Source organism: Duganella sp. P38, assembly GCF_050859475.1.
Taxonomy (GTDB): Bacteria; Pseudomonadota; Gammaproteobacteria; order Burkholderiales; family Burkholderiaceae_D; genus Rugamonas.
In genome coordinates, this window is sequence record NZ_CP193936.1 from 453,284 (window position 1) to 510,954 (window position 57,671).

46 protein-coding genes, 4 pseudogenes and 1 other annotated feature (2 of these 51 running past the window's edge) are annotated in these 57,671 nt (G+C 64.4%); of the genes and pseudogenes, 25 read left to right on the forward strand and 25 right to left on the reverse strand.

Annotated elements, in window-relative coordinates:
* From ACRQ5J_RS02105 to ACRQ5J_RS02120, 4 genes are all read right to left on the reverse strand, one after another.
* On the reverse strand, positions 1-2,283 hold the 5' portion of the coding sequence (locus ACRQ5J_RS02105) for an ABC transporter permease (RefSeq protein ID WP_432380932.1). The gene continues 114 nt to the left of window position 1, outside the view; 2,283 of the gene's 2,397 nt are visible here — the first part of the coding sequence; the start codon lies at positions 2,281-2,283; its stop codon lies off the left edge, out of view.
* Between the two features lie 3 nt (positions 2,284-2,286).
* Positions 2,287-4,680 (reverse strand): FtsX-like permease family protein, encoded by a 2,394-nt coding sequence (locus ACRQ5J_RS02110; RefSeq protein WP_432380933.1) that lies wholly within the window; start codon positions 4,678-4,680, stop codon positions 2,287-2,289.
* 91 nt (positions 4,681-4,771) lie between these two features.
* On the reverse strand, positions 4,772-5,356 hold the full coding sequence (locus ACRQ5J_RS02115; RefSeq protein ID WP_432380934.1) for an ABC transporter ATP-binding protein: 585 nt from the start codon (positions 5,354-5,356) through the stop codon (positions 4,772-4,774).
* Between the two features lie 32 nt (positions 5,357-5,388).
* Entirely contained in the window at positions 5,389-6,249 is an 861-nt protein-coding gene (locus tag ACRQ5J_RS02120; protein ID WP_432380935.1) for an efflux RND transporter periplasmic adaptor subunit, read from the reverse strand.
* A 33-nt stretch (positions 6,250-6,282) separates the two neighbouring features.
* On the opposite strand from ACRQ5J_RS02120, the gene ACRQ5J_RS02125 reads away from it, so the two are divergent.
* From ACRQ5J_RS02125 to ACRQ5J_RS02135, 3 genes are all read left to right on the forward strand, one after another.
* Positions 6,283-6,552: a hypothetical protein gene (locus ACRQ5J_RS02125; protein ID WP_432380936.1), complete on the forward strand. Its 270-nt coding sequence runs from the start codon at positions 6,283-6,285 to the stop codon at positions 6,550-6,552.
* A 297-nt stretch (positions 6,553-6,849) separates the two neighbouring features.
* Positions 6,850-8,349 (forward strand): sigma-54-dependent transcriptional regulator, encoded by a 1,500-nt coding sequence (locus ACRQ5J_RS02130; protein WP_432380937.1) that lies wholly within the window; start codon positions 6,850-6,852, stop codon positions 8,347-8,349.
* Complete coding sequence (locus tag ACRQ5J_RS02135) at positions 8,339-9,601, forward strand: sensor histidine kinase (protein ID WP_432380938.1); 1,263 nt, start codon at positions 8,339-8,341, stop codon at positions 9,599-9,601. Before ACRQ5J_RS02130 ends, ACRQ5J_RS02135 begins: the two co-directional genes overlap by 11 nt.
* Here the strand turns inward: ACRQ5J_RS02135 and ACRQ5J_RS02140 are convergent.
* Both ACRQ5J_RS02140 and ACRQ5J_RS02145 read right to left on the reverse strand, forming a co-directional pair.
* Positions 9,598-10,050 (reverse strand): GNAT family N-acetyltransferase, encoded by a 453-nt coding sequence (locus tag ACRQ5J_RS02140; protein WP_432380939.1) that lies wholly within the window; start codon positions 10,048-10,050, stop codon positions 9,598-9,600. The two genes, ACRQ5J_RS02135 and ACRQ5J_RS02140, sit on opposite strands and share 4 nt — an antisense overlap.
* Before the next feature lie 90 nt (positions 10,051-10,140).
* The gene (locus ACRQ5J_RS02145; protein WP_432380940.1) at positions 10,141-10,566 is read right to left on the reverse strand and encodes an organic hydroperoxide resistance protein; all 426 of its coding nucleotides are present in this window, start codon (positions 10,564-10,566) and stop codon (positions 10,141-10,143) included.
* Between the two features lie 826 nt (positions 10,567-11,392).
* Between ACRQ5J_RS02145 and ACRQ5J_RS02150 the strand changes: the two genes are divergently transcribed.
* The 6 genes from ACRQ5J_RS02150 (at position 11,393) to ACRQ5J_RS02175 (ending at position 18,274) form a co-directional block, all read left to right on the forward strand.
* On the forward strand, positions 11,393-11,791 hold the full coding sequence (locus ACRQ5J_RS02150; RefSeq protein WP_432380941.1) for a hypothetical protein: 399 nt from the start codon (positions 11,393-11,395) through the stop codon (positions 11,789-11,791).
* Between the two features lie 129 nt (positions 11,792-11,920).
* Positions 11,921-13,186: an HlyD family secretion protein gene (locus ACRQ5J_RS02155; RefSeq protein WP_432380942.1), complete on the forward strand. Its 1,266-nt coding sequence runs from the start codon at positions 11,921-11,923 to the stop codon at positions 13,184-13,186.
* Between the two features lie 22 nt (positions 13,187-13,208).
* Entirely contained in the window at positions 13,209-15,362 is a 2,154-nt protein-coding gene (locus ACRQ5J_RS02160) for a peptidase domain-containing ABC transporter (RefSeq protein WP_432380943.1), read from the forward strand.
* Positions 15,343-15,717 carry a hypothetical protein gene (locus tag ACRQ5J_RS02165; RefSeq protein ID WP_432380944.1) on the forward strand — a complete coding sequence of 125 codons (375 nt, stop codon included), beginning with the start codon at positions 15,343-15,345 and terminating at the stop codon, positions 15,715-15,717. Before ACRQ5J_RS02160 ends, ACRQ5J_RS02165 begins: the two co-directional genes overlap by 20 nt.
* Entirely contained in the window at positions 15,711-16,898 is a 1,188-nt protein-coding gene (locus ACRQ5J_RS02170) for a hypothetical protein (protein ID WP_432380945.1), read from the forward strand. Before ACRQ5J_RS02165 ends, ACRQ5J_RS02170 begins: the two co-directional genes overlap by 7 nt.
* Before the next feature lie 129 nt (positions 16,899-17,027).
* A protein-coding gene (locus ACRQ5J_RS02175) for an IS3 family transposase (protein WP_432380946.1) occupies positions 17,028-18,274 on the forward strand; the annotation gives its coding sequence in 2 pieces (ribosomal slippage) (positions 17,028-17,316 and positions 17,316-18,274; 1,248 coding nt in all).
* Positions 17,306-17,422, forward strand: a sequence feature (AL1L pseudoknot). (Overlaps the previous gene by 117 nt.)
* A gap of 126 nt (positions 18,275-18,400) precedes the next feature.
* Here ACRQ5J_RS02175 and ACRQ5J_RS02180 read toward each other — a convergent pair.
* Positions 18,401-19,642 carry a hypothetical protein gene (locus ACRQ5J_RS02180; protein ID WP_432380947.1) on the reverse strand — a complete coding sequence of 414 codons (1,242 nt, stop codon included), beginning with the start codon at positions 19,640-19,642 and terminating at the stop codon, positions 18,401-18,403.
* A gap of 163 nt (positions 19,643-19,805) precedes the next feature.
* Between ACRQ5J_RS02180 and ACRQ5J_RS02185 the strand changes: the two genes are divergently transcribed.
* On the forward strand, positions 19,806-22,130 hold the full coding sequence (locus ACRQ5J_RS02185; RefSeq protein WP_432380948.1) for a glycoside hydrolase family 2 TIM barrel-domain containing protein: 2,325 nt from the start codon (positions 19,806-19,808) through the stop codon (positions 22,128-22,130).
* Positions 22,131-22,410: 280 nt separating this feature from the next.
* Complete coding sequence (locus tag ACRQ5J_RS02190) at positions 22,411-23,979, forward strand: methyl-accepting chemotaxis protein (protein ID WP_432380949.1); 1,569 nt, start codon at positions 22,411-22,413, stop codon at positions 23,977-23,979.
* A 90-nt stretch (positions 23,980-24,069) separates the two neighbouring features.
* Here the strand turns inward: ACRQ5J_RS02190 and ACRQ5J_RS02195 are convergent, their stop codons facing one another.
* Positions 24,070-26,637 carry a TonB-dependent receptor gene (locus tag ACRQ5J_RS02195; RefSeq protein WP_432380950.1) on the reverse strand — a complete coding sequence of 856 codons (2,568 nt, stop codon included), beginning with the start codon at positions 26,635-26,637 and terminating at the stop codon, positions 24,070-24,072.
* 182 nt (positions 26,638-26,819) lie between these two features.
* Between ACRQ5J_RS02195 and ACRQ5J_RS02200 the strand changes: the two genes are divergently transcribed.
* A complete protein-coding gene (locus ACRQ5J_RS02200; protein WP_432380951.1) occupies positions 26,820-28,904 on the forward strand; it encodes a TonB-dependent siderophore receptor in 2,085 nt (694 codons plus the stop codon).
* Positions 28,901-31,300: a PepSY domain-containing protein gene (locus ACRQ5J_RS02205; protein WP_432380952.1), complete on the forward strand. Its 2,400-nt coding sequence runs from the start codon at positions 28,901-28,903 to the stop codon at positions 31,298-31,300. Before ACRQ5J_RS02200 ends, ACRQ5J_RS02205 begins: the two co-directional genes overlap by 4 nt.
* Positions 31,301-31,441: 141 nt before the next feature.
* Here the strand turns inward: ACRQ5J_RS02205 and ACRQ5J_RS02210 are convergent, their stop codons facing one another.
* Positions 31,442-32,485 carry a histone deacetylase family protein gene (locus tag ACRQ5J_RS02210; protein WP_432380953.1) on the reverse strand — a complete coding sequence of 348 codons (1,044 nt, stop codon included), beginning with the start codon at positions 32,483-32,485 and terminating at the stop codon, positions 31,442-31,444.
* Between the two features lie 4 nt (positions 32,486-32,489).
* Positions 32,490-34,103: a glutamate--cysteine ligase gene (gshA, locus tag ACRQ5J_RS02215; protein ID WP_432380954.1), complete on the reverse strand. Its 1,614-nt coding sequence runs from the start codon at positions 34,101-34,103 to the stop codon at positions 32,490-32,492.
* 322 nt (positions 34,104-34,425) lie between these two features.
* Between gshA and ACRQ5J_RS02220 the strand changes: the two genes are divergently transcribed.
* Entirely contained in the window at positions 34,426-35,421 is a 996-nt protein-coding gene (locus tag ACRQ5J_RS02220; protein ID WP_432380955.1) for a hypothetical protein, read from the forward strand.
* Here ACRQ5J_RS02220 and prmC read toward each other — a convergent pair.
* The 5 genes from prmC to ACRQ5J_RS02245 form a co-directional block, all read right to left on the reverse strand.
* Positions 35,396-36,211 (reverse strand): peptide chain release factor N(5)-glutamine methyltransferase, encoded by an 816-nt coding sequence (gene prmC / locus ACRQ5J_RS02225; RefSeq protein WP_432380956.1) that lies wholly within the window; start codon positions 36,209-36,211, stop codon positions 35,396-35,398. The two genes, ACRQ5J_RS02220 and prmC, sit on opposite strands and share 26 nt — an antisense overlap.
* A complete protein-coding gene (locus tag ACRQ5J_RS02230) occupies positions 36,208-36,678 on the reverse strand; it encodes a disulfide bond formation protein B (RefSeq protein WP_432380957.1) in 471 nt (156 codons plus the stop codon). The genes prmC and ACRQ5J_RS02230 overlap by 4 nt, the downstream gene beginning before the upstream one ends.
* Before the next feature lie 162 nt (positions 36,679-36,840).
* Positions 36,841-37,917 (reverse strand): peptide chain release factor 1, encoded by a 1,077-nt coding sequence (gene prfA / locus ACRQ5J_RS02235; RefSeq protein ID WP_432380958.1) that lies wholly within the window; start codon positions 37,915-37,917, stop codon positions 36,841-36,843.
* Positions 37,918-38,026: 109 nt separating this feature from the next.
* Positions 38,027-39,301, reverse strand: coding sequence for a glutamyl-tRNA reductase (gene hemA / locus ACRQ5J_RS02240; RefSeq protein ID WP_432380959.1), 1,275 nt, complete (start codon positions 39,299-39,301; stop codon positions 38,027-38,029).
* A gap of 98 nt (positions 39,302-39,399) precedes the next feature.
* Positions 39,400-40,089, reverse strand: a complete 690-nt coding sequence (locus ACRQ5J_RS02245) for a response regulator transcription factor (RefSeq protein ID WP_432380960.1) — start codon at positions 40,087-40,089, stop codon at positions 39,400-39,402.
* A 236-nt stretch (positions 40,090-40,325) separates the two neighbouring features.
* On the opposite strand from ACRQ5J_RS02245, the gene ACRQ5J_RS02250 reads away from it, so the two are divergent.
* A complete protein-coding gene (locus ACRQ5J_RS02250) occupies positions 40,326-40,859 on the forward strand; it encodes a hypothetical protein (RefSeq protein WP_432380961.1) in 534 nt (177 codons plus the stop codon).
* Here ACRQ5J_RS02250 and minE read toward each other — a convergent pair.
* Genes minE through minC form a run of 3 tightly spaced genes read right to left on the reverse strand, consistent with a single transcriptional unit; the run spans position 40,856 to position 42,734 of the window.
* The gene (gene minE, locus ACRQ5J_RS02255) at positions 40,856-41,107 is read right to left on the reverse strand and encodes a cell division topological specificity factor MinE (RefSeq protein ID WP_432380962.1); all 252 of its coding nucleotides are present in this window, start codon (positions 41,105-41,107) and stop codon (positions 40,856-40,858) included. The two genes, ACRQ5J_RS02250 and minE, sit on opposite strands and share 4 nt — an antisense overlap.
* A 2-nt stretch (positions 41,108-41,109) precedes the next feature.
* A complete protein-coding gene (gene minD / locus ACRQ5J_RS02260; protein ID WP_432380963.1) occupies positions 41,110-41,925 on the reverse strand; it encodes a septum site-determining protein MinD in 816 nt (271 codons plus the stop codon).
* Positions 41,926-41,951: 26 nt separating this feature from the next.
* Positions 41,952-42,734 (reverse strand): septum site-determining protein MinC, encoded by a 783-nt coding sequence (minC, locus tag ACRQ5J_RS02265; protein ID WP_432380964.1) that lies wholly within the window; start codon positions 42,732-42,734, stop codon positions 41,952-41,954.
* A gap of 227 nt (positions 42,735-42,961) precedes the next feature.
* On the opposite strand from minC, the pseudogene ACRQ5J_RS02270 reads away from it, so the two are divergent.
* Positions 42,962-43,869 (forward strand): annotated as a pseudogene (locus ACRQ5J_RS02270) (LysR family transcriptional regulator).
* A gap of 14 nt (positions 43,870-43,883) precedes the next feature.
* Here ACRQ5J_RS02270 and ACRQ5J_RS02275 read toward each other — a convergent pair.
* Positions 43,884-44,069, reverse strand: a complete 186-nt coding sequence (locus tag ACRQ5J_RS02275; RefSeq protein WP_432380965.1) for a hypothetical protein — start codon at positions 44,067-44,069, stop codon at positions 43,884-43,886.
* A gap of 35 nt (positions 44,070-44,104) precedes the next feature.
* Between ACRQ5J_RS02275 and ACRQ5J_RS02280 the strand changes: the two are divergent.
* The 5 genes and pseudogenes from ACRQ5J_RS02280 to ACRQ5J_RS02300 all read left to right on the forward strand — a co-directional run.
* Positions 44,105-45,282: pseudogene (locus tag ACRQ5J_RS02280) on the forward strand (acetyl-CoA C-acetyltransferase).
* A 72-nt stretch (positions 45,283-45,354) separates the two neighbouring features.
* On the forward strand, positions 45,355-46,095 hold the full coding sequence (gene phbB / locus ACRQ5J_RS02285; protein ID WP_432380966.1) for an acetoacetyl-CoA reductase: 741 nt from the start codon (positions 45,355-45,357) through the stop codon (positions 46,093-46,095).
* Between the two features lie 143 nt (positions 46,096-46,238).
* A pseudogene (gene pip / locus ACRQ5J_RS02290) lies at positions 46,239-47,142 on the forward strand (prolyl aminopeptidase).
* A gap of 71 nt (positions 47,143-47,213) precedes the next feature.
* Positions 47,214-47,654 carry a DUF2721 domain-containing protein gene (locus tag ACRQ5J_RS02295; protein WP_432380967.1) on the forward strand — a complete coding sequence of 147 codons (441 nt, stop codon included), beginning with the start codon at positions 47,214-47,216 and terminating at the stop codon, positions 47,652-47,654.
* Between the two features lie 21 nt (positions 47,655-47,675).
* Positions 47,676-48,119 (forward strand): annotated as a pseudogene (locus tag ACRQ5J_RS02300) (hypothetical protein); the annotation flags it as partial.
* 102 nt (positions 48,120-48,221) lie between these two features.
* Here ACRQ5J_RS02300 and ACRQ5J_RS02305 read toward each other — a convergent pair.
* Positions 48,222-48,818: an SRPBCC family protein gene (locus ACRQ5J_RS02305; RefSeq protein ID WP_432380968.1), complete on the reverse strand. Its 597-nt coding sequence runs from the start codon at positions 48,816-48,818 to the stop codon at positions 48,222-48,224.
* A 96-nt stretch (positions 48,819-48,914) separates the two neighbouring features.
* Between ACRQ5J_RS02305 and ACRQ5J_RS02310 the strand changes: the two genes are divergently transcribed.
* Positions 48,915-50,957, forward strand: coding sequence for an FAD-dependent oxidoreductase (locus ACRQ5J_RS02310; RefSeq protein ID WP_432380969.1), 2,043 nt, complete (start codon positions 48,915-48,917; stop codon positions 50,955-50,957).
* Here the strand turns inward: ACRQ5J_RS02310 and ACRQ5J_RS02315 are convergent, their stop codons facing one another.
* Complete coding sequence (locus ACRQ5J_RS02315) at positions 50,958-51,746, reverse strand: substrate-binding periplasmic protein (RefSeq protein WP_432380970.1); 789 nt, start codon at positions 51,744-51,746, stop codon at positions 50,958-50,960.
* A 5-nt stretch (positions 51,747-51,751) separates the two neighbouring features.
* Entirely contained in the window at positions 51,752-53,482 is a 1,731-nt protein-coding gene (gene ybaL, locus ACRQ5J_RS02320; RefSeq protein ID WP_432380971.1) for a YbaL family putative K(+) efflux transporter, read from the reverse strand.
* A 131-nt stretch (positions 53,483-53,613) separates the two neighbouring features.
* On the opposite strand from ybaL, the gene ACRQ5J_RS02325 reads away from it, so the two are divergent.
* Positions 53,614-54,258, forward strand: coding sequence for a hypothetical protein (locus tag ACRQ5J_RS02325; protein ID WP_432380972.1), 645 nt, complete (start codon positions 53,614-53,616; stop codon positions 54,256-54,258).
* Between the two features lie 16 nt (positions 54,259-54,274).
* Here ACRQ5J_RS02325 and ACRQ5J_RS02330 read toward each other — a convergent pair whose 3' ends face one another.
* Positions 54,275-54,721, reverse strand: coding sequence for a carboxymuconolactone decarboxylase family protein (locus tag ACRQ5J_RS02330; protein ID WP_432380973.1), 447 nt, complete (start codon positions 54,719-54,721; stop codon positions 54,275-54,277).
* Between the two features lie 83 nt (positions 54,722-54,804).
* Positions 54,805-56,208: a PLP-dependent aminotransferase family protein gene (locus ACRQ5J_RS02335; RefSeq protein WP_432380974.1), complete on the reverse strand. Its 1,404-nt coding sequence runs from the start codon at positions 56,206-56,208 to the stop codon at positions 54,805-54,807.
* Between the two features lie 80 nt (positions 56,209-56,288).
* Between ACRQ5J_RS02335 and ACRQ5J_RS02340 the strand changes: the two genes are divergently transcribed.
* Complete coding sequence (locus ACRQ5J_RS02340) at positions 56,289-56,708, forward strand: GNAT family N-acetyltransferase (RefSeq protein ID WP_432380975.1); 420 nt, start codon at positions 56,289-56,291, stop codon at positions 56,706-56,708.
* Entirely contained in the window at positions 56,705-57,322 is a 618-nt protein-coding gene (locus ACRQ5J_RS02345; protein WP_432380976.1) for an FMN-dependent NADH-azoreductase, read from the forward strand. The genes ACRQ5J_RS02340 and ACRQ5J_RS02345 overlap by 4 nt, the downstream gene beginning before the upstream one ends.
* Here ACRQ5J_RS02345 and ACRQ5J_RS02350 read toward each other — a convergent pair.
* Positions 57,319-57,671, reverse strand: partial view of a beta-ketoacyl-ACP synthase III gene (locus tag ACRQ5J_RS02350; RefSeq protein ID WP_432380977.1) — the 3' end only. Its footprint extends 769 nt past the window's final position; only the last 353 of its 1,122 coding nucleotides appear in the window; its start codon lies off the right edge, out of view; it ends in the stop codon at positions 57,319-57,321. The two genes, ACRQ5J_RS02345 and ACRQ5J_RS02350, sit on opposite strands and share 4 nt — an antisense overlap.

Below are 57,671 nucleotides of genomic sequence, written 5' to 3' on the forward strand. Positions count from 1 at the left end.
GGCCAGCGGCGCACGCGCGGCAAACGGCGCCAGGTAGCGCGCGATCGCCAGCCAGGCCGCCGGCAACGCCAGCAGCGCCGCCGCGCCGGTCAGCAGCACGAATTCGCGCCCGACCAGTCGCGCAATCGCAGAAGGGCCGGCGCCATGCAGCTTGCGTAGCACAATCTCGCGTGCGCGCCGCTGCACGCTGTGCGCCGCCAGCACGTAAATGCCGAATGCCGCCAGCACCAGCACCACCATGGTGGCGCAGGCCAGCAGGTGCGCCAGCCGCACGTCGTCGGCATATGCTTGCGCGTGGTAGCTGGCCACCGGGCGGATCGACACCGGCTGTGCCGGATAATGACGCTGCCAGATGGCGGTGATGGCCGGCTCCACAGCGGCGCGCGCGCCGTTCAGGCGCACCGTCAGCAGGCCATTGTCGCGCAATACCGTGTACATCAGCGGCCGCACCGGGTCGCGCAAGGTTTCCCAGCGTATTTCCGGGACCACGCCGACCACGCGCAGCGCGCTGCCGTTGATGCGCTGGCCCAGCGCCTGCTGCGGCGAGGCCCAGCCGAGCGCCGTCACCGCCGCCTGGTTCAGCAGCACGTTTTGCTCACCTTCCGCCGCTTGCCGCTCGCGCGCGTCGAACACGCGGCCGGCCAGCGCCGGCACGCCATACACCTTGAAGAAGTCCGCCCCGACCATCTGCAACGACAGTGCCAGATTGCTGCCGTCGTTGCGCAGCACGGTGGTGCTGCCGCGCGTGCCGGTGTGGTCGTCACGGCCGGGAATGTTGCCGCTCCAGCTGACGGCAACGACACCGGGCACCTGCGCCACTGCTTCGCGCAGCGCGTCGGCCTGCGGTCCGCTGGCCGGCGCCAGCATGTCGACCGCCAGCAATGGCGTCGGATCGAAGCCAGGCGACGCGGCTGCGGCAAATTGCGTCTGCCACAGGATCGCCAGCGCCACGCTGCCCATGCCGATGGCGGCGCTGAACTGAACCGCCGTCAGCACGCGGCGCAGCCATGCGCCGCCAGGCGTATCGCCGCTGCGCTGGGCCAGCGTGGCGCGCATATCGACGCCGCGCGCCAGCCAGCCCGGATAGGCGCCAGCCAACGCGCCCACCAGCGCGCCGAACCCCAGACAGGCCGCCACCGACTGCGGTGTGAACAGGTCGTCGAGCTGCCGTTGCAGCAGTTCGGCGGTCACTGGCAACAGCAGCCATGCCAGTAGCACTCCGACGCCGGCGGCGGCGGTGGACAGCAGCAGCGCCTCGCTCATGAACTGCATCAGTAACTGCCGGGTGCCGGCGCCCATCACACGGCGTACAGCGATCTCGCGCTGGCGGCGCATGGCGCGCACCGTGGCCAGGTTGACGTAGTTGACCACCGCCAGCAGCAGGATCAGCAAGCCTGCCGCGCCGAGCGCCAGTACCATGCGCATGTCGCCGCGCGGGCCGGTGCCCATGGTATTGGCCACGCTGCGGTCGAAGTAGGCGTCGGCCAGCGGGCCAAGCGCGACATCGACCATCTTGCGCTTGGCTAGCGCGGCCTTCATCTCCGGCGTGGCCAGGCTGTCCCACGGCGCCTTGTCGATCACGCCTTGCAGCATCCGCTGCAGCGCTTCCGGGCTGGCGCTGGTCTTGACGTAAATGCGGCCGGCAATGCCCATCCAGTTGGATAGCGCCTCGCGCCGCTCGCGTTCCGACCACAATGCCGTGCCGGTGCCGACCAATATGCCGAACTGCATGGTGCTGTTGGACGGCCGGTCCGGCAGCACGGCCCGCACTTGCAGCGTTTGCGTATTGAGCATGATGACGCGGCCTAGCGCCTCACTGGTGCCGAACAGCTGGCGCGCTGCCTGCTGTGTCACGGCGACGCCGTCAGGCAGCGTCAGCGCCTGTTGCAGATTGCCCTGCAAGGCACGCAATCCGGCGATCTGCTCGAAAGCCGGATCGACGGCGGTAAACTCCACCATGCGCACCACGCCCTGCTGATTCAGGCTCGCCTGGTTGGGCCACCAGACGCTGGCCTGCAACGGCAGGCCGCTCTGCAAGGCCACGTCGCGCAGCGCAAACGGCGTGTACTCCATCCACTGCGGCTGCGGAATAAAGTTGAGCCGGTGCTTGATGATGTACACCTGCTCGCGCTGCGGCACATCGCTGTCGTAGCTGAACGAGTAGTGCACAAAGCCCATCAGCAAAAAGCAAACCGCAAAGCCGACCGCGAGGCCGAGCAGCTCCACCGCGGAACCCAAGGGATGGCGCCATAGCAGGCGCCATGCAAAGCGAAAATTCAGCATGGCTCAATCCTTCAGCGCGAGTATCGGCGGCATGCGAACGGCGGTCAGCGTATGGCGCGTGGTGGCGATCAGCGCCACCAGCATCGCCAGCAGCAGCGCGGCGGCCAGCGTCCAGCCGCCGACCGGCGCGTGTTCGGTGTAGCCGGCAAGGTAGCGCTGGGTGGCGACGGCCGCCAACGGCAGGCCGATCGCCGCACCGGCGCCCACCAGCAGCGAGAACTCGCGCGCCAGTCGCAGCGCGATGTCTTTGCGTCCCGCGCCGTGCAGCTTGCGCAGCACGATCTCGCGCCGGCTGCGCTGCACGCTGTAGGCAGACAGCACGTAAATGCCGAACGCCGCCAGCGCGATCGCGGTAACGCTGGTGATGGCAAGGATGCGCATCAATCGCGTATCCGCCGCGTAGCGTTCCGCCAGTATCGCTTGCTGCGTCTTGATTTCCAGGATGTCGTTGGGGAAGCTGCGCCGCCATGCCGGTTCGATCAAGCTGTACGCCGCATCCACGCCGACGGCGGTGCGCAGCATCACCACGCTGCCAGGCCGGGCGCGGTAGATCAGCGCCTTCGGCGCGGAATGCAGGCCCTGGAAGCGCACCTCCGGCGCGATGCCGATGATCTGCGCACCGCCCGGCGGCAATGCCTGGCCTACGGCTTGCTGCGGCGTGGCGTAGCCCAGCGCCGTCGCCGCTTCCGCGTTCAGCATCACGCCGCCGACATCCTTGTTGTCGAGTGGATCGAGGCGCGGGTTGAAGGTTTTGCCGTGTAGCGCGCGCAGGCCGTTGGCCTCGAACCAGTTGGCGCTGACGAACTTCGCCTCCATCGGCATCTCGCCGCCATCCCTGCCGGCGACGACGTTGGTCAGCTTGATGCCGTCGCGCCCCACCGCTTCGGATATGGTGGAGACGCTGTCGATGCCGGGCAGCCGGCGCAACTGATCGATGAAGGCCTGGCCTTGCGGCTTGTCGCCCGCATCGAACGGCAGGTCCAGCACCAGCAGGCGACTGGTATCGATGCCCGGCGAAGCATGGGTGGCGTACCAGGTTTGCCACGCCACCGCCAGCGTGCCGGCGCTGAGCGCCATGGCGCTGCCGAACTGCAGCACGGTCAGAACGCGGCGCAGCCATAGGCCGGCCACTGTCTCGCTGTTGCCGCGTCCCGCCAGCGCGGCGGCGGGACGTGCACGGAGCGCCAGCCATGCCGGATAAGCCCCGGCGCAAACGCCGATGACGATGCTGAAGCCCAGCGCGGCCAGGCAATGCAGCGGCGTGAAGATACCGTCCAAGCGGCGGTTCACCATGTCGGCGAAGGTCGGCAGCAGCAGCCACGCCAGCATCAGGCCAATGCCGGCCGCCAGCGCGGCGGTCAATACCGCCTCGCTGAGGAACTGGCGTATCAGCTGGCCGGTGCCGGCGCCGAGCAGCTTGCGCAGGCCGATCTCGCGCTGGCGGCGCAGCGTGCGCACGGTGGCCAGGTTGACGTAGTTGATCGATGCCAGCAGCAGGATCAGCAGGCCCCCGGCCGCCAGTCCGAATACGCTGCCGCGCCGGCCGTAGCTGTCGCCGGCGCGGCTGGCAGCCAGGTCTTCGTCGAAGTAGGCGTCGCGCAGCGGCAGCAGGCGTATATCGGCGACATTGCGGCCGTTCAGGCGCTTGCCCATCGAGCCGCTTTTCATGCGCTGGTTGAAAGGATCGCGCTCGCCGGCTTCCTGCAACAGCGTCGTCAGCGCATCAAGCGAGCCGCTGGACTTCAGCTTCATGAACAGCATGGCGCGGGTCGGCTTGGTGAACGCGGTCCCGCGCTCCGGCCACGCGCTGCTGGCGGTGCCGACCAGCGCCTCGTATCGCAGGCTGCTATTGGCCGCCGGATCGGGCAGCACGGCGCGCACCTGCAAGGTCACGTCGCCGGCCTGCACGCTTTTGCCCAGCGCCGCCTGTGCGCCGAACAGCCTGGCGGCGCCGCTGCGCGTCAGCGCCAGGCCGTCGGGCTGCGTCAGCGCCGCCTGCAAATCGCCTTCGATGGCGCGCACGTTGAACAGGGTGCGGAAGGCTGGATCGGTGACGCGCAAGTCCAGTGCACGCAGCTCGGCGCCGGCGCGCAGGCGCACATCAACGTCCTTCATCATGATCGATTCCTCGACCATGCCACTGTCGCGCGCCACGTCGCGCAGCGACAGCAAAGACATCAGTTGCCAGTCCGGCCGTGGGAAGACGTTGATGCGCTGCTTGACCGCTACCACGCGGTCATTGTCAGGGATGCTGCTGTTGTAGTTGAGGCAGTATGCCACGTAGCCGAACAGCAGGAAGCAGGCGGCGAAGCCCACCGCCAGTCCGCCCACCACCACCAGCGAGTAGGCCGGCTGCTGCAACAGCAGCCGCCAGCCGATGCGGAAGTCGCGCATCATGCCGCCCGCAGCGCGTCGACCATGATGCGGCCATCCAGCAGGTTCAACGTGCGCGAGGCTTGCGCCGCGTGGTCTGGCGAGTGGGTGACCATCACCACCGTCGTGCCTTCGGCGTTGATGTCGCGCAGCAGGCGCATGACTTCATCGCCGTGGGCGCTGTCGAGATTACCGGTCGGCTCGTCGGCCAGCAGCACGGCGGGGCCGGACACCAGCGCGCGCGCGATCGCCACCCGCTGCTGCTGGCCCCCGACAGCTGCGAAGGCCGATGGCTGGCGCGGTGGCCGACACCAAGCTTGTCAAGCATCGCCGTCACACGCTCGCGCCGCTGGCGCACCGGCGTGCCGTTGTATTCTAGCGCCAGTTCGACGTTTTCAAATACCGTCAGCTCTTCGATCAGGTTAAAGCTCTGGAAAATGAAGCCGATGCGGCCGCGCCGCAGCTTGTTCAGTTGCGCCTCGCTCCAGCCGGCGATGTTCTGCCCCTCGAACCAGTATTCGCCGCGCGTCGGCACGTCCAGCAGGCCGAGGATGCCGAGCATGGTCGACTTGCCGCAGCCGGAAGGGCCGGTGATGGCGACGTATTCGCCCGCTTCGATTTCCAGGTCGATGCGGTCGAGCGCCGTGGTCTGGATTTCCCCTGCCTGGTGAACTTTGCTGATGCCGACGAGTTTGAGCATATGCGTGTGCCTTTTGGTGAATGGATAAGAGGTTACTGCGTAATCTGCAAACGTGGTGAATTTCCGTAAGCGGCATAGCTGGACAGGATCACCCTGTCGCCGGCTTTCAGGCCGTCCAGCACTTCGATCTGGCTGTTGCTGCGGCGGCCGGTACGCACCGCGCGCCGCTGCGCTCCGCGTCCGTCTTCGTCCAGCGCATACACCCAGGCGCCTCCACTGTCGTTGATGAAGGCGCCGTTCGGCAGCAGCAGCGCGCTCGCCGGCTCGCCCAGCGTGATGCGCGCGTCCAGGCTCTGGCCGGGATTGAGCACCGGCGGCTGGCCTTCGGTGAACACCATTTCGACAGTGAAGCGGCCGTCCTTGATCTGCGGGTAGATGGTGCTGATGTCGGCGGCGTAGCTGCGGTCCCCCTGTTTCACGCTGCCGTGGCGGCCGACCGCCATGCGGTTCAGGTAGTACTCGTCCACGCTGGCGGTGAGCTTGAAGCGCGCAGGATCGTCGATGCGGCCAATGTTTTTACCGGTGGCGATCGACTCGCCGATCTGCAGGCGGAAATTGGTCAGGCGGCCGTCCGCCGGCGCCCGCACGGCCAGCGCGTCGACCGTGGCGGAAACCAGCTTGAGGCCCGAATTCAAGCCCTGTATCGAGCTTTCCAGCTGCTGCTCGGCGCTTTGCCGCACCGTGGTTTCAGCGGCGTTGGCGCGCTGCTCCTGGCTGTAGGCGCGCGCCTGCTGCGCCAGGCGGTCTTCCGATTCTTCCAGCGCCACGGTGGAGATAAAGCCCTGTGCGGCCAGCTTGACGTTGCGCGCGTGCTGCTTGTGCGCCTGATCGAGCGCGAATTGCAGGTCGTCCAGACGGCGCTGGTGGTCGCTGGCGCTGGCCTGCTGCGCCACGCGCAGGTTGGAGAGATTGAAGATGCTGACCGAATGTTCGTACTGGCGCGCCAGCAGTTCCAGGTTGCGTTGCGGGTTGGAGATGCGGAACAGCAGCTGGCCTTTTTCACCAGCGCGCCATCGGCGGCGAATACCTCTTCCACGCGGCCCGATTCCACCGCGTCGAGAATGATGGAGTTCAGCGGCTCGGCGTTGGCGCGCACGATCACCTCGTCGACGAACACGCCGCGCGCGACCTGGCCGATGCGCAGGTCGGCGCCGTCGATTTGGAGGCCGCGCGGCATCCACGCCCACAAGGCATAGGCGACAGCCGCCGTCAGCGCCAGCGCGGCGGCGATGAGCGAGATGCGCCTGCCGCGCTGGCGCGGCACCACCGTGTCCATGTCGGCGCCGCTGGCAGGAAGGTGCGGCGGCGCGGCCTCAAAATTTTTTTCGATGTGCATGAGGGCCTTACTGCAAACGCTGTGCCATGCTGAAAACGGCGGTATTGGGTGCGCCCCTCGTCCAAGTGTTCATTTCCGGACAGTGGCTGCTGTTCGCTAGCGGACAGCAGCCGGAAGTGGGCGTTTACAGCGCGGGAACGGCTGTTAGAATGTTTGCATGTCCGCCTATATTTTGATTCTCGATGATGATGCCGATGTCGCCACCGCCGCGCAGTTGCTGCTGCGCCGGCGCTATGGGCAGGTAGCCACCCTGAACGATCCGGCTGGCTTGCCTGCGCTGCTGGCGCGCGGCGTGCCGGACGTGGTGCTGCTGGATCTGAACTTCACGCCGGGGCGCATCAACGGCGCCGAAGGCCTGGCGCTGATGGACATGCTGCGCGCGCAGGCGCGCCCGCCGGCGGTGATCGCCATGACCGCATATGCCGACGTGCCGCTGGCGGTGGAAGCGCTAAAGCGCGGCGCCGGCGATTTCATCACCAAGCCGTGGGATAACGCGCGGCTGATCGCTGCGGTGGCTCAGGCGCTGGCGCGGCGTGAGGCCGCGCGCGGTGGCGGCGCCGGCTCGCCGGAGCTGATGGGCGAGTCGCAGGCCATGCGCGAGCTGAAGGCCTTGATCGCCAGCGTGGCCCCGACCGAGGCGAATGTGATGGTGCTGGGCGAGAATGGCGTCGGCAAGGAACTGGTGGCGCGCGCGATTCATGCGGCGTCGCGCCGGGCCGCCGGCACCCTGCTGGCGGTGGATATGGGCGCGCTGCCGGAATCGACTTTCGAGAGCGAGTTGTTCGGCCATCGTAAAGGGTCTTTCACCGATGCGAAGGCGGATCGCGCGGGGCGCTTCCAGGCGGCGCGCGGCGGATCGCTGTTCCTCGACGAGATAGGCAATATGCCGCTGGCGGCGCAGGCCAAGCTGTTGACGGCGCTGGAGCGGCGCGAGGTGACGCCGATAGGCGCTGACAAGCCGGAGGCGATTGATGTGCGCATCATCAGCGCGACCAATCTGGAAGAGGCGCGGTTGTTCGATCCGTCGGTGTTCCGCGCGGATTTGCTGTTTCGCCTGAATACCATCGTGCTGCGCGTGCCGCCGCTGCGCGAGCGGCGTGAGGATGTGCCGCTGCTGTTGCGGCATTATCTGCAAATCTACGAGGCGCAGTACCAGCGGCCTGCACGCAACGTCGCCGCCAGCGCGATGGATGTGTTGACGCGGCACGAGTGGCCCGGCAACGTGCGCGCCTTGCGCCATGCTTGCGAGCGCGCTGTGATCCTCGGCCAGGGGAGCGAATACGTCAGCGCCGATTTTGGTCTTCCCACCGCCCTGCCGATTGCCCGGCCGGCCGCCCCTGCCGCCGCCACGGTCGCAGCTGACGCCGCCGCCAACGCGGCCTCTCCTGCCGCCGTCACGGTCGCAGCTGGCGCCGCCGCCAACGCGGCCTCTCCTGCCGCCGTCACGGTCGCAGCTGGTGCCGCCGCCGCCGCGACTTTCGCCGGTGCCGCCATGCATGCCGGCGCACCTCCCGGCGCGACCTCGCTCGACGCCATCGAGCGCGCGGCGATTGCATCGACGCTGGCACAATTCAACGGCAACATCAGCCACGCCGCGAAAACGCTGGGCATCAGCCGCGCGGCGCTGTACCGCAAGCTAGGCAAGCATGGCATCTGAGCGTGCGCTCAAGCTGGGCGTGGCCGCCGGTGTCGCCGGTCTGATGGCGCTCGCCATCGCCGCCGACCTGCTCGCGCCAACGCCCGAGCCGCGCCGCATCGTTCTGTGTGGCCTGCTCGCCCTCGCGCCGGCAAGCCTGGTGTGGCAATGCCTGCGCCGTCTCGCCCCGCGCGCCCCGCGCATGGAAAGCCTGATGCACTGCGCAGCTTATCCCGCTGCCACGACACCACCGACAGGAGCGAATGGCGACACCTCAGACACGCCGCGCGCACTGTCCGACACCATCCTCGCACTGGAGGCCCGGCTCGAACATGCACCGATCGCGCTGTTTCGCATCGAGCACGCGACAGGCGCCGGCGCCGTCGTCCCGCTCAACGCCAGCGCGCGCCGGCTGCTGGCGCCCGGTCGCGCCATCGCCCCGCAAGAGCTGAACCAACTGCTGTCGGCGCAAGCGGCGGGACAACGCCAGCTGGTCAGCTTCGACACCGAACGTGGCGCCGAACGCGCGCTGGTCGCCGTCTCCGTGCTCACCGTGCGGGGCAGCGCCCAGCGTCTCGCCGCGCTGATGCCGGTGGAAAGCCAGTTGGAAGCCGAAGCCCTCAACGCCTGGCGCGAACTGGTGCAAGTGCTGACGCACGAGATCATGAACTCCCTGACGCCGGTGGCCTCGCTGTCGCGCACTGCCTGCGGCCTGCTGGAAGAAGCGCAGAACGACCTGCCGGCCGACATCCACGCGGACCTCGACACCGCGCTCGACGCCATCGCCCGCCGCGCCGCCAGCCTGGTCGACTTTGTCGGCAGCTACCGCAGCCTGTCCACCGTGCCGCAGGCGCAGCCGCAGCGGGTGCTGCTGGAACAGATGTTTGAACGCCTGAAGGCGCTGCTGGAGCCGCAGTGGCGCGGCAGGCTGGCCTTTTCGGTCGAACCGGCGTCACTGGAAGTGATGATCGACCCGGGCCAGCTGGAACAGGCGCTCATCAATCTGTTGAAGAACGCCGCCGAAGCGGCCACGCAGGCGCAAGTGAGCGCGCGCCTGAGCCGGGGAGGGCGCCTGCGCATCGAGGTATCGGATAATGGCCCCGGTGTGCCGGAAGCGCTGGCGGCGCACATCTTCACGCCATTCTTCTCGACCAAAAAACAGGGCAGGGGCATCGGCCTGGCGATGGTGCGCCACCTGGTGCACGCCAACGGCGGCACGGTGCGCTACGCGCGGCCGGTCGGCGCCGGCGCGCGTTTCATCCTCACCTTTTAACGCACCATATCGACGTGCATGATGCCGTCTTCATCGTAAGGCGCGGTCACGGTCTGGAAGCCGAAGCTGGCGTAGAATTTTTCGAGGTGCGCCTGTGCGCCGATGCGGAAGCGCTGGCCCGGATGCAGCCGTTCGGCCAGCGGAATCGCCTTGGCCACCAGCTCCCGGCCGACGCCCGTGCCGCGGCCCGCCTGCGTGGTCAGCACGCGGCCCAGCGACATCTCGTCGAACTTCACGCCCGGCGGCACACAGCGCAAATAGGCCACCAGCGTGCGCACGCCGTCGATGTCGCGCCAGCCCATCAGGTGATGGCAGAGCGGATCGCAGCCGTCGATGTCCGGATACAAGCAAGTCTGCTCCAGAATGAAGACCGCCTGCCGCTGGCGCAGCACCTCATACCAGTCCGTGCGCGGAATATCGTCAAAGGCCAGCCATTGCCAGTCAATCATGGTTCGTCTCGTTCGGCATCAAAACGCTGATTGTATGTGAAAAAGGCCGGCGCCTCCGAGAGGGGCCGGCCTGTGACGGTGCTGACGCGATTAAACGATGGTCAGGGTCACGTCGATATTGCCACGGGTGGCGTTCGAGTAAGGGCACACGATGTGCGCTGCGTCGACCAGTTTCTGCGCGGTTTCGCGATCCAGGCCTGGCAGCGAGATTTTGTGCTCAACCTGGATGCCGAAGCCGGTCGGGATAGGACCGATGCCCACCGAGGTTTCCACCGACAGATCGGCCGGCACGGCGATCTTGTCACGGCCGCCAACGAATTTCATCGCGCCGATGAAGCAGGCTGCGTAGCCCGAAGCGAACAGTTGTTCAGGGTTGGTGCCGTCGCCGCCGGCGCCGCCCAGTTCTTTCGGGGTGCTCAGTTTCACGCTCAGTTTGCCGTCCGTCGAAGCGGATTGGCCTTCGCGGCCGCCGGTGGTTTTAGCTTGTGCGGTGTACAGTACTTTTTCGAGCGACATGATAAATCCTTTCAGTGAGTGGTTGACTAGCTTGTCTAATCTACTACAGTTTGCGCTGTTTGCAGCGCCCATGTACACACTATACATAGCACGCGATTTAATAGCAAGCTATATTTGTAAGAAAATGTGACAGGCGCACCGAGCAAGTTATCGCGCTATTCCTCACAAAAATAGTCCCTGACACGCAATAAAACGCGCTAACAATCAAATATAGTCGCTAACAACATAATGCCAACAAAAAACACAGCAATCCAATCAGAGAAAAATTCGCAACTTAGTTCTTTCCACGGACATCTTTTCGATTGGATGCCTGGAGAGACGCTGTATGGCCTGCTATCGAGGCATCATCGATCCCCCAGGCCTAAGATAGGCTCGGTGGGAGCCAAAGCATTTCCTGTAGAACTTTAAAAATGTCGCCAAGATAACATTTTTATCTTGATGAAAATTACGCGGAATGTCACAGAGAGGCGATGCGGAAGTCTCTACTCAGCAATTACGCTAAGCCCCTCAAAGTAATATTCCCAACGCCGTAGGTGGTGACTACCTGAAATGTCTTGCTTGAATATGAGTGTCGATGTTGTCCAAGTTATCCATGCATGGTGTCTGACGAGGTGATGCACGCCCTCATTTCAAAGAAAAATTTCATCACAAACAGAATTTTCACTTATGAATATGTTTTTATAAAAGAAATATTGACAAAAATAGTTTCCGGTGCGAAAGTGTGTTTAATGCCATTTAGTAAATTCATTATGATATTTATTTCGAATTTTGACTCGCGTTATGAGATTTTCAATGGCAGAGGTTATTTGAATCTTAGGAGAAAGAAATGTTTGAGTTAAGTGTTCAACAGCAAGAAGCGGTTTCCGGCGGTGGCAAGGAGCAGGTCGTTATCAAGGTAGTCGAAGGGGCTATCGTCGCCGCTGAGGTCGCGAAGGCTGCCATTGAGTACGTTAATAGCAGCAACGCCGCCGAAAAGGCTGCGCAAGAAAAGGCGGCTCAGGCTGCTGCTGCGGCGGAAGCCAAGCGCTTACAAGAAGACGCGGCGCGAAGGGAACAAGAGCGACTGGACGATGAGTGGTACGAACGCCGGTTGCAGGAGCTGCAAAACAAGCGTTCGGAAGAGTTCTATTCCGACTTCGACAGCTATGCCGGCGGTCCGGACGTTGATATTGACTTCGGTGACTTTTGGGGGGCAGTGGCGGTGGTGGGGGTGGTCGTGAAGTAGCGGAAGATTCTTACTCTTCCTGGGCCTGACCAAGCAATCACTGTGTGACCCGATCATGCAGCTATGGCCGCTGATGGGAAAGAGGTCCTGCCATCTGGCCAGACCTCTTTGTTTTTAAAAGGAATATAAGTGCCCAAAGACTCCGAACTCTTCAGGAAAGAGGTATTTCAGTCAGAGAAATACGAGCACGGTGATGTGGTATTGGTGTACCCGATATCAAATTACATGATGATGGTCGGTGCTTTTATCTTGCTTCTCGCAATAGTTGCCTTTATCTCAGTCGGAGAATATACGCGTCATGTCAGTATCAGCGGCGTTCTCGAACCTGCTGTGGGTGTGGTCAAGTTGCAGGCAAACCAAAACGGTGTCCTCAAGAGGTTGCGGGTACGCGAAGGGCAGGTAGTACATAAAGGGGATATACTGCTCGATTTCGAACTTGAACATGTGGATGCAAACGGTCATGTCGCGGAAGCTGATATTGATCGCACCCTTGTTAAGCAGCTGGAAGCATTGCACAGAGAGCGAAATGGCACAGCGCAGCTCAATGAAATTGATATAGCTAAATCCAGGCTCAATTTGACTGCGCTGGAGGATGGCATACGTTCGCTTCAGGCAGAGTTCAAAACTCAAGAGCAGCGCGTGCATTCAGAGGAGACGGCATTGGCACGGTATCAGCAACTGCATACCGCTGGCTTTATGTCGCAAATACAGGTTCAACAGAAGCAGAATGAAGTGCTCGATCAGCGTTTGCGTTTGCAATCCATGCAAACGAATATCGCCAATACGAGCGCAGATATTGATCGCCTTCGTATTGAGCTAAGTAGCGGACCGTTAAAAGGCCAGGTCGCCAGGGATCAGATCGATCGTGCGATCTCAAACGTGGAGGCAGATCTGACAAAGCAGCAGATCAATCGGGTGTGGAGCGTTGTTGCCCCATGCGATGGCGTGGTCACGGCGCTGGCCATTTCATTAGATCAGCACGCTACATCAGGCAATCCGCTGATCAGTATCGTTCCCAGCGACAGCAAGCTACAAGCGACACTGTATGCACCGAGCCGCTCCATTGGTTTTTTACAATATGGGCAGGCAGTGGAAATTCGCCTGGATGCATTTCCTTACCAAAAATTTGGTGCAGTGGCCGGACGTGTATTGGCCATCGCTGAAACGCCACTGACTGCTCAAGAACGTCAGGCTGGCACACGACTGGCGACCAGCATCAATGCCAACGAGCCGGTCTATACGGTGCAGGTTGAGCTGGGTCAACAATGGATCTTCGCCTATGGGGAACAACAAAAGCTACGGCCGGGCTTTCAACTGGAAGCTGATATTCAACTTGATACTCGACGGATCTTTGAGTGGATACTTGAGCCGCTGTATAGCTTGCGTCGTGCGTGAAACATCGCTGACAGGTTTTTAAATGAGTTTTCTTAGACAGATAAAATTTGGGTTCGGTAAGCATCTACCGGTGGTATTGCAGTCAGAGTCTTCGGAATGCGCATTAGCTTGCATTGTGATGATCATGAATTATCACGGCAACGGTATTGATATTGCCGAGCTACGCAAGCAATTCTTGGTATCGCTCACGGGCGCAACATTGGCCAGCATGAGTGAGTTCGTCGCACGTGCAGGTATGACGTCACGCTCACTGAGGCTGGACTTGGAAGAGTTGGGACACTTGCAAACTCCAGCTATTTTGCATTGGGATCTGAATCATTTTGTCGTCTTGAAAGGCGTTCACGGTAAATCGGTACATATTCATGATCCGGCATATGGGGCGTTGAAACTGTCCGTCACAGAGGTCTCGCAGCGTTTCACGGGTGTTGCGCTTGAGCTAGCCCCCAATCTTCAATTCAAACGTCAGGCGGCCAAGCCTCCCATCGAGCTTCGGACATTGATCGGGCGTGTTGTGGGCTTGAAAAGGGGACTGATTCAGTTGCTCGGGCTGGCGGTGGTCCTTGAAGCTATTGCTTTGGGAATGCCTTTAGTGTCGCAACTGATTACTGATGAGGCGATCCTGGGCAGAAACACAAATCTTCTGAGCCTACTTGCTTTCGGACTCGTCGGTCTGGGTATCTCCAGTGCTGTGATCGGGGCAGTGCGCAGTTGGATTGGCATCTACATCAGTACGAATTTCAATTTGCAATGGATGTCCAATATTATGGGGCGCTTATTGAAGTTGCCCGTAGAGTATTTTGAGCGGCGGCACGTCGGTGACATTGTGTCCCGATTCGGCGCCGTTAGAACGATTGAACATGGAATAACCAGCGCTACGATTGAGGCCTTGCTTGACGGCATGCTGGCGATCGGAACATTGGCGATGATGCTTCTTTATAGTCCGTCGCTCGCAGGCGTAACGTTGTCCGCTGTCACGATCTATGGCTTGCTGCGGTGGTGGCGCTATGGTGCTGAGCGCGTTGCGACTATCGGTACGATTGCCAAAGAAGCGAAAGAACAGACCTACTTTCTGGAGACCGTTAGAGGGGCACGCAGCATTAAAATGTGCAACCGAGAGAACGAGCGGCGTGCGGCATGGATTAATTTAAGCGTGGATTCGGTCAACGCGCGTCTCGTCACCCAGCGTCTGGCTTTGGTATTCGGAACCAGCCGCTCCTTTATTGAAACGATTGAGCGTGCATTGGTATTCTGGCTAGGCGGTAAAGCGGTTATGAACGGACAGATGTCGTTAGGCATGCTTTTCGCGTTTATTAGCTACAAAGAGCAGTTCTCGTCGCGTGTCAATACACTGATAGGACGGGTAGTTGATTTCCGCATGCTGGGAGTGTCAGTCGAGCGTTTGGCGGATATTGTCCTTACTGCGCCAGAAGAAATGGCTTTACAGCAGCGTCCTGAGATACCGGACGACCTGACTTTGCGTTTTGAGAATGTCGACTTTCGCTACTCCCAAGACGACCGCTATATCCTGCGCGAGATGCGTCTGACTGTGCGACCCGGCGAATGCATCGCTGTGATTGGCCCATCGGGATGCGGCAAAACGACCTGTTTGAAGATTTTGCTGGGCATACTCCGGCCGGCAAAAGGGAAAATTACCTTAGGTGGGCTATCGATTGAACAGCTGGGTTTGCGAAATTTTCGGAGTGTGATCGCGACGGTCATGCAAGACGATCAGCTATTTGCCGGAACGATATTCGATAACATCGCTTTTCTTGACCCAAAACCCGATCGCGAATGGGCACAGCAATGCGCCGAGGCTGCATGCATACACGATGAGATTCGTGCCATGCCGATGGGCTACTACACCTTGGTGGGCGATATGGGGAGCGTGCTGTCAGGTGGGCAAAAGCAGCGAATTCTCTTGGCACGCGCGTTATATCGACGACCTAATATCCTTGCATTAGATGAGGCGACCAGCCATCTGGATCTCAACAATGAAGCAAAAATTGCGCAAGCGATCGCCAGTTTGAATATCACGCGCATCATGATTGCGCACCGCCCGCAAACCATTGCGATTGCGGATCGTGTCCTGCGGCTCGATAACGGTATCTTGGTGGATGTCAGCGGTGAACTCTCTACCAGAAAATTGCATAAGCCAGTTGTCGCAGCATCTGATTGACTCTTCCACCAATATTCTAGAATTGCCATTTTCTATGTTTCAACGTCTTTATACTCGCATGTTCTTTATTGCAGTTTGTGTGACGGCCTCATGTTCATCCGCACTGGCAATTGACACACAACCTGTTACCCCTGCCGAAAAAGAAAAACTGCAATATCCGTCGCTGGCTATGATGCCCGCAAAGTCTCGTCATTTTTTGCAGCTTGGTCTAAACACCAAACTTTCCGCTCAGGAAATCGGAACTTTGCTTAATACGTTCGAGCGAGATCTGAGCGAAATTTACTCGCAACTAGGTAGTGTTGTTTCACCGTTGGAGAAAAAACAGTACTCACCGATGCGGAGAGCGCTATGCTGACCACCAGCCTGCGGCTAGCGGGTGCGCGGATTATTACCGCCACTCAAACAGCGTTGAAGCCGGTGGGGCTTTCGGAGGCCGAGTTGTCGCAATTGCTGCCGACTTTTTACTACTTCAGCACAGAGACCAAGCTGTCGATAAGAAAGGAGTATCCCGATACCAACAAGGATACGCGCGCGGAAGTCATCATGCCGCAACCATTGCCGCTGCTGTACTTCTTCGCCGGCTTCTCACGACGCGCTGACGTCTACATCGATATCAAACCCGACAAGCGGGTGATCGGAAATAGTTTTATCGTAAATTTTCCTGCTTACTACATTAGCCGATCTGGAAAAGAAGAACTTGCAGGCATGCCGGATGATCTAAGTCGCTTCCTGGAAAATCCCGCTTTTGAAGATGTCGTTCCAACGCTCTACGACCTAAGCATACAGAAATTTCAGATAGTGCGACTGGGCAAGTCAGCGGCATACACGCTCAATGGAGCAGAGGGGAACTACGATACGTATGGGATGATTGATTTGCTCGATGGTCAAGACAGGATATTCCTCTACGAAGATAACATTCGTCATCGCACCCGACGGCTAGGTGAAAAATGGCGTCAGTATCTGCAAAACAGCGTTGAGATTCATGAGCTGATGCATGCCTTGCGTCGCACGCGTCAACCGGTTTGTGCGGATGACATAGACAAACGCGTTGTGGCACTCAATCTCGAAGAGGCGCAGGCGGAGGCGGCTTCGCTCGCTGTGTTGGCCAGCGAGCGACATCAATCGCTGAACTACGTTCTGTATATCAAAAGACGCACCGGCTGGAGTAACCCGCCCCATCTGATCTATGATGATTTTTATCGCGGAATTCTGACAGTAGTGTTGCAGAGAAGATTCATAACTTTACGTGCACGGGCTGCGTCGAGCTCAAGCTTTGCGACAAGTGACATCCCCAAGTTTTTCCAGCTCATTTCGTCATCCGTTGATTCCGCCAAATCGACTACACCAGGCTCCATCAGCTTGGGAGCCTTGAAGATCGGGCGGAAAGATGCTGGCATTATCATTGCGGATATAGACCGTCTAGAGGCGGCTGATCGAATGGAATTGCTATTCGATGTCACGCCAGAAGACGTACTCGATGAGGCACATGAGGCACTTGTTAGGGTTGTGCAGCTAGAGAAACGCCTTTGTCAATAACGGTCCCTCTGACTAACCTCCGGCCTTTGGAATTTTGTTTTATGGCCTACTGATGGTAAAGCGACTGCAGGCACAGTGAATCGCCCCGGGTTTGAAGGAGGCTCCAACATTTGAGAAAATGGAGCCACCATGAAAAAATCAGTCCGATATTCCCCCGAAGTGATGGAGCGCGCCGTGCGCATGGTCCAAGAGGGCGGCAGCGAGTACGAGTCGCAGTGGGCGGCCATCACGTCCATCGCAGCCAAGATAGGCTGTACCTCCGAAACTCTGCGCCGTTGGGTGCGCCAGCGTGAGCGTGACACGGGCCAGCGTGAAGGCACCACAACGGCCGAAAGCGAGCGCCTCAAGGCGCTGGAGCGCGAGAACAAGGAGCTACGCAAGGCGAATGAAATCCTGCGTCTGGCGAGCGCGTTTTTCGCCCAGGCGGAGCTCGACCGTCGCTTCAAATCGTGAGACAGTTCATCGACCAGCACCGCCAAGCGTATGGGGTCGAGTCGATTTGCAAAGTCCTGCAAGTCGCCCCGTCCGGCTACTGGCGTTACGCCGCGCAGCGGTGCAATCCCGCTTTGCGCAGCAATCGTGCGAAGAGTGACGAGGTGCTGGCCTCTCAAATTGAACGCGTCTGGCAAGCCAACATGCAGGTCTATGGTGCCGAAAAGGTCTGGCGCCAACTGCGGCGCGAAGGCACCGAAGTTGCCCGCTGCACCGTTGAGCGCTTGATGCGCCGCGCCGGCCTGCGCGGTGTGATGCGGGGCAAGGTCGTGAAGACCACGATCGGCAATGCGGCCGCACCTTGCCCGCTGGACCGGGTCAACCGCCAGTTCAAGGCACAACGACCCAATCAACTGTGGGTGTCCGACTTCACCTACGTCTCGACTTGGCAAGGCTTTGTCTATGTGGCCTTTGTGATTGATGTCTTTGCCCGGCGTATCGTGGGCTGGCGCGTCAGCAGCTCCATGCGCACCGACTTCGTTCTGGATGCCTTGGAACAGGCGCTGTACGCACGCCAACCAGAACGTGATGACGCCTTGATTCATCATAGCGACAGGGGCTCGCAATACGTCTCCATTCGCTACAGTGAGCGCCTGGCAGAAGCTGGAGTTGAGCCTTCTGTGGGAAGTAAGGGCGACAGTTATGATAATGCGTTGGCCGAGACCATTAACGGGCTGTACAAGGCAGAACTGATACATCGCCGTGCTCCCTGGAAGACGCGCGCGGCCGTCGAGCTGGCGACGCTAGAGTGGGTGACCTGGTTCAATCATCATCGGTTGCTCAAACCGCTTGGCTATATACCGCCGGCCGAAGCTGAGGCAAACTACTACCGACAACTTTCCGAGCAGGTTATTTCGCCTGACTCACACCAATCGGCCTCCTAAATTTCCGGGGTGATTCAGAAAAAGCTGCTCAAGTGGCGCGCCTGCGCCAACGCGTGCAACTTGCCGGTGCACGCCGGCAGGGCGCAGGCAATGGTCGACGACGATCGTTGGGCTTGCGTCTCCCTTTTACGGTGCCGCGAGCTGCGCCGAAGCGCTGCCTTCAGGGATGAGCAGCGCAAAGTCGTAGCCGTTGAGCAGATTCAGTAGGTCGGCATCGCCGGCCGCCAGTTTGCGCGCGCCGGGCCGCAATGACCGCAGATCAAACAGCGACCAACTGCCGTCGGCGGCGCCCGCGCTGGCCAGCAGTTTGAAGGCAGAGCTGCCCAGTTCGATGGGCGCCGTCTGATGCGGCTTTCCCGCTCCAGCGAATCGCAGTTGCCGCCCCTTCGCCGCCAGCACGATCAGGTGCAGCGAGGTACGGCCCTGGCCTTCGGCGCGTTCAGCCAGAAAGTTGCCAATGTCACGATTGTTGAGCGGGTTAATCCCCTTGTATGCGTGATTGGCGCCGAGCTTGACCACCAGCTTTTGCTCTTTCAAGCCGAGCCGGTCAGCCACGCTCCGCTTTAACAGCGACAAGCGCATCTGGTTGGACAGCGCGCGATCGCCGGGCGCCCGCGAGGCGCTTTTCAGATAGATGGCGCGGCTCTCGAGCAGTGCGTCCAGCAGCCCTAGCGCGGTCTTTTCTTCCGGGGCGGCCAGCAGCGGCCGCAGCGACGCCAGGTCGGCGTCGGCGGCCGATAGCATCAGGTACTCCATCGGATTGCCGGTCGCCAGCGCCTTTTGATACGCGGTAGCTTCCATTTGACGCAAGGCGTCCAGCTTCGCGCGGGCGGCCGGGTTGACCGGCTGGGCCAGCATCTGGGCGATCAGGTATTTGGCCGCACCGACGAATTCCTGGTCGACGCCCCAGTGCGCGAAACGCGGTCCCGCGGCCTGGGCGAAGCTGGCGAGCATCTCCGCTTCCTGGCGCATGGTGTAGAAAGCGATGGAGTCCGGATAGCTGGCGTCGAACCTGCCGATGGCGGCGACCGCGTCGGGCCGCTTGAGCATTCCTTCAAGCGCGTTTGCCGCGACCGGACCGGTTTCCGTGACCAGGGTTGTGAAGCCGGCAGGGACCAGGGCGTTAAAGTAGGCGGCAGAGAACTGGGCAATGTCGGCGATGCCATGATCCTCGCCGAGGAGCACATATTGCGCCTCGCGCGAAGCTTGCAGCAGCGGCGCCGCACCGGGGCCAGACAGCGTGCCCTTGTCAAGCGCGATCGGGAGCCGGTTGGCTTTGAGTGTGTCGAGGACGGTGCTGTCGGCAACGGCCGGCTCGGCGAAGCCGAGCGTCAAGGTGGCGGCAAGGAGGACCAGGCGGACGAACATGGCAGGGTAGGCCGATCACGGCCGATCAGTGAAGGAGTCGACAGTTTAACTTGGCGCCGTATATCAAAGTTACTGCCACCCATGAATAATTTATATACGCGCCCCGTTCCCTTGCCTTCCAAAATATACTGCGCCAAGTTTTCTTTGCGGAGTTCCAGGCACCATGACCAGTTCTATCTTGCGGTTCACGAAGCTGTTGCCGACTATCGGCGTACTCGCGCTGGCGGCGGCATCGTCCTCCAGCGCGGCCGGCGTTACCAGTCTTAACCAGTCCTGGGACTTCCATCGCGATGACGGCAAGGCCGCCGCCACCGTGGCGCAGGTGCCGGCCAACGGCTGGACCCGTGTCAACCTGCCGCACACGGCGCGCCTGGAGGCCAAGGTGCCGGTCGATTCGTGGCAGGGCACGGCGTATTACAAGAAGACCTTCGACGCCAGGGTGGCGCCCGGCGAACAGGCCGTGCTGCGCTTCGAGGGCGCGATGAACGTGGCCGACGTGTGGGTCAACGGCAAGCACCTGGGCCAGCATCTGGGCGGCTACCTGCCGTTCTCGTATGACGTAACGCCGCACCTGAAGGCCGGCGGCGGCAACGAGCTGGTCGTGCGCATCAATAATGAAGACAACGCCATCACCGGTCCCAAGCCGTTGAAGGATCTCGATTACATCCAGTACGGCGGCATCTACCGCGACGTCACGCTCACCATCAAGCCGGCGGTGCACATCAGCGATGAGATGCTGTCCAACACCGAGGCCGGCGGCGGCATTTTCGTCACCTATCCTCAGGTGGAGCGGTCGTCCGCCACGGTGCGCGTGAAAGCCGAGGTCTGCAACACGGCCGCCGAGCCACGCACGGCCGAACTGCGCCACCGCCTGCTGGACAAGACTGCCCGCGTGGCGGACGGCGCCGAAAGCGTGCGCCTGGCCGCCGGCGAGTGCCGCCATGTCACGCGCGATCTCAAGGTTGAGCGCCCGCAATTGTGGTCGCCGAAGGCGCCGCACCTGTATGCGCTGGAAACCAGCGTCACCAGCAAGGGTGCGACCGAGAAGGTCACTACCCGCATCGGCATCCGCCGCATCGAGATGGCCAAGGGCAAGCTGCTGATCAACGGCGAGCCTACCCATCTGCGCGGCGTCAACCGCCACCAGGAATATCCGTATGTCGGCTACGCGCTGTCGCCGCAGGCGGAGTACCGCGACGCGCTGCTGATCAAGCGCGCCGGCTTCGATTACATCCGCCTGTCGCACTACCCGCATTCGCCGGCGTTCATGGCTGCCGCCGACGAGCTGGGCATCATGGTCTTGCCGGGCATTCCGGGCTGGCAGTATTTCAATCCTGATCCGGCTTTCACCACCCAGGTCGTCAAGACCTGTACCGACATGGTGCGCCGCGACCGCAACCACGCCAGCGTGCTGGCTTGGGAGTGCTCGCTCAACGAGACGGACATGCCCGCCGAGCTGGTGAGCAAGCTGCACCGGACCGTGCACGCGGAATTCCCGGGCGACCAGGCTTTCTCCGCCGGCTGGGTGCCGGAGACCTACGATGTGTACCTGCAGGCGCGCCAGCATCGCCTGCAAGACAAGCGTCCACAGCCTGACAAGCCGCTGATCGTCTCCGAGTACGGCGACTGGGAATACTATGCGATGAACGCCGGCTTCAACCAGACGGCGTGGGGCGACCTCAAAGAAGCCGACCGCAGCAGCCGCCAGTTGCTGACCGATGGCGAAACCCGTTTGCTGCAGCAAGCGAAAAACCTGGCCGAGTCGCACGATGACAATTTCAACACCGGCGCCATCGCCGATGGCTACTGGGTGATGTTCGATTACGGCCGCGGCTATGCGCCCGACCTGGAGTCGTCCGGCATCATGAGCATCGACCGCCTGCCGAAGTTCTCCTACGAGTTCTTCCGTTCGCAGCGCAGCGCGCTGGAGTCGGCCAACTGGGGCGGCGGTCCGATGGTGTTCATCGCCAGCCACTGGACGCGCGACTCGTCGCCGCAGGTGCGCGTGTTCGCCAACACCGACGAGGTTGAGCTGTTCCTCAACGGCAAAAGCCTCGGGCGCCAGAAGAGCGCTCCGTCGGCCACGCATCCGAACTTGCAGCATCCGCCGCTGGAGTTCAATGCCGGCCAGTTCGCTGCCGGCGAGCTGAAGGCGGTAGCTTACCTGGGCGGCAAGAAGGTGGCCGAGCATGTGGTGCGCACGGCCGGCGAGCCGGCCCGCCTGGCGGTGACGGTGGATGACATGGGCGTGAAGCCGGTGGCGGGCGACCTGTTGTTCGTGCGCGCCACGGTAGTCGACGCCAAGGGCAACCTGGTGGAAGGCAGCGGCCTGCCGGTGAAGTTCGAGGCCGGCGCCGGCTACGAAATCGTCGGCCCTGCCACTGTGCCGGCCGAAGGCGGCATTGCCAGCGTACTGGTCAAGGTTGGCGCCGGCGGCGCCAAGGGCACGGTCAAGGCAGCAGCCGGCGCCTTGCGCGGCAGCCTGTAGGACTGCCCCGGCGGCGAGCGTGGGACGCGCCCCGGCGTCCACGCTCGCCTTGTGGTATTTAAGTTTCATGCAATTTGCAAGCCATTAAAATCTTTCCAATTGTCACGGAATAAGCGTAGAATTGATTCCGTCGGGAAATTTCCCGCAGTCGAAACCCCACCCTCGTTTCCCTTCCTTAACGCAGCCGCTACGCTGCCGACTTAGCCGCCCGAGTCCGAGCACGCGCTCACTCCACGACCAGATGCGGTAATTCCTCGCAATGTAGATGGAGTGCTTCATCATGAAGGTAACGATCAAATTCCGCCTTGTCGCAACCATGGCCCTGCTGGGGCTGCTGATTGTGGTGGCTGGCGTCAGCGGCTTGTACGGCATGCAGAAGGTCAACACGAGCCTGCAGGACGCCAATCAAAACACCATGCCGTCGGCGGTTGCCATCGGCGAGTCGCAACTGGCGCTGGCGCGCGCCCGCCTGGCGCTGGACCGCGTCACCATGCATCCGGAACTGCCGGATTCGGGCAAGACCATGGCCCGTGCGGAAAGCTTTATCGCCGCCTCCGACAAGGCCTGGGCGCGCTATCTGGCGCTGCCGCAGAATGCCGATGAAAAGCGCCTGTCCGACGAGATGGATCAGAACCGCAAGGCGTTCAACGAGCAGGCCGTGCAGCCGCTGCTGGCCGCCTTGCGCGCGCAGGACGCGGCGCAGGCCGACAAGCTGACCATGAAGGTGATGCAGCCGCTGTTTTCCAAGCTGTCGGAAAGCGCCGAGAAGCTGGGCGAGTTCCAGTCGGCGTCCAACGCCCGCCAGTACGACGAGAGCCAGTCGCGTTACGCCAGCCAGCGCTGGCTGACGGTCGGCGTGATCGCCGGCGGCTTGCTGCTGATGGTGGTGGCGGCGGTGTCGCTGCTGCGCTCGATTCTGGTGCCGATCAAGGCCTCGGTGGCGCATTTCGAGCGCATGGCCGACGGCGACCTTGCCAATCACATCGAGGTGCGCGGCAATGATGAGATGTCCGAGCTGATGCGCGCGCTTGCTGCGATGCAGGCCAAGCTGGCCACCACCGTGCTGACGGTGCGCGACGGCGCCGCCAGCATTGCAACCGCCACGTCCGAAATCGCCACCGGCAATCTCGACCTGTCGGGGCGCACCGAGCAGCAGGCGGCTAGCCTGGAAGAGACTGCTTCCTCGCTGGAAGAGCTGACCGCTACCGTGCGGCAGAATGCCGAGAACGCGCGCCAGTCGAACCAGCTGGCGCAGGAAGCCTCGCGGGTGGCGGCGCGCGGCGGCGCGACGGTGGCGAATGTGGTGGACACCATGGAGTCGATCCGCGCGGCGTCCAACCGCATCGCCGACATTATCGGCGTGATCGATGGCATCGCTTTCCAGACCAATATCCTGGCGCTGAACGCGGCCGTCGAGGCGGCGCGCGCAGGCGAGCAGGGCCGCGGCTTTGCGGTGGTGGCGTCGGAAGTGCGCAGCCTGGCGCATCGCAGTTCGGAAGCGGCCAAGGATATCAAGGCGCTGATCGGCGATTCGGTGGCGCAGGTGGATGGCGGTGTCGCGCAGGTGCGCGAGGCCGGGGCGACGATGGGCGAGATCGTCGCCAGCATCGAGCGCGTGGCCGGCATTATTGTTGAGATCAGCGCGGCGGGGCAGGAGCAGGAGGCCGGCCTCAGCCAGATCAATCAGGCGGTATCGACGCTGGATGCGACCACGCAGCAGAATGCCGCGCTGGTTGAGCAGGCGGCGGCGGCTTCGGCCTCGCTGGAGGAGCAGGCGAATACACTGTCGCAAGCGGTGGCGGCGTTCAAGCTCGATGCCGGCGCGCGCCGCGCCCTGGTGTTGCATTAACGCGTCATTACCGCGCGGACGGGAATCCATACGCCGGTTGGAGCGCAAACGCAGCATGGATTCCCGCCTGCGCGGGAATGACGGGCGGGATCAGAACTTGTGGGTCAGCTTCAGCGAAGCGAAGCGGCCGCGCGGATCGGCCTGGGTGTAGTCGAAGAAGGACTGCGACGAATCCCACGACGGACGGGTATTGCCCAGGTTGAGCACGGTCAGCCCAAGCGACGTTTTCGGCGTCACCTGCCACGCCACGTTCAGGTCCACGGTGGCGAACGGCGCCACGGTATCGCCCTTGCGGGTGGTCTGCTCGTAGCCGTCCACATAGGTCCAGGTCAGCGTGGTGGCCCAGTGGCCGATATCCCAGGTGGCCGCCGTCACGCCGCGCCACTTCGGAATCGAACCGAAGTAATTGGTGCCGGCGCCATTGGTCAGCGCCGCGCCGGTCGACAGCGGCGCTTCAAACTTCAGCACGCGGCTCAGCTGGCCGTTGATGGTGACATTGCCCCAGGCGTTGCCGACAAAGCGCTGGCGCAGGTCGACGTCCACGCCCGACACGTGGCGCTCGCCCTGGTTGGCGTACTGGCGGTACAAGGTGAGGATGCGGCCGTCGGCGCCGCGCACGATGTTCTGCGGCGCGGTGGCTTCGTTGGCGATGATGGTGTCGGCGCTCTCGGTGCCGATCACGCCCTTCTGGCGGATGCGGTAGTAGTCGACGCCGATGCTGCTGTTCTTGCTCGGCGCAATCACAAAGCCCAGGTCGATGTTGTTGGAACGCTCCGGCTTCAGGTCGCCATTGGCGCGCGTGATGTTGGTGATGCCGCGCGCCTGCGTCGGCGAGATCGGGTCGCGCGGGTCGAGCACGTTGGCGTAGCTGACGGCGGTACTGTTGGTGATCTCCGGCAGCGACGGCGCGCGGAAGCCGCGCGAGGCGGTGCCGCGCAGCAGCAGCCACTGGTACGGTTCGTAGCGCAGGCTGGCCTTCGGCGAGAAGGCGCTGCCGAAGTCGTCGTAGTGGTCGCCGCGGCCGGCCACGTTCAGGCTCAGGTCCTTGCGCAGCGGCACATTGAATTCGGCGAACAGCGCGGTCACGTCGCGCTGGCCCTTGATGATGTTGATCGCCGGGCGCAGCTCGGTGCCGCTCAGCACGGCGGTCGAGGTGTTGGAGTCCATTTCCTCGCGGCGCCATTGCGCGCCGAAGGCGAAGCCGACGTCGCCGGCCGGCAGCGCGAACAAATCTTTCGAGGCCGAGAAGTCCACCGTGGTCAGCGTCGATTCGGCCGGGCGCAGCGTCGCCAGGCGCAGCGCGCTGCGCACCGCCTCGCTGTTCTGCGACTGGTCGGCGAAGTTGTAGCTGCCGTTGGCCAGCACGTCCTGGAAGGCGTAGCGGTTGACGAAGTTGTCCACCGTCTCTTTCAGCTTGCTGCCCGAGCGGCCGACCGAGGCGTCATAGGTCCAGCCGGCGGCGTTGCCCTTGATGCCGGTCAGCGCACGGTAAAAGTCGACGCGGCCGACCTTCATGCGCGGGCCCAGATCGAACAGCGTGGCGTTGATGTCGACCGGGGTGCTGCCCGGATTGTTCGGGTGGCCTACCGGCAGCGTGACGGCGATATTGTCCAGCGACTGCGTGGCGTTGTTCCACGCGCGCAGGCCGGTGCCGACCGACAGCGGCGCGCTGAAGGTTTGCGCGGCGCTGGAGTAGCCGTACATCAGGTCGGCGTAAACGTCGGTGTCTGCATTCAGGCGCAAGGTGCCGCGCAGCGCGGTGTGCACGCGCTTTACACCGGGAATCAGGGTTTTGTACTGCGCCGGGTTGTAGGCCAGCACGGTGCCGGTCTTGCCCGGCGTGATGTCGCCGTAAGGCAGCAGTTGCAGCGGGCCTTGCGCGCCGCCCAGCAGCCGGGTCGGATCGGTGCCGTAGTAGTTGGTCGGCACCCACGCCAGCGTGCCGTTCCTGTAGCCGCGGAAGTCGCTGCCAGCCAGCCAGGCCACGTCGCTTTGTTGCAGCTTGTCGCGCTCCATGGCGTCGGCCGAGAACACCACGCTGTAGCCGTCGGTGTCCAGCTTGCCGAAGCCGGTTTTCAGCGCCACGCTCTTTTCGGTCTGGCCGGTGCCCTCGGTCGAGCTGCCCGCCTGCGCCTTGATCTCGGTGCCGCTGTATTCCTGGTACAGGATGATGTTGACCACGCCAGCCACCGCGTCCGAGCCGTACACCGACGAGGCGCCGTCCTTCAGCACCTCGATGCGCTGCACCGCTTCCATCGGCAGGCTGTTCAGGTCGACAAAGGTTTCCTGCAGGTTTTGCGCGGTGGCGAAGCTGGACACGCGCTTGCCGTTGACCAGGATCAGCGTGTTCTTCTGGCCCAGGCCGCGCAGCGACAGGCCGGCGGTGCCGGCCGAGAAGCTGCCGGTGAACTGTTCGTTGTAGCTGTTGCCGCTGTTGGCGGAAATCGCCCGCAGCACGTCGGCCACGGCGGTCTTGCCGGTCGCCTCCAGATCCTTGGCGGTAATCACCTGCACCGCGCTGGCGCCTTCTTTTTGCGTTACGCGGATGTTGGAGCCGGTGATGACGACGCGCTCCAGTTCAGGCGCGGCGGTGTCCTGCGCGACGGCGTAAGCGGGAAAGGCGGCGGCGATGGCCAGGACCAGGGACAGTTGTTTCATATGCATTGTAAAAAGGTGTAAAGACGGCCTGCACTATAACGGTGCAAGTTAGTAACTGGAACGAATCATTCGCCTTATGCTTATATGTTTTACGCATAGTCGGTGCAGATTGCGGTTATCCGTAATTGATAATGATTCGCATTATCTATAGAATGTCCGCATTCTTTATACTGGCCTTAGCTATGCGTCTCCTTCCTGTTTATCTCGCCCTCGTCGCTGTATTTCCCGCCCATGCCCAGCAGGCGGATGACCAGGTTCTGCAAGCGGTCAAAGTCACCGCCGCCCGCGCCGACGGTTTCGCGCCTACGACGGTGGAGGCGGGCAGCTTCCGTGGCAGCGACATCATGGAGGTGCCGTCCACTGTCAACGTCATCACGCGCGAGGTGCTGGAATTGCAGGCCGCCGGCGGCTTGTACGACGCGGTGCGCAACACCGCCGGCGTTACGCGCCAGCAGAACGGCGGCGAGACGTGGGACCAGCTGGTGATACGCGGCATCGCGGTCGAGAACCGCACCAACTACCGCCTCAACGGCTCGCTGCCGATCATGAACTTCTCGCAGGTGCCGATGGAGGACAAGGAGCGCGTGGAGGTGCTGAAGGGCGCGACCGCGCTGTACTACGGCTTCACCTCGCCGGCCGGCGTGGTCAACTTTGTCACCAAGCGCGCCGGCGCCACGCCGGTCAGCACGGTGGGCATGACGGTCGACCAGAACGGCAGCGCCGTCGCCACCGCCGATGTGGCGCGCCGTTTCGGCGAAGCGCAGCAGGTGGGCGTGCGCGTCAACCTGGCCGGCGGCACGCTGGCCTCGTACATGGACGATGTGGGCAACGGCAACCGCAAGTTCGCCTCGGCGGCGCTGGACTGGCGCGTCAATTCGCGCCTGCTGCTGAAGGCCGACCTCGAATACGACAAACGCCGTGTCACCGAGCAGGCTGGCATCCAGTTGCCGACCGCCGTAGCCGGCGTGATCGCGCTGCCGCCGGCGGTCGATCCGAAACGCCTGATCGGCCCGGACTGGGCGCGCTTCGAGGCCGAGACTAAAAACGTGCTGCTGCGCGCCGACTATGCGCTGGCCGACGACTGGGCGCTGACGGTGGAGGCGGGCCACTCCGAAACGGCGCGCGACCGCTCGCTGGCCATCTTCCGCCTGACCAATGCGGCGTCGCTGGTTACTGGCGCCGGCCGCATCACCGGCAACCTGCAACACAGCGTGGTCGACTCCAACATGCTGCGCGCCGAACTGGCGGGCGCGTTCAACACCGGCTTCGTCAGGCACGACGTCACCTTCGGCGCCACGCGCACCAACAAGGGACAGGACCCGATCTACACGGCCAACTACACCATCGCCGCGCAGAACCTGTACAACCCGACGCCGATCACCAGCTACACCATCGGCGCCTATCCGACCACGCCAAGCACGGCCGCGCTGTCGACGCGCGACGAGGGCCTGTACGCGATCGACCGCCTGAGCTTCTCGCCGCACTGGCAGGCGGTGGCCGGCGTGCGCAGCGTGAAGTACCGCAGCGACCAGGGCGTGAACCATTATGACGTCAGCAAGACCACGCCGATGACGGCGCTGATCTACAAGGTGGATGGCGACCTGTCGTTCTACGCCTCGTCGTCGCAGGGGCTGGAAGAGGGCGATACCGCGCCGACCGGCACCGTCAATATGGGCGAGCGCATGGCGCCGGGCGTGAGCCGCCAGAAGGAACTGGGCGCGCGCTGGCGGGTGGCCGGCGGCACGCTGTTGCAGGCGGCGCTGTTCGACATCAAGCGTCCCGGCTCGTACACCAACACCGCCAACGTCTACACCGCCGACGGCGAGCAGCGCTATCGCGGCCTGGAACTGTCGGCGCAGGGCCGGCTGACGCGCCAGCTGTCGTGGCAATCGTCGGCCCAGTGGCTCGATCCGGAATTCCGCCGCATCAATGCGCAGTACAACGGCAAGCTGCCGGAGAACGCATCGAAGCAGACCGCCAGCGCCTTCCTGTCGTATGAACTGGCCGGCGTGCCGGGCCTGTCGATCAACGGCGGCGCGTATTACACCGGCCGCCGCCCGGTCAACGACCTGAATCAGGCCTTCCTCGGCGGCGTGACGCTGTTCAGCGCCGGCGCGCGCTACGCCACCGCCATCATGGGCAAGAACACCGTGTGGCAGGCCAATATCGACAACGCGGCCGACAAGCAGTACTGGGCCGGCGCCGGCACCCGCCTGGCATCCGGCGCACCGCGACTGATTAAACTGAGCGTGAAGGTAGACCTGTGAAAAAGCTCTGGTTCCAGCTGCATTGGTTCGTCGGCATCACCGCCGGCACCGTCCTGATGGTGATCGGCCTGACCGGCGCCATTCTCGCCTTCCGCGAGCAAATCCTCGATGCGCTGAATCCGGGCGTGCGCAACGTCGCCGTGCAGAACGCGCCGGTGCTGTCGCCGCAGCAGTTCGCACAGGCGGCGCGGCTGGCCAGGCCGCATGAACGCGTCACCAGCATCATCCTGTACGACACGCCGGGTTCCAGCGCGCGCATCGGCCTGGCGCCGCCGCCGGGCGAGCGACGCGGCGAAACGATTTATCTCAATCCTTACATCGGTGCGCTGCTGCCCGAGTTGCAGTACGAAGGCTTCTTCGAGTGGAACGAGCGCATGCACCGCTTCCTGCTGATGGAGCGCGACACCGGCAAAATGTTCAGCGGCACGCTGGCCTTCATGCTGCTCGGCCTGACGCTGAGCGGCCTGTATCTGCGCTGGCCGCGCCGCGTGTGGGACTGGCGGACCTGGCTTACCTTCGACACGCGCATGAAGGGCCGCTCCTTCCTGTGGGGGCTGCACTCGGTGGCGGGTACGTGGGTGCTGGTGGTGTTTGTGATGTTCACGCTGTCCGGCGTGTACTGGGCCTTCGATCCGATCCGCAATATGGCCGACGGCTGGATGGGCACCCTGCGCCCGCCGCGCGAAGCGGCCGCGCCGAAACCCAAGGGCGACAAGCCGAAGAAAATCGAGCCGGCCGACCTGACCGCCAGCTGGGAAACCTTCCAGAAGAACGCGCCCAATTGGCAGATGGTGTTCCTGCGTCCGCCGGAGCGCGCCAGCGCGCCGTTGCAAATTCTTTGGGTGGCCAAGGACGCGCCGCACGTGCGCGCGCGCAGCAGCATGACCATCGACCAGCAGAGCGGTGAGCTGGTGAAGAATGACCTGTATGCCCTGCGCCCGGTGGGTGCGCGCCTGCAGTCGACCATCTACCCGCTGCACATCGGCACCTACTTCGGCGTGGTTGGCCAGATCATCGTCTTCATCGCTGCGTTGGCGCTGCCGGGCTTCGGCATCACCGGCTGGATGTTGTACCTCGACCGCCGCAAGCAGAAGCGCATCGCCCGCGCCGAGCGCGCGCAGTTCGCCGCCGGCGCACTGCCGGCCGGCGCGGAAGACGATCCGGTGCTGATGGCCTACGCCAGCCAGACCGGCCAGGCCGAGCGGCTGGCGCTGCAAAGCGCGGCCGCGCTGCAAAAGGCCGGCGTGGCGGTGCACGTGCATTCGCTGGAAAAACTGACGCCGCCGCAGCTGGGCAAATACCGCCGCGCGCTGTTCGTCGCCAGCAGCTTCGGCGAGGGCGAGCCGCCCGATAGCGCGCGCCGCTTCGCGCGCCTGCTGCAAGCGGCCAGGGAGGAACTCAAGCATGTGCAATACGCGGTGCTGGCGCTGGGCGACCGCAATTACGCGCAGTTCTGCGGCTTCGGCCGCACGCTGGATCAGCGCCTCGCCTTTATGGGCGCGCAGCCGCTGCATCCGCTGATTGAAGTGGACAACGGCGACGCCGGCGCGCTGGCCCGCTGGGGCCACGCGCTGCGCGGCCTGATGGGCGAAGGCGCTGCGGCTGCCGCCGACGTGGCGCTGACCGCCGCCGCCGGCGACGCCGACTACGCCAGCTGGCGCCTGGAGAAACGCGTGCTGCTCAATCCCGGCAGCATCGGTTTGCCGCTGTATGAGATCACGCTCGGCGGCGACATCGGCGCCGGCTGGCGGCCGGGCGCGCTGGTGGATATCTGGCCGGGCCACTATGGCGTGGAGGCCGCGCCGCGCCGCTATTCGCTGGCGTCGGTGCCGCAGGACGGCAGCATGCAGCTGATCGTGCGCCAGGTGCGCTGCGAGGAGGGCCTTGGCCTGGCCTCCGGCTGGCTGACCGACCAGGCGGCGATCGGCGACGAGGTGCGCGTGCGCCTGATCGCCAATCCGTCGTTCGACGCCTACCAGTTCCCGGCGCCGGCCATTTATATCGGCAACGGCTCCGGCCTGGCCGGCCTGCGCTCGCACCTGCGCGACCGCGTGCTGGAAGGCGCGCAGCGCAACTGGCTGATCTTCGGCGAACGCCAGCGCGAGCATGACGCCATCTGCGCCGGCGAGATACAAGACCTGCGCGCCAAAGGCTTCCTGCCGGAGCTGGACCTGGTGTATTCGCGCGACGTTACCGGCGGCGGCTATGTGCAGGACGTGATGCGCGAACGGGCGGCGGAGCTGCGCGCGTGGATCGACGCCGGCGCGGTGATCTTCGTCTGCGGCAGCCTGCAAGGCATGGCCGGCGGCGTCGACGCGGCGCTGGCCGACATCATCGGCCGCGCGCGGCGCGATCAGCTGGCGGACGAGGGTCGTTACCGCCGCGACGTGTACTAGCAGGGTGCTGAAAGCGCGCGCCTCCACATGCCGTCATTCCCGCGCAGGCGGGGAATCCATACACCTCGTCACGGCGGGCGGAGCATGGGTTCCCGCCTGCGCGGGAACGACGGTGTGTGGGCTTCGCGGTTCAGCAGCCTGTTAGAGCGCGGTCTCGTAGCCTTCCAGCACATTCACCACGTTGACGCCCAGTTCCTTGATCGCGTAGCCGCCTTCGAAGATGAAGGCGGTCGGCAGGTTAAGCCATGCCAGGCGCTCGCCGATCTTCAGGTAGTCGGCGCTTTGCAGTGAAAAGCGCGACAGCGGGTCGCCGGCAAAGGTGTCCACACCCAGCGACACCACCAGCGCGTCTGGCGCGAAGCTGCCGATGCGGATGCAGGCCGTTTCCAGCGCCGAGAACCAGGCCTGCGTGCTGCTGCCGGCCGCCAGCGGCAGGTTCAGATTGAAACCGTGGCCGGCGCCTTCGCCGCGCTCGTCGGCATGGCCGAGGTAGAACGGATATTCGCCGCGCGGGTCGGCGTGGATGGAGATGAACAGCACATCGCTGCGCTGGTAGAAGATGCTCTGCGTGCCGTTGCCGTGGTGGTAGTCGATGTCGATGATGGCGACCTTGCGCGCGCCATCGTCCAGCAGATGCTGCGCTGCCAGCGCGGCGTTGTTGAGGAAGCAGTAGCCGCCGAAGAAATCGGCGCCGGCATGGTGACCGGGCGGGCGGCTCAGCACGAAGGCGCCGCGCTCGCCCAGGCGCAGCGCGTGGGCGGCGTTGACCGCGCAGTCGGCGCCGGTCTTGGCGGCGGTCCAGGTGCCGGCCGTCAGCGGCGTGCCGCTGTCCATCGAGTACAGTCCCATGCGGGCGGCGAAGTTGTCCGGCTCGATGTCGCTGCGCAGCGTACGCACCGGCCACACCGAGGGGATGGCGTCCTTTTTGGCGTTGGCCGGGTCCAGCGCCACCCATTCGTTCCAGGCGTTGCGCAGGAAGTGCAGGTAGCGCGGCGTATGCACGCGCTCCAGCGACATCAGCGGCACGCCATGCGGCGTGACGATGCGCCCCAGGCCGCGCCGGCCCAGCTCCGCCAGCACCGAATCCGCACGCTCCGGCTTTTCAAAGCAGGGCACCAGTTCGCCGCGAAAGAATTCGTGGCGGCCCTGGTGCTGCGCGTGCAGTTCGTTGTAGAAGGTGAGCATCGGCTCAGTCGCAGTCCTGGCGCGACTGGCACAGGTTGCTGTTGCGGTAGGCGGCGACGTAGTCGTCGAAGTTGGCTTGCGGCGCCGCTTCCATTTCGGCCTGCTCGGCCAGCGAGACGGCCGCCAGCTCATCGAAGTAGGCCGCTTCGTCGGCCGTCGGCGGATGGCTGCGGAAATAGGCCGCATGGCGTTCGCTCTGCGCCAGCGCGAAGGCGTTGAACGAGTTGCCGTGCGCCGCCAGCGCGCGCAGCACCTGGGCCGACGGCGTCAGCGCGGCGTCGTTCAGCTTGAGCGACTGCGCGGCCAGCGCGTCGCTGTGGACGTTGTCGCCGCGCAGCGTGTCGAGCAGCGCCGCCACCGGGCGGATGCGCTCCAGCAGCTCGGCGCCCCACACCGGCAGCGGCACCTCGGCCGCGCCGTTGTGCAGCGTCAGGCCCGGACGGCGGCCTTCCTTGACGGTGCGGGCGAAGTTTTCCGTGTAGCGGGCGCTTTGCTCGGGCGTGATGTGCGCGCTCTCTTCCAGCGCGCAGAACAGCAGGAAGGCGTCGAGGAAGCGGCCGGCCTGCTCGCTGATGCCGACCGGCTCGAACGGGTCGACGTCCATGCAGCGCACCTCGATGTACTGCACGCCGCGCGCGCACAGGGCCTGGATCGGCCGCTCGCCGGTCTGGATCACGCGTTTCGGCCGGATGGTCGAGTAATACTCGTTTTCGATCTGCAGCACGTTTGTGCTCAGCTGTATCCATTCGCCGTCGCGCTTAGTGCCGAGTTCGGCGTACGGCGCATAGGGCTGGTTGACCGCCTTGGTCAGCGCGGCAACATAGCTGTCGAGACAGTTCTCGTGCGGACTCAGGCCCGACTGCGCGTCGTTCTGGTAGCCGAGGTCGCTCATGCGCAGGCTGGTGGCGTAGGGCAGGTAGAGCGTGTCGTCCGACAACTGCTCCAGCTTGTGCTGGCGGCCGCGCAGGAAGCCGGCCGCCAGCACCGGCGAAGCGCCGAACAGGTACATCAGCAGCCAGCTGTAGCGGCGGAAATTGCGGATCGTGGCCAGGTAGGCCTCGGACTGGAAGGCGCGCGCGGTCAGGCGCTTGGCGCCCGGCTGTCCGGCCGCCTCGTGCTCGGCCAGCACGCGCCACAGGCGCTCGTCCAGCGAGTAGTTGTAGTGGATGCCGGCGATGCATTGCATGGCCTTGCCGTAGCGCAGCGCCAGGCCGCGCCGGTAGACATGCTTGAGCGTGCCCAGATTGGACGTTCCGTACCAGGCGATCTCGATGTCCTCCTCGGCCGGCAGGGTGCACGGCATCGACTGGCTCCACAGCAGCTCGTCGCCCAGCTTGCTGTAGGCGTAGCGGTGGATGCCGTCCAGCCTGGCGATGGTGGTGGCGATGTCCTGCTCGGCCGGGGTGATGAACTCCAGCAGCGTCTCAGCGTAATCGGTGGTGATTTGCGGATGCGTCAGGGCCGACCCCATGGCGGCAGGGTGGGGCGTGCGCGCCAGATGGCCGGCGCGGTCCACGCGCAAGGTCTCCCGCTCGATGCCCCGCAGCCCGCCAGCTAGCACGGCGCGGTGTTTTTCTTCGGCCAGCAAGGCCAGGCGTCGTGTCAAAAGAGTTGGCAATTTGAAATCCTTTCTGGTGCAGCAAATAAATTATTGGTGCAGAGAGTAACCGAAATTGGCGGAACTCGCCGAAAGGCGGCAAGAAGAGCATTTTAACAAATACCCCGGCTTTTCCTCTGTGCGCAAACCGGCCTTGGCAATTGCGATCGGCAACCTTTGGCAAAAGCGAAAACGCTTTTGCCCGGCGCCGGACTCCACTACGACGGTCAAAACGTCGGCATAATGGACCGGTGTTGTTGCCGGAGTACGTCATCCTCGCCCTGTCCACAACTGAACCAGCACGGCCGGGTATCCTGCGCGTCGCCGACGCGCGGGAGGCGCTGTGTCGTCCATTGCCGGACGGCGTGGCCGCCGTCTGCCGTCGGGCGATGCGCCGGGGCCTGCCGTCGTGAGCGTCACGCGCGACGCCGCCCGCATCCGCGCGCGCCTGCTGGCTGCGCTGAACCACGACTTGCGGGCGCCGCTGGCGCGCATCGCCACCCAGGTCGGCACCGGCTGGGCCGACCTGGCGATGCTGGAAAACGAGGCGCGCCGCCAGCTGGAGTGGCTGTCCGACCTGCAGGAGTGCGCGCGCTTCGAGTTGCAGCCGCCCGAGCTGGCGCTGGCGCCGGCCTATCTGCATGCGCTGCTGCGCCATGTGCGGCTGGACGGCGCGCTGCCGGCGCTGGCGCTGCTGGACGCGCGCCGCCTGACGCAGGTGCTGGCGCGGCTGCGCGAGCATAGCGGCGGCCCGCTGGCGGTGCAGGCGCACAGCGCCGGGGACGCGGTGCATTTGCAGTTCACCGCCGGCCAGCCGGACGGTCCGTGGAGCGCGGTCAGCGCTTCACTGGCCGACGAGCGCATCCTGCCCGGGCTGATGGTGGCGGCGCACCTGGTGGCCGCCATGGGCGGCCGGCTGGAACAAAGCGGCGACGCCCTGCGCTTCGGGCTGGGCGCGCCGCTGGCCGACGAGCAGGACGCCATGCCGCCAACGCCGCACTTCGACTGGCCGGAGCCGTTCGGCGCCGGCCATGCCATCCTGTTGCTGGAACCGCATCAGCCCATGCAGGATTACCTGAGCGAGATCCTCGAAAGCGCCGAGTTCGACGTGCAGTACGAACCCGAGGACCGCACGCCGGCGCTGATCCTGTGCGCCGACGAGAGCGTGTGGGACATCTGGCCGCGCGAGGAGGCGCCGCCGGTGCTGCTGCACACGGCGCTGCCGCCGGCGCGGCCCGGGGATTTCATCGAGGTGCTGTACAAGCCGGCGCCGCCGGCGATGCTGCTGTCGGCCCTGCGCCGGCGCCTGCAGATCAGGCTGGGCGGCGGCCGCCGCTGACGCGTTCGATGTCGGCCAGGTCGCGCCAGCTCTGCACCTCGGTATAGCCGGCCGCTACGAGCAGCGCGCGCACCTGCGCGGCCTGGTCGTAGCCGTGTTCCATCAGCAGCCAGCCTTGCGGCTTCAGGTGCGCCGGGGCGCCGGCGATGAGGGTGCGCAGCGCCGACAGGCCGTCGGCGTGGTCGGTCAGCGCGCCGACCGGCTCGAAGCGCAGGTCGCCCTCGGCCAGGTGACGGTCGCCGCTGGCGATGTAGGGCGGGTTGGAGGCGATCACGTCGAACGGCGCGGCGTCCGCCAGCGCCGCGTACCAGTCGCTGTGCAGGAAGGTGACGCGGGCGCCATTGGCTTCGGCGTTGCGGCGCGCCACCGCCAGCGCCGCGGCGCTGACGTCGAGCGCGCTGACATCGGCGTCCTTGCGGGTGTGCGCCAGCGCGACGGCGATGGCGCCGCTGCCGGTGCCCATGTCCAGCACGCGGCCGTCGCGCGGCAGGCGGTCCAGCGTCAGCTCGACCAGCAGTTCGGTGTCCGGGCGCGGGATCAGCACCGCGCTGCCGACCTCGAACGGCAGGCCGAAGAATTCGCGCTGGCCGACAATGTAGGCGATTGGCTCGCCGGCCAGGCGGCGCTGCACCAGCCCGTTGTAGCGCTGCATTTCGTCGTCGCTCAGCACCCGCTCGGACTCGGTGATCAGGGCGATGCGGTTCACGCCCAGCGCGTGGCACAGCAGCACGCGGTTATCGAGCGGGTCCAGCGCCGGCTGGCGCTGCAGGGCGGCGATGGTCCGGCTCATTTGACGCGGCGCACCAGCAGCCAGCCCAGCGCCAGCGTGAACAGGCCGAACCACAGGAACGACCATTGCGGAATCGACAGGCCGAACCACGGCGCCAGCGCGTCCTCGCACAGGCCGTCGGCCTGGAACAGGAAGGGCAGGTATTGCGCGGTGGGGATTTTGTTGAGGAAGGTTTCCATCGGGTCGATGCCGCACGACAGGCCCGGATGGGCCAGCACCCACAGGTGCTTGCCGGCGGTGCCGAGGCCGCCCAGCGCGGCCAGCAGGCCGAGGCCGGCGAAGGCCTTGGGCTTGCCGCTGTAGGCGCCGATCAGGGCCAGCACGCCGATGGCGATGAACAGGTAGCGTTGGATCACGCACAGCGGGCAGGGCAGCATGTCGAGCCCGTGCTGCAGGTAGAGGGCGACGCCGATCAGGCCGAAGGCGGCGATGGCGATGGACAGCAGCAGGGAGCGGGTGTGTATCATGGATGTGTCCTTGGGAGAATCGGGGCATTCTCGCATAAAGTTGCTAATTCAGCCTTAGCGGTCGATTAAAGCCGTGGCCCCGTCGCTGCCGCGCGGGCGGGAGTCCAGGCTGACTCAGATCAGCCGTTCTATGGGTCCCCGCCTGCGCGGGGACGACGGGACTCAGTCGCCGAGCGCGGCCAGCAGCTCGGCCTGGTGCTCGGCCACCAGCGCGTTGACCAGCTCGTTGAGGTCGCCGTCCATGATGAAGTCCAGCTTGTACAGCGTGAGGTTGATGCGGTGGTCGGTCATGCGCCCCTGCGGGTAGTTGTAGGTGCGGATGCGCTCGCTGCGGTCGCCCGAGCCGATCAGGCTCTTGCGGGTGGCCGCCTCCTTGGCCTGCGCCTCGCGCAGCTGCACGTCCTTGATGCGGGTGGCCAGCACCTTCATCGCCTGCGCCTTGTTCTTGTGCTGCGAGCGGTCGTCCTGGCACTCGACCACGATGCCGGTCGGCAGGTGGGTGATGCGCACGGCCGAGTCGGTCTTGTTGATGTGCTGGCCGCCGGCGCCCGAGGCGCGGTAGGTGTCGATGCGCAGCTCGGACGGGTTGATGTTGACGTCCTCGACCTCGTCGGCCTCCGGCATCACCGCCACCGTGCAGGCCGAGGTGTGGATGCGGCCCTGGGTCTCGGTGGCCGGCACGCGCTGCACGCGGTGGCCGCCGGATTCGAATTTCAGTTTCGAATAGACGCCGTTGCCGACCAGGCGCACGATGACCTCGCGGTAGCCGCCGAGGTCGGACGCCGATTCCGACACCATCTCCACCTGCCAGCGGTTGCGTTCGGCGTAGCGGGTGTACATGCGCAGCAGGTCGCCGGCGAACAGCGCCGACTCGTCGCCGCCGGTGCCGGCGCGGATTTCCAGGAAGATGTTGCGCTCGTCGTTGGCGTCCTTCGGCAGCAGCATTTTTTGCAGCTCCAGGTCGAGTTCGGCGGTGCGCGCCCTGGCGGCGTCGATTTCCTCCTGCGCGAAGTCCTTCATGTCCGGATCGGCCAGCATGTCCCCGGCGGCGGCGATGTCGCCCAGCGCTTCCTGGTAGGACTTGTAGACCGCCACCAGCGGGCCGATTTCGGCGTGCTCGCGGGTCATCTTGCGGTAGGCGTCCATATTGTCGGTGGCGCCTTCGGACATCAGCAATTCATCGAGTTCGACCAGGCGGTTTGCCAGTTGATCGAGCTTGGCCAGCATGGATGGTTTCATTAGCGTATTCGGTAGAGAGTGTGACAGGGGCCGCGCTGGGCGACGTAGCGGGACAGCGGGGAGGGGGCCGCCGGCGTCATGCGCCGGCAGGCGCCGCGGGCGACAGCCGCTAACGGCGGCCGCGGAACATTTGCGGCAGGATTTCGGCCAGTTGCGCGCGCTCGTCGCCGTGGGCGTGGCGCAGCGCCTGCTGCGGGCCGTGCATGAACTTGGCGGTCAGGCCTTTCGACAGCGCCTCCAGCACGGTGTCGATGTCTTCGCCCTTGGCCAGCATCTTGCGCGCGCGCTCCAGTTCCAGCAGGCGCAGCGCCTCGCTGTTTTCCTGCAGGCTCTGGATCACCGGCACCACCGCGCGGTCGTCGACCCAGTGCATGAACGACTGCACGCGGGTTTCGATGATGGCCTCGGCCTGCGCCACGGCGGCCTGGCGGTTTTCCAGGCCGGTCTGGACCACCTTGCCGAGGTCGTCGACGGTGTACAGGAAGGCGTCGTTCAGCCGCGCCACTTCCGGCTCGATATCGCGCGGCACGGCCAGGTCGACCATGAACATCGGCTTGTGGCGGCGCGCCTTGATGGCGCGCTCCACCATGCCGAGGCCGATCAGCGGCAGCGACGAGGCGGTGCAGGAAATCACGATGTCGTAGTGGTGCAGCCGGTCTTGCAGGTCGGCCAGGCGGATCGCGCGGCCGCCGAAGCGGTGCGCCAGCACTTCGCCGCGTTCCAGCGTGCGGTTGGCGATGGTGATGGTTTTCGGGTTCTGCGCGGCGAAGTGCGTGGCGCACAGCTCGATCATCTCGCCGGCGCCGATGAACAGCACGTTCTGCTCGGAGATCTTGTCGAAGATGCGCTGCGACAGGCGCACGGCGGCGGCCGCCATCGACACGCTGTGGGCGCCGATTTCGGTGGTGCTGCGCACCTCCTTGGCCACCGAGAACGAGCGCTGGAACAGCTGGTGCAGATAGGTGCCGAGGCCGCCCGCCTCGTCGGCGGTGCGGATGGCGTCCTTGATCTGGCCGAGGATCTGGGTTTCGCCCAGCACCATCGAGTCCAGCCCGGAGGCGACGCGGAAGGTGTGGCGCACGGCGTCGTGCTGCGGCAGCATGTACAGGTGCGGGCGCAGCTCGCTGTAGTTGAGCTGGTGGAAATCGGCGAGGAAATGCGCGCCGGCGTCGAGCGGGTCGGGCACGTGGCTGGCCGCGTACAACTCGGTGCGGTTGCAGGTCGACAGGATGGCCGCCTCGTCGGAACCGCGGTGGTCGATGCGCTCGAACCACGAGCGCGCCGCCATCACCGCCTGCCCCAGCTGGTCAGGGGCGAACGCCAGCTGCTCGCGGAGCGAGACCGGTGCGGTGGTGTGGTTGAGGCCGACGGCAAGCAGCTGCATTTCGGGTCCAGACAGATGAATATGCGGACATTATACCCCTACTGCCAGCATGTTGCCCGGAGGACTGCCCAAAGGTTGAGCAGTTGCCCTGCTGAAGATCAAGCGCCGAGTTTTTCCAGGCGGTAACCGTAGCTGTAGACCGGCACCAGGCGGAAGCCGTTTTCTGGCTTCAACTGCAATTTGTTGCGCACGCGCGAGACGTGGGTGTCCATGGTGCGCGAGGGAACGATGGTTTCGCGTATCCACACCGCCTCGTGGATGTAGGCGCGCGACAGCGGGCGGCCGATGTTGCGGAAAAACAGCAGCGCCAGGTAGAACTCCTTGTGCGTCACGTCCAGCACGATGCCGTCCATCAGCAGCCGGCCGGGCCGGGTTTCAAACACATACTGGCCGAATTGCAGCGATTCGGCGCCATTCTGCGCCGGGTAGGCCAGCCGCAGCAGCGCCTGCACGCGCGCCACCATCTCGCTGCGGCGCAGCGGCTTGATCATGTAATCGTCGGCGCCGGCGCTGATGCCGGCCACGATGTCGTCCTCGCCCGAGCTGGTGGTGAGGAACAGCACCGGCGCGTTGTCGGGCAGCTTCTCGCGCGCCCGGCGCAGCACTTCGGCGCCGCCGAGGTCGACCACCTGCCAGTCGAGGATCAGCATGTCGTAGCTGTCCTTGCGCAATTGCGCCAGCACATCCTTGGCGGTCTGGAAACTGTGGCAGATATGGCCTGCCGAGGTCAGCACCTGGCAGATCAGTTCGGCCTGGCTGCGGTCGTTGTCAAGTATGGCAATTCTCATGCGCTTGCCTGCAAGGAAATGTTAAGGAGAAGTCACGTCAAATATAACAGAGATTTACAAATGACTTAGCAAAAAGGCTAAAAATATTTTTCTACGACACTATCTGTGAATATTGAACAATGCTTGGATCCACTGTGGCGTGCCCCATATTCATTACACGGTACACTGGAAAAACGCTGAATTCAATGCAGAAGTTGAAAAATAGCAAGAAATGACAGCGACGCCGGGGAGGGCGCATGGACAGCAAAAAAGACACACATTCGACCGTGGTGCCGGCCTCGCCGCGCGACCTCGCCGCCGTGCGCGAGCGCTGCCGGCAGCTGGTGCGGCGCCGCGCGATGGTCGCGGCCGGCATGGCGGCGGTGCCGCTGCCGGGCCTCGACATCGTGTCCGACCTGCGCCTGTTCGCGTTGTTAATTGACGATATCAATCAGGAATTCGGTCTGTCCGAGCGGCAAATCGAGCGCCTGCAGCCGAAGTTCCGGATGATCGCTTACGAGGCGGCGGTCGGCGTCGGCGGCATGTTGATCGGCAAGCTGGTGACGCGCGGGGTGGTGATGCAGGTGTTGCGCAAGACCGGTTTCAAGACGGTGGCGCGGCAGGCCGGCAAGCTGGTGCCGCTGGCCGGGCAGCTGGCCTCGGCCGGCATCGGCTTTTACGCCTTCCGCCAGATCGGCTATCAGCATGTGGAAGCCTGCGCCCGTGTGGCGCAGACCTTGCTGGCGGCCGGCGTACATGACAGCGCGCCGGCCGGCCAGGCGCCGGCTTAGGCGTCCGGCAGGACGACGTTGACGTCAAGCACCTCCAGGTTGCCCTGGCGGTCCAGCGAGATCTTGATGTCGTCGGCGTTGACCTTGGTGTACTTGGAGATCACGTCGATCAGCTCCTTGTGCAGCGCCGGCAGGAAGTCCGGGCCGGCGCGGCCGCTGCGCTCGCGGGCGATGATGATCTGCAGCCGTTCCTTGGCCGCGGTGGCGGTTTTCGGTTTGGGCGGAAACAGGAAGGAAAGCAGGGCCATGGTTACTTGCTCCCGAAGATACGCTGCAACAGGCCAGGCTTTTCATAATTGGTAAAGCGCAGCGGCAGTTCCTGGCCGAGGAAGCGCGAGACCACGTCTTCATAGGCTTCCGCCACGTCGGTGCCTTTGAAGTGAATCGCCGGGTTACCCTGGTTGGAAGCATGCAGCACCGATTCCGATTCCGGAATGATGCCGATCAGTGGAATGCGCAAAATCTCTTTGACGTCTTCATACGACAGCATTTCGTCCTGCTCGACGCGTTTCGGCGAGTAGCGGGTGATCAGCAGGTGCTCCTTGACCGGCTCGCCGCCGGTCTGGGCGCGGCGCGACTTGGCCTGCAGGATGCCGAGGATGCGGTCCGAATCGCGCACCGACGACACTTCCGGGTTGGTGACGATGATGGCCTCGTCGGCGAAGGTCAGCGCCATCAGCGCGCCGTGCTCGATGCCGGCCGGCGAGTCGCAGATGATGAACTCGAAGCCCATGTTGATCAGCTCGTGCAGCACCTGCTCGACGCCGTCCTCCGACAGCGCATCCTTGTCGCGCGTCTGCGACGCCGGCAGGATGAACAGGTTGTCGCAGTGCTTGTCCTTGATCAGCGCCTGGGTCAGCGTTGCTTCCTTGTTGATCACGTTGATCAGGTCGTAGACCACGCGCCGTTCGCAGCCCATGATCAGGTCGAGGTTGCGCAGGCCGACGTCGAAGTCGATGACTGCGGTCTTGTGGCCGCGCATGGCCAGGCCGGTCGAGAAGCTGGCGCTGGAGGTGGTTTTGCCTACACCGCCCTTGCCGGACGTTACAACAATAATTCTTGCCACGAATAATCCTTTTCAGAGAGGGGTGTTCAAGCGCGGTTAGCCGTATTGACAGATGATATATCGATTCTGTCACCAAGCAGGCGAATTTGCGTGGGCGAGCGCGCATATTCTGTCGGGAAACCGTCTTCAAACGTGCTGTAGACGCCGGCGATGGAGACCAGCTCCGGCGACATATTCAATGCGAAGATGCGCGCCTGGGCATTGCCCGAGGCGCCGGCCAGCGCCCGGCCGTTGAGCGTGTTGTACACGTGGATGCTGCCGTCGGCGATGATCTCGGCGCCGTTGTTGACCACGGCGGTGACCACCAGGTCGCAGCCGCGCGCGTAGATGCGCTGGCCGGCGCGCACCGGCGTGTCGATGATCATGACGTCGGTGCCGTTGCTGGCGGCGGCCGGCGGCTGCGCCTGGGCGGCGGCCACCGCCACCGGCGTCGGCGCGGCGGCCGGCGCGGCCGCAGCCGGCCTGGCCGGCGCCTCTTCCTTGCGGGCGCTGGCGGTTTCCAGGCTCAGGCCGTGGCGGGCGATGTCGGCTGCCATCTCCGGCGGCGCATTGCGCACGGCGACCGGGTTCAGACGGTATTTTTTCAGCAGGGCGATCAGACCGGCCCAGTCGACCGGCTCGCCGCCGGCCGGCAGCGCGGCGACGTCGATCACGGTCAGGTCGTCTTCAAAGAAGTCGGCGGTGCCGCCGGTCATTTCGGCCAGCGCGGCGTCGAGAGCGATGCGGTCGGCCGTGGCCAGGATGGCGGAGACGGCGACAACAGTGGAAATCTTGATTTCTATGGGCTTTTGAAACAGGCTCTTGGACATGGGCGACAGTATCAGGGTTAGCCACGCGCGCATGCGCAGGCACCAGCATTCTACTGTGGAAAACGGCAACTGGGGAGGGCCGGCAAGCGTGCGCGCCCGTAAATATGCGGCCTCGGGGGCGGGCCGGCTGTCATCCGCATTTCATATTGCTGCGCTAAAGTGTGCGGCAACCGGTCTATCATTAAAATGAAAGACTTTTTGCGTTCACTTGAAAAGAATTCATTGGCATGCTTGAGATCCGCCACCTCCGCACTTTAAGCGCGCTGCGCTCGGCCGGCAGCCTGGTGCGCGCCGCCCAGCTGCTCAACCTGACGCAATCGGCCTTGTCGCACCAGATCAAATTGCTGGAGGATCGCTACGGCGGGCCGCTGTTTGAGCGCAAATCGGTGCCGATCGGATTTACCGCCACCGGCGCGCGGCTGCTCAAGCTGGCCGATCTGCTGTTGCCGGAAATCGAAAGCGCCGAACGCGAGGTGGCGCGTCTGACGCAGGGCGACACCGGCCAGCTGCGCGTGGCGCTCGAATGCCCTGGCTGCTTCGACTGGCTGATGCCGGTGCTGGACCAGTTCCGCAAGCGCTGGCCCGAGGTGGAGATCGACCTGCTGTCGGGCCTGCCCAGCGCGCCGGCCGAGGTGCTGCGCGGCGGCGCGGCCGACCTGGTGATCGGCGCCCCTGCGGCGCCGGTTTCGCCACGTTGCCGCTGTTCCGCTACGAAACGCTGGCGGTGCTGGCGCACAAGCACCGGCTGGCCGCCCGGCGCCGCCTGCAGGCCGCCGATTTCGAGGGTGAAACGCTGATCACTTACCCGATGCCGGCGCAGCGCGTCGACCTGATCCGCGAAGTGCTGCAACCGGCCGGCGTCCACGTCCAGCGCCGCACCGCCGAGCTGACGGCGGCCGTGCTGCAGCTGGTGGCCAGCCGCCGCGGCATCGGCGCCTTGCCCCACTGGGCGATCAAGCACTATGTCGACGACGAGTACGTGATCGCCCGCCCGGTCGGCGAGCACGGCCTGTGGAGCGAGCTGTTCGTCTCCATGCCCGAGGCGCAGCAGCACAAGGCCTATGTGCTGGACTTCGTCCACGTGATACGCGCGCACTGCGCGGCGTCGCTCGACGGTATCAAATTATTATCTTGAAAAAAGATCATTGTTTATTCAAAATACAAGTCATCGGGTTTGATGCACATCAATGTGCGCGCGGAAACCGGCGCATACGATGAGTGCCCGATGCCGTGCCGCCGCCTGTTCTCGCGGCGGCGCAGCATTGAAACCTGCCACGGCTTGCCAGTGGACGGCGTATGATGAAAGTTTGCGTTTTCGATCAAGTTTTCGCTCAACTCAGCCGGCTGCGGCCGGCGCATTGGAGAATCAAATGGATGATGTCGTTATCGTTGCAGCTGGTCGTACTGGTGTGGGGAAATTCGGCGGCAGCCTGGCCAAGGTGCCGGCCTCGGAGCTGGGCGCGCACGTGATCAAGGGCCTGATCGCCAAGGCCCAGATCGATCCTGAACTGATCAGCGAAGCCATCCTCGGCCAGGTGCTGACCGCCGGCGTCGGCCAGAATCCGGCGCGCCAGGCCGTCATCAAGGCCGGCCTGCCGAACACCATTCCCGGCTTCACCATCAACCACGTGTGCGGTTCCGGCCTGAAAGCCACCCACCTGGCGGCGCAGGCGCTGAAGGCCGGCGACGCCCAGATCGTCATCGCCGGCGGCCAGGAAAACATGAGCGCCTCGCCGCACGTCATCAACGGCTCGCGCGACGGCTTCCGCATGGGCGACTTCAAGGCGGTCGACTCGATGATCGTCGACGGCCTGTGGGACGTCTACAACCAGTACCACATGGGCACCACCGCCGAGAACGTCGCGAAGAAATACGAGATTTCGCGCGCCGAGCAGGACGAGTTCGCGCTGCAATCGCAGCTGAAAGCCGAGGCGGCGCAGAAGGAAGGCAAGTTCAAGGATGAAATCCTGCCGCTGGAAATCGTCCAGAAAAAGGCAGCGTGGTGTTCGACAGCGACGAATACATCAAGCCGGGTTCGACCATCGAGGGCCTGGCCGGCCTGCGCCCGGCCTTCGCCAAGGACGGCACCGTCACCGCCGGCAACGCCTCCGGCCTGAACGACGGCGCCGCCGCCGTCATCATGACCACCGCCACCAAGGCCAAGGAACTGGGCCTGCCGGTGCTGGCCAGGATCAAGGCCTACGCCTCGTCCGGCCTGGACCCGGCCTACATGGGCATGGGGCCGGTGTCGGCCACCAGGCTGGCGCTGAAGAAAGCCGGCTGGACCCCGGACGACCTCGACCTGCTGGAAGTGAACGAGGCGTTTGCCGCGCAGGCGGTGGCCGTCAACAAGGAGATGGGTTGGGATACCAGCAAGATCAACGTCAATGGCGGCGCGATCGCCATCGGCCACCTGATCGGCGCCTCCGGCGCGCGCATCCTGGTGACGCTGATCCACGAAATGATACGCCGCGACGCCAAGAAAGGCCTGGCCTCGCTGTGCATCGGCGGCGGCATGGGCGTGGCGCTGGCGATCGAGCGCGCATAACCATCACAATTCTCGGCCCGGCCCCAGGCCGGGTCTTCCGAAGTCAGGCATCAACTGGAAGGGGACACAAAAATGGCAAGAGTGGCATTGGTAACCGGTGGCATGGGTGGTCTGGGCGAAGCGATCAGCTACAAGCTGTCCGCGCTGGGCTATTGCGTGGTCACCACGTATTCCCCAGGCAATCCCAAGGTAGAACAATGGCTGGCCACGACCCGTGACCAGGGCTATAACTTCCGCGCCTACCCGTGCGACGTCTCGGACTACGAGTCGGCGCAGGCCTGCATCGCGGCGATCGAAAAGGAGATCGGCCCGGTGGACGTGCTGGTCAACAACGCCGGCATCACGCGCGACATGACGTTCAAGAAAATGGACAAGGTCAACTGGGACGCGGTCATGAAGACCAACCTTGACTCGGTGTTCAATATGACCAAGCCGGTGTGCGACGGCATGATCGAGCGCGGCTGGGGCCGCATCATCAACATCTCGTCGGTCAACGGCCAGAAAGGCGCCTTCGGCCAGACCAACTACTCGGCCGCCAAGGCCGGCATGCACGGCTTCACCAAGGCGCTGGCGCTGGAAGTGGCCAAGAAGGGCGTGACCGTCAACACCATCTCGCCGGGCTATATCGGCACCAAGATGGTGATGGAAATCCCGCAAGACGTGCTCGATAGCAAAATCATCCCGCAAATCCCGATGGGCCGCCTCGGCAAGCCGGACGAAGTGGCCGGCCTGGTGGCCTACCCGGCGTCCGACGAGGCGGCCTTCGTCACCGGCGCCAACATCGCCATCAACGGCGGCCAGCACATGTCCTGAGCGCACGGCGTCCGCGCCACGCACGAGCCGGGTTCGTTCGCGATCCCGGCTTTTTTCGTACAATCTGCTATCGATGCCCAAAGGATAGCCATGTTCGACCCCGCCTCCCCCTGTTTCCACCGATTACGCCAGCGCGCCACGGCATGCTGGCGGTCGACGACCTGCACACCATTTACTGGGAGGAAGTGGGCAACCCGAACGGCATCCCGGTGGTCTTCCTGCACGGCGGCCCGGGCGCCGGCCTGTCGCCGCAGCACCGCCGCTTTTTCGATCCGGAACAGTACCGCGTGATCCTGTTCGACCAGCGCGGCGCCGGCAAGTCGACGCCGCTGGGCGAGTGCCGCAACAATACGACCCAACTGCTGATCGAGGACATCGAACGCCTGCGCGTGATGGCCGGCATCGAGCAGTGGCTGGTATTCGGCGGTTCGTGGGGCTCGACCCTGGCGCTGGCCTACGGCCAGGCGCACCCGGAGCGCTGCCTCGGCTTCGTGCTGCGCGGCGTCTTCCTCTGCACGCAACAGGAGATCGACTGGTTCCTCGACGGCGCGCAATGGTTCCATCCCGAGGTGCACGCCGAATTCATCGCGCCGATCCCCGAGGCCGAGCGCGGCGACCTGCTGCAAGCCTACGTCAAGCGCATCATGAGCGACGACCCGGCCGTGCACTGGCCGGCGGTGCGCGCCTGGAGCCGCTTCGAGGGGCGCCGCGTGTTCCTGCTGCCGCAGGCCGACGATCCGCCGTCGGACACGCTGGACCTCGGCGTCGGCCGGCTGGAGTCGCACTACATGGCCAACCTCGGCTTCTTCAGCGACGGGCAGCTGCTGCGCAACGTCGGCCGCATCGCCCACCTGCCGGCGGTGATCGTGCAGGGCCGCTACGACGTCATCTGCCCGCCGGTGTCGGCCTCGGCGCCTGCAGCAGGCGTGGCCGGGCGCGGTGCTGCACATGATACCGGACGCCGGCCATGGCGCCATGGAAAAAGGCATCGCCCGCGCGCTGGTGGCCGCCACCGAGCAGTTCAAGCGGGCGCGCGCCTTCGCCTGAAAAACCGCCGGCCGGGGACGCGGGCTGCTACACTGTGGACTAACCGATAAGAATAAATCGTAATGGCACTCATGACTTTGCAGACCGCGGATATCGGTCACATCATCCAGCTGGCGATCGCGCCGGTATTCCTGCTCTCGGGCGTGTGCACCAACCTGATCGTGCTGACCAACCGGCTGGCGCGCATCATCGACCGCTCGCGCGTGCTGGAGGACCGGCTGGACGTGGCCTACAGCGATCCCTATCTGAACGAGCTGGACGTGCTGTACCGCCGCTCGCACCTGATCAATATGTCGATCTTCCTGTCGACCGCCTGCGGCCTGTTCGTGTGCGTCATCGTGGCGATGCTGTTCCTCGGCGACATCACCAATCTCGGCCTGGACAAGTATATCGCCGGCATGTTCGTGGTGGCCGTCATCGCGCTGGTCGGCAGCTTTGTCTCGCTGCTGCGCGAAATCTTCATTGCGTCGGCGTGGATGCGTTCGCAGCGCCACGTCCGCCGCAAGCGTTAAACTTTTTATGTGAGAAACATCATGCACGACTACCAACGCCCGCCCACCCTGTACCGCTACGGCGTGCGCGAAGACCTGGAACTGGCGCTGAGCCAGGGCCAGTTCATCCTGCGTCCGGCCTCCAACTGCCTGACGCTGAGCTTTTCCCAGGCCTGGGACCGCAAGCTGTTCGAGCTGTTTGCCGCCGACGCCTGCCTGATCATCCACAACACCGAGGAATTCGGCGAGCGCGTGCACCGCGCCGTGCAGCGCGCGTTGCCGAGCTGGGCGGGCATCGATGGCGCGGTCGAATACGGCACGCGGGCGGCGCTGGGCGCGGCCTTCACCAAGACGGCCGCCGAGGCGCAGGAGCAGGAATGGCAGTTCGCCTGGCGCGCCATGCAGGCGCAACTGAGCTTGAACCCGGTGCTGATCAAGATCGGCAGCCTGGAAAACTTCGCCGAGCTGCGCTCGCAGGACGCCTACCGGCCTGATCCGCCCTTCGTCATTCCCGCGCAGGCGGGAATCCATGGAACGTCTTCCCAGACTCAGCATGGATTCTCGCCTGCGCGGGAACGACGGGCGGGGTTATTTGGGGATGGCCTCGACGCGGGCGTCGTCGCGGCGGTCGAGGCGCGCCAGCACCGCGCCCATCATGCGCTCGATGTCGCTGCGTATCATCTTGGAACCAATCAGTCCCGGCACATAAAAATTCGGCAGCAGCTTGCCGTGATAGACAATGCGCGTGCCGCCCGTCTCAGGCACCGGAATCAGCTCCCAGCGCGATTCATAATGCTTCATATCGCCGGAGATCAGCGCGATGTCGATCGACGACATCGGCTGCTCGGTGGCGCGCACGATCAGATGGATGGTGCGGTTCATGAACAGGAAGCGGGCCACGCCGAACTGCTCGATGATGACCTCATTGCCATTGCGCGACAGCACCTTGCACGACTCCATGTCCGGCACGAATTCCGTCATGCGTTCGTAGTTGGTGAGGATGCGCCACACGCGCGGCAGCGACGCCTGCACCGTGCCGGTGGCGTCGACCTCGTACATATGCTGGTTGTCCTGGTCCACGCGGTTGACGGATACCTCCAGCTTCGGCAGTTCAGGCCTGGCGGCTTGCGCGGTCGCCAGCGGGGCGCTTACGCCCAACAACAAAAACACAAGGAATCGCATCATTTGTCCAGCGTACGGTAAAGGGTGGCAGAATACAAGAGCAGCACGCGGGGACTTTAGAAGCCCAGGTCTAGAGATTTGGGATTAAATGCGGGCATTATGAAAACGACACCATACCCACACTTGCTGGCGCCCCTCGATCTCGGTTACACGACCTTGCGCAATCGCGTCATCATGGGTTCGATGCACACCGGCCTCGAAGACCGCTTCTACAATTACGGCAAGCTCGCCGCATTCTATCGTGAACGCGCGCGCGGTGGCGTAGGTTTGATCGTTACAGGCGGCATCTCTCCTAACCGCTCCGGGTGGCTGCTACCCTTTGGAGGTACGCTCAACTTCAGGGGCGATGTGCACAACCACCGGCGCGTGACGCAGGCGGTGCACGAGGAGGGCGGCAAGATACTGATGCAGATCCTGCACGCCGGCCGCTATGGCTATCAGCCGCTGGTGGTGTCGGCCTCCGCCAGGAAGTCGCCGATCTCGCCGTTCAAGCCGCGCGCGCTGACCGCGGCCGGCATCGAACAGACCATCCGCGACTACGCCCGCTGCGCCAAACTGGCGCGCGAGGCGGGCTATGACGGCGTCGAGGTGATGGGCAGCGAGGGCTACCTGCTCAACCAGTTCCTGTGCGCGCGCACCAATCTGCGCACCGACCAGTGGGGCGGCAGCATCGACAACCGCATGCGGCTGGCGGTGGAGATTGTGAAGCGCATTCGCGCGGCCGTCGGCAAGGACTTCATCATCATGTACCGCCACTCGCTGCTCGATCTGGTTGATGGCGGCAATACCTGGGATGATGTGGTGACAGTTGCCAGGGCATTGCAGCAGGCCGGCGTCAGCATCCTGAATACCGGCTACGGCTGGCACGAGGCGCGCGTGCCGACCATCGTCACCTCGGTGCCGCGCGCCGCCTTCGCCTCGCTGGCCGGGCGCCTGCGGCTGGAGGTGACGATACCGGTGGTGGCGTCCAACCGCATCAACATGCCGGCCGAGGCGGAGGGCATTCTGCAGCGCGGCGAGGCGGACATGATTTCGATGGCGCGTCCCTTCCTCGCCGATGCGCATTTCGTCGCCAAGGCGGCGGCCGGCCGCGCCGATGAAATCAACACCTGCATCGGCTGCAACCAGGCCTGCCTCGATCACACCTTCTCCAACAAGCGCGCCAGCTGCCTGGTGAATCCGCGCGCCTGCCACGAGACGGAGCTGGTGTACGCGCCGGCCGTGCGCAAGCGCCGCGTGGCGGTGGTGGGCGCCGGGCCGGCCGGCTTGTCGGCGGCGACGGTGGCGGCGGAATGCGGGCACGATGTCACGTTGTTCGATGCCGCCGACAGCATCGGCGGCCAGTTCAAGATCGCCATGCAGGTGCCGGGCAAGGAGGAATTCGCCGAGACCATCCGCTACTTCGCGCGCAAGATCGCGCTGACCGGCGTGCAGCTGCAACTGAATGTGCGCGTCACGCGCGAGCAGTTGCTGGCCGGCGCTTATGACGACGTGATCGTCGCCACCGGCATCAAGGTGCGCAAGCCGCCGATCGAGGGCATCGATCACCCCAAGGTGCTGTCGTATGTCGACGTGTTGCGCGACAAGGCGCCGGTGGGCAGGCGCGTGGCCATCATCGGCGCCGGCGGCATCGGTTTCGACATCGGCGAGTTCCTGCTGCACGACACCCGCCATCCGCTGCCGCTGGCGCTGGACGTCTGGGCCAGCGAATGGGGCGTGAGCCTGAAGGTCGAGACGCCGGGCGGCCTGGTGCCGCCGGTGCAGCACGAGCCGGTGCGCCAGCTGTATCTGTTGCAGCGCAAGACTTCGCGCCCCGGCGCCGGCCTGGGCAAGACCTCGGGCTGGGTGCACCGGGCGGTGCTGGCGCGCAATGGCGTGGTGATGCTGGCCGGCGTGCAGTACCACCGCATCGACGATCAGGGCCTGCACATCACCGTTGGCGGCGAGCAGCGCCTGCTGTCGGTCGATAACGTGGTGATCTGCGCCGGACAGGATAGCCTGGCGGAGTTGATGCCGTCCGAAGCGGAGGCCAGGCTGGCGGGCGCGCCGCGCTTCCACAAGATCGGCGGTGCGGCGCTGGCGGCGGAGCTGGACGCCAAGCGCGCCATCAGGGAAGGCGCGGAACTGGCGGCGCGCCTGTAATCAGCAGCCGGGTGCGGCGGCGCGCCGGTCCAGGTATTTGTGGAAGCCGCGCGTTTTATTCAGCCGATCGATGGCGTCGTTAAGCTGCGGCACCAGCGCATGCAGCGGCGAGGTCTTCGCCACCGAGATCGTTACCGCCTCGGCGCTGACCGGCTTCGCCATCACGGCCCAGGCGCCGATGTCGCCGTACAGGCAATTGAGGCGCTGCTCCAGCTGGGGCGCGCTGCGGAAGCTGTCGATCAGCAGCGCATCGACGCGGCCCATGTTGAGCATCTTGAAGCGGCCCGAGATGGTGGCGGTATTGTCCTGCACCGTAAAGGTCTTGTCGCGGTGTTCCTCGAACTCCGGCCCGAAATGGCCGCCGGCGCCGATGGAGATCACCTTGCCGCGCAAGTCTTCCCAGCGCCGGAAATCGATGTGGTGCTGCGCCGGCGTCACCAGCCATTGGTTGACCATGTATAGCGGCTTGGTGAAGGTGAAAGCGGCCGCGCGCTCCGGCGTTTCGGCGGCGCCGTACAGCAGGCCCTCGCCGTTCTTCGCCATCAGCTGCGCGCGGCGCCAGGGATAGGCATGCACCGTCAGGTTGAGTCCCGATTCGGCCGCCAGCAGGCCGACCACGCCGTTGAGGGTGATCTGCCCAGAGGACGGCATGGCGCCGGGGGCGCTCTGGTCGGCCACCAGCACCGCAATCCCGGACGCCGCCTGCGCGGCAAGCGCGCGCGGCGTGGAACCGCACAGCAGGGCGAGGGCAGCGGCAATGCCGGCCAGGTAGCGCAGGCGATTTTTCATTCCGCTTAGTGGGCGTGGCCGTGCTTGTCCTTCTCCAGGCTGGAGAGCACATACGCCGTCATGCCCTTGGCCAGCTCCTGTTCGCCCATGAAGATTTCGCCGGCGCGTTCGCTGCGCAGCAGGTCCGCTTCGGCGTCGTTGTGGGTGCGCACCACGGACTTGATGCCCGGGTTCAGCGCGCGCGCCGTCTCGATCATGGCGCGCACGTGGAAGGTGTCCGGCGTGGCGATGACCAGGATGGCGGCGTGCGCGATATGCGCCTGGATCAGCACCGCCGGCTCGCCGGCGTTGCCCGCCACGGCCGGGATGCCTTCCTTGCGCAGCTGGTCGACGATCTCGCGGTTCTGTTCCGCCACCACGTAGGAAATGCCTTTTTCCTTCAGCGTGGCGGCGATCTTGCGGCCCACGCGGCCGTAGCCGACCAGCACCACCTGGCCGCGCAGGTGTTCGTGCGGAGTGGTCATCGGCAGTTCGGCCAGCGGGTCGGGCGAGCGGTCGAACTTTGCCGCCAGGTCGAGGTTCTTGCCCAGCCAGCGTTCCAGCGGCTTGGTGATGCTGAACACCACCGGATTCAGGGCGATGGAGATGATGGCGCCGGCCAGGATCAGGGTCTGGCCTTCGGCCGGCATCAGTTTCAGCGACAGGCCGAGCGCGGCGAGGATGAAGGAGAATTCGCCGATCTGCGCCAGGCTGGCGGAAACCATCAGCGCCGTCTTGGCCGGGTAGCGCAGCAGCAGCACCAGCAGGAAGGCCGCCACCGATTTGCCGATGACGATGATGGCCACCACCGCCAGCAGCTTGAGTGGCTGCTCGGTCAGCACCGACGGCTCGAACAGCATGCCGACCGAGACGAAGAACAGCACCGCGAAGGCGTCGCGCAGCGGCAGCGATTCCTCGGCCGCGCGGTGCGCCAGCGCCGATTCGCGCAGCACCATGCCGGCGAAGAAGGAACCCAGCGCGAACGACACGCCGAAGTAGTGGGTGGAGGCGTAGGCGATGCCGACGGCGGCGGCGATCACGCACAGCGTGAACAGCTCGCGCGAGCCGGTGCGCGCCACCTGCCACAGGATCCACGGGAACAGCTTGCGGCCGCCGACCAGCATCAGCACGATGAAGGCGCCGACCTGGCCCAGCGTCAGCGCCAGCGTGACCCAGATATTGTCCTCGCCGCCGCCATGGCCGCCATGCGCGGCGTCCAGCGCTTCGCCGCCGAGGGAGCTGGCCAGCGCCGGCAGCAGCACCAGCATCAGCACCGTCACCAGGTCTTCGACCACCAGCCAGCCGACCGCGATGCGGCCGTTGAAGGAATCGAGTATGCCGCGTTCCTCCAGCGCGCGCAGCAGCACCACGGTGCTGGCGACCGACAGCGCCAGGCCGAACACCAGCCCGCCGCCGATGCTCCAGCCCCAGAAGTGGGCGAGCGCCATGCCGAGCGCGGTGGCGACGGCGATTTGCAGGATGGCGCCGGGCAGCGCCACCTTGCGCACGTCCCACAGGTCTTCCAGCGAGAAGTGCAGGCCGACGCCGAACATCATCAGCATCACGCCGATTTCGGCCAGCTGGCCGGCCAGCGCGGCGTCTGCCACGTAGCCGGGTGTGGCCGGTCCAATGATAATGCCCGCAGCGAGATAACCCACCAGCGCCGGCAGCTTGAGGCGCGTTGCTATATAGCCGAACAGGAGGCCAGCTCCGAGTGCGGCGGCGATCGTGGTAATCAGGCTGATGTTATGGGGCATGCGTTGGGGGCTCCTTCAGGAAAAAGATAAGGGAAACCCTGAGAGTAGCATAAGCCGCCGCCCGCGCTGCCAAAACAGCATGGTTGCATTAAAGAATTGCCAAAATTTTTTGACAATATTAAGCTTGAGCAATGAAAAACCTGCTCGTCATCCTCGCTCTATGCTGCACCCTGACGCCCCTGCACGCGCAGGACAACGACGCCTTGTGGAAAAGCGCGCTGGCGCAACTGGACGCGGCGCGCAAGTGGGCGGCTGCCGAGGTGGAGATAGTCAGCGATATCGAAAAAGGCGGCGCACGGCAGCATGTGGTGACCACCATGCGCCTGCGCGGCTGGGAGAAGGGCCGACCGGTGTATGAACTGGTCCGCCGCGAGCCGGAAGACAAGAACGCCAGCGCCCATGATTTCGATAGCGTCGCTGGCTTGCTGGATGTGGCGGAGAAGCTGTCGGAGAGCCGGCCGGTACGAACAGATGGTCAATCGCTCGATGGCATGCCCTGCGCACTGTTTGAAGTCCGGCAGGATGGCGCGCTGCAAAAGGGCACGGTGAAGCTGTGGGTGGATGCCGGCTCCGGCACGCTGCGCCAGATGGTGGTGGCCATGCGCGCGCCGTTCGTGCTGGATGCCACCGTCACCGTCCGCTACAGCGCCGGGCCCGAAGGCAACCCGCTGCCCCACACGCTCGACTACGTGCTGGAAACGCTGGTGCCGTTCAAGCACGGCAAGGGACGCGCGAAGCAGAGCAATCGCACCTGGATCGCCAGGCCGGCCGCATAGGCTTAGGTCTTAGGTGTCAGGCTAACGCCGCCGGCTGCATGCGCATGCTGACGCCGAAGCGGTTGAAGGTGTTCATCAGCGCGACGGCGATGGTGATGTCGGCCAGTTCCTGCTCGCTCAACACTTCCAGCGCGGCCTGGTAGTCGGCGTCCGGCACCTTGGTCTGTTCGACGCGGGTGACCACTTCGGCCCACGCCAGCGCGGCCTGCTCCTTTTCGCTGAACAGCGCGGCGGCTTCATCCCACACCGGCACCAGCGCGATCTTGTCGGCGCGCACGCCTTGCTTCAGCAGGTCGCGGGTGTGCATGTCGATGCAGTAGGCGCAGCCGTTGATCAGCGAGATGCGCAGGTTGACCAGTTCCAGCAGCTCGGCCGGCAGCGCCGAGTGCACATATTCCTTGGCGGCGATGAGGCCCTTGTAGGCCGCAGGGGCGAACTTGAAGATTTCCAGACGCTTGCTCATGATGATGTCCTCCGGTTGGTTACGATGGAATCATTGTGCGCGCACATGGACCATGTTAAAAGGGCCAAGAATAGTGCTTTGGACTAGTCCATGATTTTCAGGATACGCCTGCCCAGTTCCTGCGCCCGCGCCCGCGTCTCGATATTGGTGAAGGCCAGCAGCAGCGCCGACGGGATATGCGGCAGCACGCCGCGCTCGGACAGCGCCAGCGCCGCCATCCCCTTCTCGCGCATGCGCGCCGCCAGCGCGCGGTCGGTGTGATAGCCCTTCATGCGCAGCACCAGATGCATGCCGCCCGGCTGCGGCTCCACCTGCATATGCTTGCCCAGCACCGACGACAAGCCATCGGCCGCAAGCTCGCGGCGTTCGGCATACAGCCGGCGCATCCGCTGGATGTGCCGCGCAAAATGGCCTTCGTTCATGAAATCGGTCACTACGCTCTGCATCAGTGCCGGCCCGCCGGTGGCGAAGGTGCGGCTGATGTGTTCAAAACGCTCCACCTGCGCCGGCGGCACCACCAGGTAGGCCAGCCGTATCGCCGGGAACAGCACCTTGCTGAAGGTGCCGGAGTACAGCACGCGGCCATCGCGGTCCAGGCTTTTCAGCGCGGGCAGGGGGCGGCTGACGTAGCGGTACTCGCCGTCGTAGTCGTCCTCGACAATCCAGGCGCCGGCCCGCGAAGCCCAGTCCAGCAACGCCAGGCGGCGCGGCAGCGACAGCGAGACGCACAGCGGGCTTTGGTGCGCCGGCGTGACGATGGCCGCCTTGGCCTTGGGCGCGCTGGCCACGCCGTGCGACACCATCAGCCCCTCGGCGTCCACCTGCACCGGCGCGACCCGCATGCCGGCGTCGCGCAGCAGGGCGCTGGTGGGCGGATAGCCGGGATCTTCAACCCACACGCCGTCGCCCGGTTGCAGCAGCGCGCGCGTGATCAGTTCCAGCGAATTGCGGTAGCCGTTGGTGATGAACACCTGCGATGGCGTGCAGTCGATGCCGCGCGCCAGCTGCAAGTACGCCGCGATGGCGATGCGCAGCCCGGGCAGGCCGGCCCATGGCGGATAAATCATGTCGTCCGGCTGCGTGGCCCGGACGGCGCGCGCGGCGAGCCGCGCCCACACCTTGCGAGGGAAAGCGTCCAGCGCCGGTATGCCCATCTGGAACGGCCTGGTGGACGAGGCAGCGTCGTCCAGATTGTTATGCGCGGCGGCGGGACGCGGCGTCGGCGACACCGGCGCGTGGCGCGCCAGCGCGGGCGTGACCACGGTGCTGGCCTGGCCGCGCGCTTCCACGTAGCCTTCCGCCGTCAGCAGCGCATAGGCCGATTCCACCGTGCCGCGCGCCAGTCCCAGCTCCAGCGCCAGCGCGCGGGCGGCCGGAATGCGGTCGCCCGGCTGCAACATGCCTTCGGCGATGGCGCTGCGCAAGCGCGTGTAGATTTGCCGGTATAGCGGCTCGGCGGCGCTGGTGTCCAGCTGGAGGAAATCCATGGCCTACTCCAAATGTCGGTTTATGGCTCTGGGGATTATGCCATTGGCGGACTACGATGGCCTCTTTGAAAGGACATGCCATGAAAATCGTAGAGACGGAGCAGGAGCTGCGCGCCTGTTATCCTGTGATGAAAGAGCTGCGTCCGCATCTGGCGTCGCCGGAGGCGTTTGTGGCGCAGATTACCCGCCAGCGCGGGCAGGACTATCATATCCTCGCGGTGTGGGAGGGCGACGAGGTGGTGGCGCTGGCCGGCTATCGCTATCAGGAGAACACGGTGTATGGCCGCTTCCTGTACGTGGACGATCTGGTGACGGCGGAACGGCACCGCAGCCGCCGCTGGGGTGCGCTGCTGCTGGCGAAGCTGACGGTGTTTGCCGAGGAAGCGCAGTGCGCGCGGCTGGTGCTCGATACGGCGCTGACCAATGTGCAGGCGCAGCGCTTCTATTTCCGCGAAGGGCTGCTGCCCGGCGCGCTACGTTTCGGCAAGGATCTCGCATGAAGAACATTTTGCACATCAGCGCCAGTGCGCGCGCCGAGGAATCGGACAGCTACCGCCTGTCGCAGCAAATCATCGCGCAATTACGCAAGGCGTACCCGTCTGTACAGCTAGTGTCGCGTGATTTGTGGTCGGAACCGCTGCCGCATGTGGATTTTCAATACGCAAACGCCTTGTCGCGCCGCGAAGGCGGAGCGCCGCATGCGCGCGGCCTGTCGTCGCTGGACTGGTCGGATCTGCTGATCGAAGAACTGCGCGCGGCGGACGCGGTCGTCATCGCCACGCCGATGCACAATTTCACCGTGCCCTCGGTGCTGAAGGCCTGGCTGGACCATGTGGTGCGCATCGGCGTCACTTTCAACGCCACGCCCGAGGGCAAGGTCGGCACGCTGCGCGACCGCCCGGTCTACATCGCCGTCAGCTCCGGCGGCTGGCGCAGCGGCGAGCGCGCCCGCCAGCCGGACTTCCTCGAACCCTATCTGCGCGCCATCCTGCCGACCATCGGCCTGAAGGACCTGCACTTCTTCTCGCTGCAAGCGCTGGCCGCCGGTTCAGACGCAACAACGGCCGCGCAGGCGGCCGTCGAGCTGGAACTGGCGCGGCACTTCGCCGTTTAGATGCGCTTGACCACCACGCAGCCGATCGAGTAGCCGGCGCCGAACGAGCAGATCACGCCGAGCTCGCCCTTGGCCATGTCGGCCGAGTGCTTGTGGAAGGCGATCACCGAGCCGGCCGACGAGGTGTTGGCGTATTCGTCCAGGATCACTGGCGCCTCGCCCGGCTCGGCGTCGCGGCCCAGCACCAGGCGGCTGATCAGCAGGTTCATGTTCAGGTTGGCCTGGTGCAGCCAGTAGCGCTTGACCTGCGGCACTTCCAGGCCGGCGTGGGCGATGGTGTCCTTGATCATCTCGGCGGCCATCGGGCAGACGTCCTTGAACACCTTGCGGCCCTGCTGGCGGAACAGCT

Coding starts and splice junctions, on each gene's coding strand:
- ACRQ5J_RS02110 (WP_432380933.1), bottom strand. CDS start 4,680: ATGATGCGCGACTTCCGCATCGGCTGGCGGCTGCTGTTGCAGCAGCCG.
- ACRQ5J_RS02115 (WP_432380934.1), bottom strand. CDS start 5,356: ATGCTCAAACTCGTCGGCATCAGCAAAGTTCACCAGGCAGGGGAAATC.
- ACRQ5J_RS02125 (WP_432380936.1), top strand. CDS start 6,283: ATGTTCGTACTGGCGCGCCAGCAGTTCCAGGTTGCGTTGCGGGTTGGA.
- ACRQ5J_RS02130 (WP_432380937.1), top strand. CDS start 6,850: ATGTCCGCCTATATTTTGATTCTCGATGATGATGCCGATGTCGCCACC.
- ACRQ5J_RS02135 (WP_432380938.1), top strand. CDS start 8,339: ATGGCATCTGAGCGTGCGCTCAAGCTGGGCGTGGCCGCCGGTGTCGCC.
- ACRQ5J_RS02140 (WP_432380939.1), bottom strand. CDS start 10,050: ATGATTGACTGGCAATGGCTGGCCTTTGACGATATTCCGCGCACGGAC.
- ACRQ5J_RS02145 (WP_432380940.1), bottom strand. CDS start 10,566: ATGTCGCTCGAAAAAGTACTGTACACCGCACAAGCTAAAACCACCGGC.
- ACRQ5J_RS02150 (WP_432380941.1), top strand. CDS start 11,393: ATGTTTGAGTTAAGTGTTCAACAGCAAGAAGCGGTTTCCGGCGGTGGC.
- ACRQ5J_RS02160 (WP_432380943.1), top strand. CDS start 13,209: ATGAGTTTTCTTAGACAGATAAAATTTGGGTTCGGTAAGCATCTACCG.
- ACRQ5J_RS02170 (WP_432380945.1), top strand. CDS start 15,711: ATGCTGACCACCAGCCTGCGGCTAGCGGGTGCGCGGATTATTACCGCC.
- ACRQ5J_RS02180 (WP_432380947.1), bottom strand. CDS start 19,642: ATGTTCGTCCGCCTGGTCCTCCTTGCCGCCACCTTGACGCTCGGCTTC.
- ACRQ5J_RS02185 (WP_432380948.1), top strand. CDS start 19,806: ATGACCAGTTCTATCTTGCGGTTCACGAAGCTGTTGCCGACTATCGGC.
- ACRQ5J_RS02190 (WP_432380949.1), top strand. CDS start 22,411: ATGAAGGTAACGATCAAATTCCGCCTTGTCGCAACCATGGCCCTGCTG.
- ACRQ5J_RS02195 (WP_432380950.1), bottom strand. CDS start 26,637: ATGAAACAACTGTCCCTGGTCCTGGCCATCGCCGCCGCCTTTCCCGCT.
- ACRQ5J_RS02200 (WP_432380951.1), top strand. CDS start 26,820: ATGCGTCTCCTTCCTGTTTATCTCGCCCTCGTCGCTGTATTTCCCGCC.
- ACRQ5J_RS02210 (WP_432380953.1), bottom strand. CDS start 32,485: ATGCTCACCTTCTACAACGAACTGCACGCGCAGCACCAGGGCCGCCAC.
- prmC (WP_432380956.1), bottom strand. CDS start 36,211: ATGAGCCGGACCATCGCCGCCCTGCAGCGCCAGCCGGCGCTGGACCCG.
- ACRQ5J_RS02230 (WP_432380957.1), bottom strand. CDS start 36,678: ATGATACACACCCGCTCCCTGCTGCTGTCCATCGCCATCGCCGCCTTC.
- prfA (WP_432380958.1), bottom strand. CDS start 37,917: ATGAAACCATCCATGCTGGCCAAGCTCGATCAACTGGCAAACCGCCTG.
- hemA (WP_432380959.1), bottom strand. CDS start 39,301: ATGCAGCTGCTTGCCGTCGGCCTCAACCACACCACCGCACCGGTCTCG.
- ACRQ5J_RS02245 (WP_432380960.1), bottom strand. CDS start 40,089: ATGAGAATTGCCATACTTGACAACGACCGCAGCCAGGCCGAACTGATC.
- ACRQ5J_RS02250 (WP_432380961.1), top strand. CDS start 40,326: ATGGACAGCAAAAAAGACACACATTCGACCGTGGTGCCGGCCTCGCCG.
- minE (WP_432380962.1), bottom strand. CDS start 41,107: ATGGCCCTGCTTTCCTTCCTGTTTCCGCCCAAACCGAAAACCGCCACC.
- minC (WP_432380964.1), bottom strand. CDS start 42,734: ATGTCCAAGAGCCTGTTTCAAAAGCCCATAGAAATCAAGATTTCCACT.
- phbB (WP_432380966.1), top strand. CDS start 45,355: ATGGCAAGAGTGGCATTGGTAACCGGTGGCATGGGTGGTCTGGGCGAA.
- ACRQ5J_RS02295 (WP_432380967.1), top strand. CDS start 47,214: ATGACTTTGCAGACCGCGGATATCGGTCACATCATCCAGCTGGCGATC.
- ACRQ5J_RS02305 (WP_432380968.1), bottom strand. CDS start 48,818: ATGATGCGATTCCTTGTGTTTTTGTTGTTGGGCGTAAGCGCCCCGCTG.
- ACRQ5J_RS02310 (WP_432380969.1), top strand. CDS start 48,915: ATGAAAACGACACCATACCCACACTTGCTGGCGCCCCTCGATCTCGGT.
- ACRQ5J_RS02315 (WP_432380970.1), bottom strand. CDS start 51,746: ATGAAAAATCGCCTGCGCTACCTGGCCGGCATTGCCGCTGCCCTCGCC.
- ybaL (WP_432380971.1), bottom strand. CDS start 53,482: ATGCCCCATAACATCAGCCTGATTACCACGATCGCCGCCGCACTCGGA.
- ACRQ5J_RS02325 (WP_432380972.1), top strand. CDS start 53,614: ATGAAAAACCTGCTCGTCATCCTCGCTCTATGCTGCACCCTGACGCCC.
- ACRQ5J_RS02330 (WP_432380973.1), bottom strand. CDS start 54,721: ATGAGCAAGCGTCTGGAAATCTTCAAGTTCGCCCCTGCGGCCTACAAG.
- ACRQ5J_RS02335 (WP_432380974.1), bottom strand. CDS start 56,208: ATGGATTTCCTCCAGCTGGACACCAGCGCCGCCGAGCCGCTATACCGG.
- ACRQ5J_RS02340 (WP_432380975.1), top strand. CDS start 56,289: ATGAAAATCGTAGAGACGGAGCAGGAGCTGCGCGCCTGTTATCCTGTG.
- ACRQ5J_RS02345 (WP_432380976.1), top strand. CDS start 56,705: ATGAAGAACATTTTGCACATCAGCGCCAGTGCGCGCGCCGAGGAATCG.